This is a genomic window from Comamonas squillarum, from assembly GCF_025309455.1.
Taxonomy (GTDB): Bacteria; Pseudomonadota; Gammaproteobacteria; order Burkholderiales; family Burkholderiaceae_C; genus Comamonas; species Comamonas squillarum.
Genome location: NZ_CP104377.1, coordinates 2,438,230 through 2,494,759, shown reverse-complemented (window position 1 = coordinate 2,494,759; position 56,530 = coordinate 2,438,230). Strand labels below are relative to the sequence as shown.

General features: G+C 64.2%; 53 protein-coding genes and 2 tRNA genes (2 of these 55 running past the window's edge). 33 read left to right on the top strand and 22 right to left on the bottom strand.

Going from position 1 to position 56,530, the window contains the following annotated elements:
* Positions 1-1,094, bottom strand: the 5' portion of a protein-coding gene (gene ugpB / locus N4T19_RS11585) for a sn-glycerol-3-phosphate ABC transporter substrate-binding protein UgpB (protein ID WP_116927065.1). Its footprint begins 223 nt before the window's first position; the window shows 1,094 of its 1,317 coding nt (coding positions 1-1,094); it begins with the start codon at positions 1,092-1,094; its stop codon lies off the left edge, out of view.
* A 503-nt stretch (positions 1,095-1,597) separates the two neighbouring features.
* Here ugpB and N4T19_RS11580 point away from each other — a divergent pair.
* The 18 genes from N4T19_RS11580 (at position 1,598) to N4T19_RS11495 (ending at position 21,237) form a co-directional block, all read left to right on the top strand.
* Positions 1,598-5,509: a DUF3683 domain-containing protein gene (locus tag N4T19_RS11580; RefSeq protein WP_182343443.1), complete on the top strand. Its 3,912-nt coding sequence runs from the start codon at positions 1,598-1,600 to the stop codon at positions 5,507-5,509.
* Complete coding sequence (locus N4T19_RS11575; RefSeq protein WP_116927063.1) at positions 5,506-5,979, top strand: HIT family protein; 474 nt, start codon at positions 5,506-5,508, stop codon at positions 5,977-5,979. Before N4T19_RS11580 ends, N4T19_RS11575 begins: the two co-directional genes overlap by 4 nt.
* Positions 5,980-6,082: 103 nt before the next feature.
* Entirely contained in the window at positions 6,083-6,499 is a 417-nt protein-coding gene (locus tag N4T19_RS11570; RefSeq protein ID WP_116927062.1) for a gamma-butyrobetaine hydroxylase family protein, read from the top strand.
* Between the two features lie 190 nt (positions 6,500-6,689).
* Positions 6,690-7,421 (top strand): bifunctional demethylmenaquinone methyltransferase/2-methoxy-6-polyprenyl-1,4-benzoquinol methylase UbiE, encoded by a 732-nt coding sequence (gene ubiE, locus N4T19_RS11565; protein WP_116927061.1) that lies wholly within the window; start codon positions 6,690-6,692, stop codon positions 7,419-7,421.
* Between the two features lie 147 nt (positions 7,422-7,568).
* Positions 7,569-8,558, top strand: a complete 990-nt coding sequence (locus tag N4T19_RS11560) for a Tim44 domain-containing protein (protein ID WP_116927060.1) — start codon at positions 7,569-7,571, stop codon at positions 8,556-8,558.
* 75 nt (positions 8,559-8,633) lie between these two features.
* On the top strand, positions 8,634-9,272 hold the full coding sequence (locus N4T19_RS11555; protein ID WP_260720240.1) for a hypothetical protein: 639 nt from the start codon (positions 8,634-8,636) through the stop codon (positions 9,270-9,272).
* Complete coding sequence (ubiB, locus tag N4T19_RS11550; protein WP_116927059.1) at positions 9,269-10,840, top strand: ubiquinone biosynthesis regulatory protein kinase UbiB; 1,572 nt, start codon at positions 9,269-9,271, stop codon at positions 10,838-10,840. The genes N4T19_RS11555 and ubiB overlap by 4 nt, the downstream gene beginning before the upstream one ends.
* 34 nt (positions 10,841-10,874) lie before the next feature.
* On the top strand, positions 10,875-12,356 hold the full coding sequence (locus N4T19_RS11545; protein WP_116927058.1) for a high affinity choline transporter 1: 1,482 nt from the start codon (positions 10,875-10,877) through the stop codon (positions 12,354-12,356).
* A gap of 103 nt (positions 12,357-12,459) precedes the next feature.
* Positions 12,460-12,762, top strand: coding sequence for an FmdB family zinc ribbon protein (locus tag N4T19_RS11540; protein ID WP_182343439.1), 303 nt, complete (start codon positions 12,460-12,462; stop codon positions 12,760-12,762).
* 13 nt (positions 12,763-12,775) lie between these two features.
* Positions 12,776-13,414 (top strand): DUF502 domain-containing protein, encoded by a 639-nt coding sequence (locus tag N4T19_RS11535; protein ID WP_116927056.1) that lies wholly within the window; start codon positions 12,776-12,778, stop codon positions 13,412-13,414.
* Positions 13,415-13,455: 41 nt separating this feature from the next.
* Positions 13,456-15,264: an aspartate--tRNA ligase gene (gene aspS / locus N4T19_RS11530; RefSeq protein WP_116927055.1), complete on the top strand. Its 1,809-nt coding sequence runs from the start codon at positions 13,456-13,458 to the stop codon at positions 15,262-15,264.
* Between the two features lie 140 nt (positions 15,265-15,404).
* A complete protein-coding gene (locus N4T19_RS11525; protein ID WP_116927107.1) occupies positions 15,405-16,238 on the top strand; it encodes a CsgG/HfaB family protein in 834 nt (277 codons plus the stop codon).
* Positions 16,239-16,240: 2 nt separating this feature from the next.
* Positions 16,241-16,726, top strand: a complete 486-nt coding sequence (gene nudB / locus N4T19_RS11520) for a dihydroneopterin triphosphate diphosphatase (protein ID WP_116927054.1) — start codon at positions 16,241-16,243, stop codon at positions 16,724-16,726.
* Positions 16,723-17,478 (top strand): endonuclease/exonuclease/phosphatase family protein, encoded by a 756-nt coding sequence (locus N4T19_RS11515; RefSeq protein ID WP_116927053.1) that lies wholly within the window; start codon positions 16,723-16,725, stop codon positions 17,476-17,478. Before nudB ends, N4T19_RS11515 begins: the two co-directional genes overlap by 4 nt.
* A 456-nt stretch (positions 17,479-17,934) precedes the next feature.
* Positions 17,935-18,666, top strand: a complete 732-nt coding sequence (gene folE, locus N4T19_RS11510) for a GTP cyclohydrolase I (RefSeq protein ID WP_116927052.1) — start codon at positions 17,935-17,937, stop codon at positions 18,664-18,666.
* A gap of 91 nt (positions 18,667-18,757) precedes the next feature.
* Entirely contained in the window at positions 18,758-19,648 is an 891-nt protein-coding gene (locus tag N4T19_RS11505; RefSeq protein ID WP_182343437.1) for a DMT family transporter, read from the top strand.
* A gap of 3 nt (positions 19,649-19,651) precedes the next feature.
* Complete coding sequence (locus N4T19_RS11500; protein ID WP_182343435.1) at positions 19,652-20,509, top strand: DUF429 domain-containing protein; 858 nt, start codon at positions 19,652-19,654, stop codon at positions 20,507-20,509.
* Positions 20,510-20,577: 68 nt separating this feature from the next.
* On the top strand, positions 20,578-21,237 hold the full coding sequence (locus N4T19_RS11495; RefSeq protein ID WP_116927049.1) for a LysE family translocator: 660 nt from the start codon (positions 20,578-20,580) through the stop codon (positions 21,235-21,237).
* Between the two features lie 27 nt (positions 21,238-21,264).
* Here N4T19_RS11495 and N4T19_RS11490 read toward each other — a convergent pair whose 3' ends face one another.
* From N4T19_RS11490 to N4T19_RS11460, 7 genes are all read right to left on the bottom strand, one after another.
* A complete protein-coding gene (locus N4T19_RS11490; protein WP_182343433.1) occupies positions 21,265-22,605 on the bottom strand; it encodes a tetratricopeptide repeat protein in 1,341 nt (446 codons plus the stop codon).
* A 17-nt stretch (positions 22,606-22,622) separates the two neighbouring features.
* Positions 22,623-24,029 (bottom strand): amidase, encoded by a 1,407-nt coding sequence (locus N4T19_RS11485; protein WP_260720239.1) that lies wholly within the window; start codon positions 24,027-24,029, stop codon positions 22,623-22,625.
* Positions 24,030-24,135: 106 nt separating this feature from the next.
* Positions 24,136-25,626, bottom strand: coding sequence for an ABC transporter substrate-binding protein (locus N4T19_RS11480; protein WP_182343431.1), 1,491 nt, complete (start codon positions 25,624-25,626; stop codon positions 24,136-24,138).
* A 95-nt stretch (positions 25,627-25,721) separates the two neighbouring features.
* Positions 25,722-26,573, bottom strand: coding sequence for an ATP-binding cassette domain-containing protein (locus tag N4T19_RS11475; RefSeq protein ID WP_116927045.1), 852 nt, complete (start codon positions 26,571-26,573; stop codon positions 25,722-25,724).
* The gene (locus N4T19_RS11470) at positions 26,570-27,595 is read right to left on the bottom strand and encodes an ABC transporter ATP-binding protein (RefSeq protein ID WP_182343429.1); all 1,026 of its coding nucleotides are present in this window, start codon (positions 27,593-27,595) and stop codon (positions 26,570-26,572) included. Before N4T19_RS11470 ends, N4T19_RS11475 begins: the two co-directional genes overlap by 4 nt.
* A gap of 9 nt (positions 27,596-27,604) precedes the next feature.
* Positions 27,605-28,516 carry an ABC transporter permease gene (locus N4T19_RS11465; protein WP_116927043.1) on the bottom strand — a complete coding sequence of 304 codons (912 nt, stop codon included), beginning with the start codon at positions 28,514-28,516 and terminating at the stop codon, positions 27,605-27,607.
* Positions 28,517-28,523: 7 nt separating this feature from the next.
* Positions 28,524-29,486, bottom strand: coding sequence for an ABC transporter permease (locus N4T19_RS11460; RefSeq protein WP_116927042.1), 963 nt, complete (start codon positions 29,484-29,486; stop codon positions 28,524-28,526).
* A gap of 200 nt (positions 29,487-29,686) precedes the next feature.
* Between N4T19_RS11460 and N4T19_RS11455 the strand changes: the two genes are divergently transcribed.
* A complete protein-coding gene (locus N4T19_RS11455) occupies positions 29,687-29,944 on the top strand; it encodes a YfhL family 4Fe-4S dicluster ferredoxin (RefSeq protein ID WP_021025013.1) in 258 nt (85 codons plus the stop codon).
* Between the two features lie 41 nt (positions 29,945-29,985).
* Here the strand turns inward: N4T19_RS11455 and pth are convergent, their stop codons facing one another.
* The 7 genes from pth to N4T19_RS11420 form a co-directional block, all read right to left on the bottom strand.
* Complete coding sequence (pth, locus tag N4T19_RS11450; RefSeq protein WP_116927041.1) at positions 29,986-30,594, bottom strand: aminoacyl-tRNA hydrolase; 609 nt, start codon at positions 30,592-30,594, stop codon at positions 29,986-29,988.
* A gap of 104 nt (positions 30,595-30,698) precedes the next feature.
* Entirely contained in the window at positions 30,699-31,289 is a 591-nt protein-coding gene (locus N4T19_RS11445) for a 50S ribosomal protein L25/general stress protein Ctc (RefSeq protein WP_116927040.1), read from the bottom strand.
* Positions 31,290-31,418: 129 nt separating this feature from the next.
* On the bottom strand, positions 31,419-32,384 hold the full coding sequence (locus N4T19_RS11440; RefSeq protein ID WP_021025016.1) for a ribose-phosphate pyrophosphokinase: 966 nt from the start codon (positions 32,382-32,384) through the stop codon (positions 31,419-31,421).
* A 56-nt stretch (positions 32,385-32,440) separates the two neighbouring features.
* Positions 32,441-32,517 (bottom strand) — tRNA-Gln (locus N4T19_RS11435).
* Between the two features lie 40 nt (positions 32,518-32,557).
* On the bottom strand, positions 32,558-33,415 hold the full coding sequence (gene ispE, locus N4T19_RS11430) for a 4-(cytidine 5'-diphospho)-2-C-methyl-D-erythritol kinase (RefSeq protein WP_116927039.1): 858 nt from the start codon (positions 33,413-33,415) through the stop codon (positions 32,558-32,560).
* A gap of 19 nt (positions 33,416-33,434) precedes the next feature.
* Complete coding sequence (locus tag N4T19_RS11425) at positions 33,435-33,944, bottom strand: outer membrane lipoprotein LolB (RefSeq protein ID WP_116927038.1); 510 nt, start codon at positions 33,942-33,944, stop codon at positions 33,435-33,437.
* On the bottom strand, positions 33,941-35,716 hold the full coding sequence (locus N4T19_RS11420; RefSeq protein WP_260720238.1) for a tetratricopeptide repeat protein: 1,776 nt from the start codon (positions 35,714-35,716) through the stop codon (positions 33,941-33,943). Before N4T19_RS11420 ends, N4T19_RS11425 begins: the two co-directional genes overlap by 4 nt.
* Positions 35,717-35,761: 45 nt before the next feature.
* Here N4T19_RS11420 and mutM point away from each other — a divergent pair, with 45 nt between their 5' ends.
* The 3 genes from mutM (at position 35,762) to N4T19_RS11405 (ending at position 38,026) form a co-directional block, all read left to right on the top strand.
* Entirely contained in the window at positions 35,762-36,574 is an 813-nt protein-coding gene (gene mutM, locus N4T19_RS11415) for a bifunctional DNA-formamidopyrimidine glycosylase/DNA-(apurinic or apyrimidinic site) lyase (RefSeq protein WP_182343425.1), read from the top strand.
* 67 nt (positions 36,575-36,641) lie between these two features.
* A complete protein-coding gene (gene mutY, locus N4T19_RS11410; protein WP_182345838.1) occupies positions 36,642-37,682 on the top strand; it encodes an A/G-specific adenine glycosylase in 1,041 nt (346 codons plus the stop codon).
* A 107-nt stretch (positions 37,683-37,789) separates the two neighbouring features.
* Entirely contained in the window at positions 37,790-38,026 is a 237-nt protein-coding gene (locus N4T19_RS11405) for a DUF2789 domain-containing protein (RefSeq protein ID WP_182343423.1), read from the top strand.
* A 12-nt stretch (positions 38,027-38,038) separates the two neighbouring features.
* On the opposite strand, the gene rapZ is transcribed toward N4T19_RS11405, so the two are convergent.
* The 3 genes from rapZ to N4T19_RS11390 are packed head-to-tail and all read right to left on the bottom strand — an operon-like array spanning position 38,039 to position 41,479.
* Entirely contained in the window at positions 38,039-38,932 is an 894-nt protein-coding gene (rapZ, locus tag N4T19_RS11400) for an RNase adapter RapZ (RefSeq protein WP_182343421.1), read from the bottom strand.
* A complete protein-coding gene (gene recN / locus N4T19_RS11395) occupies positions 38,922-40,580 on the bottom strand; it encodes a DNA repair protein RecN (protein ID WP_116927032.1) in 1,659 nt (552 codons plus the stop codon). The genes rapZ and recN overlap by 11 nt, the downstream gene beginning before the upstream one ends.
* Positions 40,577-41,479: an NAD kinase gene (locus N4T19_RS11390; protein WP_116927031.1), complete on the bottom strand. Its 903-nt coding sequence runs from the start codon at positions 41,477-41,479 to the stop codon at positions 40,577-40,579. Before N4T19_RS11390 ends, recN begins: the two co-directional genes overlap by 4 nt.
* 300 nt (positions 41,480-41,779) lie before the next feature.
* Here N4T19_RS11390 and hrcA point away from each other — a divergent pair, with 300 nt between their 5' ends.
* The 3 genes from hrcA (at position 41,780) to N4T19_RS11375 (ending at position 43,624) form a co-directional block, all read left to right on the top strand.
* A complete protein-coding gene (gene hrcA, locus N4T19_RS11385) occupies positions 41,780-42,781 on the top strand; it encodes a heat-inducible transcriptional repressor HrcA (protein ID WP_260720237.1) in 1,002 nt (333 codons plus the stop codon).
* Between the two features lie 52 nt (positions 42,782-42,833).
* Positions 42,834-42,910 (top strand) — tRNA-Ile (locus tag N4T19_RS11380).
* A 231-nt stretch (positions 42,911-43,141) separates the two neighbouring features.
* Complete coding sequence (locus N4T19_RS11375; protein WP_182345836.1) at positions 43,142-43,624, top strand: GreA/GreB family elongation factor; 483 nt, start codon at positions 43,142-43,144, stop codon at positions 43,622-43,624.
* Here N4T19_RS11375 and N4T19_RS11370 read toward each other — a convergent pair.
* A complete protein-coding gene (locus N4T19_RS11370) occupies positions 43,621-44,418 on the bottom strand; it encodes a hypothetical protein (protein ID WP_260720236.1) in 798 nt (265 codons plus the stop codon). The two genes, N4T19_RS11375 and N4T19_RS11370, sit on opposite strands and share 4 nt — an antisense overlap.
* Before the next feature lie 652 nt (positions 44,419-45,070).
* Between N4T19_RS11370 and N4T19_RS11365 the strand changes: the two genes are divergently transcribed.
* Both N4T19_RS11365 and ygiD read left to right on the top strand, forming a co-directional pair.
* The gene (locus N4T19_RS11365; RefSeq protein WP_182343417.1) at positions 45,071-46,114 is read left to right on the top strand and encodes an NAD(P)-dependent alcohol dehydrogenase; all 1,044 of its coding nucleotides are present in this window, start codon (positions 45,071-45,073) and stop codon (positions 46,112-46,114) included.
* A 138-nt stretch (positions 46,115-46,252) separates the two neighbouring features.
* Positions 46,253-47,140 (top strand): 4,5-DOPA-extradiol-dioxygenase, encoded by an 888-nt coding sequence (ygiD, locus tag N4T19_RS11360; protein ID WP_260720235.1) that lies wholly within the window; start codon positions 46,253-46,255, stop codon positions 47,138-47,140.
* Here ygiD and pdxR read toward each other — a convergent pair whose 3' ends face one another.
* Positions 47,141-48,631: a MocR-like pyridoxine biosynthesis transcription factor PdxR gene (gene pdxR, locus N4T19_RS11355; RefSeq protein ID WP_260720234.1), complete on the bottom strand. Its 1,491-nt coding sequence runs from the start codon at positions 48,629-48,631 to the stop codon at positions 47,141-47,143. It lies immediately after the preceding gene.
* A gap of 125 nt (positions 48,632-48,756) precedes the next feature.
* Between pdxR and N4T19_RS11350 the strand changes: the two genes are divergently transcribed.
* Positions 48,757-49,650 (top strand): dihydrodipicolinate synthase family protein, encoded by an 894-nt coding sequence (locus tag N4T19_RS11350; protein ID WP_260720233.1) that lies wholly within the window; start codon positions 48,757-48,759, stop codon positions 49,648-49,650.
* Between the two features lie 13 nt (positions 49,651-49,663).
* On the opposite strand, the gene N4T19_RS11345 is transcribed toward N4T19_RS11350, so the two are convergent.
* Positions 49,664-50,632 (bottom strand): LysR family transcriptional regulator, encoded by a 969-nt coding sequence (locus tag N4T19_RS11345; protein WP_232539428.1) that lies wholly within the window; start codon positions 50,630-50,632, stop codon positions 49,664-49,666.
* Positions 50,633-50,904: 272 nt separating this feature from the next.
* Between N4T19_RS11345 and N4T19_RS11340 the strand changes: the two genes are divergently transcribed.
* The 4 genes from N4T19_RS11340 to aldA are packed head-to-tail and all read left to right on the top strand — an operon-like array spanning position 50,905 to position 55,719.
* Positions 50,905-52,203 carry an MFS transporter gene (locus N4T19_RS11340; protein ID WP_116927023.1) on the top strand — a complete coding sequence of 433 codons (1,299 nt, stop codon included), beginning with the start codon at positions 50,905-50,907 and terminating at the stop codon, positions 52,201-52,203.
* A 24-nt stretch (positions 52,204-52,227) separates the two neighbouring features.
* The gene (gene rhmD / locus N4T19_RS11335; RefSeq protein WP_182343405.1) at positions 52,228-53,415 is read left to right on the top strand and encodes an L-rhamnonate dehydratase; all 1,188 of its coding nucleotides are present in this window, start codon (positions 52,228-52,230) and stop codon (positions 53,413-53,415) included.
* Between the two features lie 59 nt (positions 53,416-53,474).
* Positions 53,475-54,275: an HpcH/HpaI aldolase family protein gene (locus N4T19_RS11330; RefSeq protein WP_116927021.1), complete on the top strand. Its 801-nt coding sequence runs from the start codon at positions 53,475-53,477 to the stop codon at positions 54,273-54,275.
* A gap of 10 nt (positions 54,276-54,285) precedes the next feature.
* The gene (aldA, locus tag N4T19_RS11325; protein ID WP_116927020.1) at positions 54,286-55,719 is read left to right on the top strand and encodes an aldehyde dehydrogenase; all 1,434 of its coding nucleotides are present in this window, start codon (positions 54,286-54,288) and stop codon (positions 55,717-55,719) included.
* 111 nt (positions 55,720-55,830) lie between these two features.
* Here aldA and N4T19_RS11320 read toward each other — a convergent pair whose 3' ends face one another.
* Complete coding sequence (locus N4T19_RS11320) at positions 55,831-56,418, bottom strand: TetR/AcrR family transcriptional regulator (RefSeq protein WP_260720232.1); 588 nt, start codon at positions 56,416-56,418, stop codon at positions 55,831-55,833.
* Positions 56,419-56,506: 88 nt separating this feature from the next.
* On the opposite strand from N4T19_RS11320, the gene N4T19_RS11315 reads away from it, so the two are divergent.
* A protein-coding gene (locus N4T19_RS11315) for an MFS transporter (protein WP_260720231.1) crosses the window boundary here: on the top strand, positions 56,507-56,530 show its 5' end (the start). The gene runs 1,260 nt beyond the window's last position; only the first 24 of its 1,284 coding nucleotides appear in the window; it begins with the start codon at positions 56,507-56,509; the stop codon falls past the right edge of the window.

Sequence of the window (56,530 nt, the reverse complement as noted above, 5' to 3'; positions counted from 1 at the left end):
TGGTAGAAGCCGGACTTCTCGGTCAGGTCATACGCGGCCATCGTCACAGGCAGGTAGCCGGTGCGCTGGTGCGAAGCGGCCTGCACCTTGGTTTGCGAGAGGAATTCGAAGAACTTGGCCACGCCCTTGTATTCTTCGGACTTCTTGCCAGCCATCACCCACAGCGATGCGCCACCGATCACGGTGTTCTGAGGCGCGCCCTTGACGTCAGGGTAGTAAGGCAGGGGTGCCAGCGCATAGGCAAACTTGGCGTTCTTGGCCACGTCGCCGTAGAAACCGGACGAGGTCTGGATCATCGCGCATTCACCCGCGGTGAACGAAGCCTGGGCGGTGGAGGCACGGCCCTTGTAGACAAACTCACCGGCCTTGGCCGCAGCGGCCAGGTTGTCGATGTGCTTGACGTGCAGGGGCGAGTTGAGCTTCAGGCGGGCCTTGTAGCCGTTGGCGCTCAAACCGTTTTGTTCGGTCGCGAACTCGACGTTGTGCCAGGTGGAGAAGGACTCCAGCTGGGTCCAGCCTTGCCAGGCCAGCGTCATCGGGCAGCTGTGGCCGCTTTCCTTGAGCTTCTTGGCAGCAGCGAACACTTCAGGCCAGGTGGTGGGCGCCTTTTCCGCGTCCAGACCGGCCTTCTTGAAGGCGTCCTTGTTGTAGTAGAAGATGGTCGTCGAGCTGTTGAACGGGAAGCTCAGCATCTGGCCGTTAGGTGCGGTGTAGTAACCGGCCACGGCTGGGATGTAGGCCTTGGGGTCGAAGGATACGCCGGCGTCGGACATCACCTTGCCCACGGGCACGGTGGCGCCCTTGGAGGCCATCATCGTGGCGGTGCCCACTTCAAACACTTGCAGGATGTGGGGCGCATTGCCCGAGCGGAAGGCTGCAATCGCTGCCGTCATCGACTCGTCGTACACACCCTTGAAGGTTGGCACAACCTTGTATTCCTTCTGGCTGTCGTTGAACTCCTTGGCCAGGTCGTTGACCCATTCGTTGTTCACGGCGGTCATGGAGTGCCACCATTGGATCTCGGTGACGGCATGGGCGGACAGGCTGGTAGTGGCTGCAATACCGGCAGCGATGACCAAACGCTTGAAGTGCATGAATGCTCCTAGGGGTTTATAAAACGCTCAAAAACGAATCGTATGTGGCGTTTGTGAATGTTCTGTGACGTTGTGGCATATCCGCTGGTTTTAGGCAACTGGGGAAAGCCAGCGCCCGTCCGCACAGCGTCAACAAATACAAGGCGTTACGATTGTAGTTCAGCCGCCATTCGTATTCGAGAGAAAAGTGTAACCTTAGGGGTTTAGACGCGACAGCGCTTTGGGGTTGTCACATGGGACTGTCAAACAGTTGTGGTAGAGGCGGGTGCGGGGTTCGAAATGCTCAATTTCGATCAAATAAGAAAAAATAGGAAAAAGTACGCGCTGACGCTGGCGGGTACTGGGATGGGCTCAAGACCGTCTGGTGCAGTGCGGCAAAGCCAGACTGCGGCGTACCATGTTTTAAAACGGGCAGCCATGGGTGCAAGCCCGGTGTCATAAAATCGGTGGCCCCACTGCTTACCCATAAAAGGGAGCGCCCGCTCCCGTACAGGTCCCCACACATGAACGCACCGATTGCGCTGGCAAGCTTGCAAGCACAGGTTGACGGGCCCGCCCGTCTCCGCGAGATCCCCTACAACTACACCTCGTTCTCTGACCGCGAAATCGTCATTCGCCTGCTGGGCGCTCAGGCCTGGGATCTGCTCGACCAGCTGCGCCAGGAGCGCAAGACGGGCCGCTCGGCGCGCATGCTCTACGAGGTCATGGGGGATATCTGGGTGGTGCAGCGCAACCCCTACCTGCAAGACGACCTGCTGCACAACCCGGGCCGCCGCAAGCAGCTGGTGGAAGCGCTGGAGCACCGCCTGGCCGAAGTGCAAAAGCGCCGCGCGCCCGCCGAGGACCCGGCGCGCGATGCACTGGTGGGGCAGCTGATTGCCGCAGCGCAGGTGGCGGTGTCCGAGTTCGACACCACCTTGCAGGAGGCGACCGAGCTGCGCCGCAAGGTGCAGCGCACCTTCAAACCGCTCACCGCCAAGGACAACGTCAAGTTTGACGGCCTCTCGCGCGTGAGCCATGTGACCGATGCGACCGACTGGCGCGTCGAATACCCGTTTGTCGTGCTGACGCCCGACACCGAAGAGGAAATGGCCGTGCTGGTCAAGGCCTGTATCGGCCTGGGGCTGACGATTGTGCCGCGCGGCGGCGGCACCGGTTACACCGGCGGCGCGATTCCGCTGAGCTGGCGCAGTGCCGTCATCAATACCGAGAAGCTCGAGAAGATGTCCGAGGTGGAGATGGTGTCGCTGCCGGGCATCGACCACCTGGTGCCCACCGTCTGGTCGCAGGCCGGTGTCGTGACCCAGCGCGTAGCCGATGCGGCCGAGCGCGGCGGCTTTGTGTTTGCGGTCGATCCGACCTCGATCGAGGCCTCGTGCATCGGCGGCAATATCGCGATGAATGCCGGCGGCAAGAAGGCCGTGCTCTGGGGCACGGCGCTGGACAACCTGGCGAGCTGGCGCATGGTCACGCCCGATGCGCAGTGGCTGGAAGTCACGCGCCTGGACCACAACCTGGGCAAGATCCACGACGCCGAGATGGCCAGCTTCGAGCTGAAATACCTGGAGGCCGACGGCAAGACCCTGGTGCGCACCGAGCGCCTGGACATACCGGGCTACAAGTTCCGCAAGGAAGGCCTGGGCAAGGATGTGACCGACAAGTTCCTCTCGGGCCTGCCGGGCATCCAGAAAGAGGGCTGCGACGGCCTCATTACCAGCGCGCGCTGGGTGGTGCACCGCATGCCTTCGCACACCCGCACCGTCTGCCTGGAGTTCTTTGGCAATGCCAAGGATGCCGTGCCCTCGATCGTCGAGATCAAGGACTATATGTTTGGCGAGCAAAAGCGCTGCGGCGTGCTGCTGGCCGGGCTCGAGCACCTCGACGATCGCTACCTGAAGGCGGTGGGCTATGCGACCAAGAGCAAGAAGCACGGCGGCCTGCCCAAGATGGTGCTGTTTGGCGACATCGTCGGCGACAACCCCGATGAAGTGGCGCGCGTGACCAGCGAAGTGGTGCGCATCGCCAACTCGCGCAGCGGCGAAGGCTTTATCGCCATCAGCCCCGAGGCGCGCAAGAAATTCTGGCTGGACCGCAAGCGCACCGCCGCCATCAGCCGCCACACCAATGCCTTCAAGATCAATGAAGACGTGGTGATTCCGCTGCCCCGCATGGCCGAGTACACCGATGGCATCGAGCGCATCAACATCGAGCTGTCGCTGAACAACAAGATCAAGCTCTGCGACGCGCTGCACGACTTTTTTGCCAAGGGCAAGCTGCCGCTGGGTAAGCAGGATGACGCCAACGACATCCCGTCCGCCGAGCTGCTCGAAGACCGCGTCGCGCAGGCGCTGGTGCTGGTCACCGAGGTGCGCAACCGCTGGCAGGGTTGGCTCGATGGCGTGGCCGAGCAGTTCCGCCAGCTGCAGGACCACAGCCTGCGCGCCAGCTGGAAGAGCGATCTGCGCGCGCCGCTGGCCGCGATTTTTGGTGGCTCGGCCTATAAGCCGATCATGGACGAGGTGGTGGCCATCCACCAGCGCGTGCTCAAGGGCCGCGTGTTTGTCGCGCTGCACATGCATGCGGGCGATGGCAATGTGCACACCAACCTGCCGGTCAACAGCGACGACTATGAAATGCTGACCACCGCGCATGCCGCCGTGGCCCGCATCATGGCGCTGGCGCGTAGCCTCGATGGCGTGATCTCGGGAGAGCACGGCATCGGTATCACCAAGCTGGAGTTCTTGAGCGACGACGAGCTGCGCCCCTTTGCCGAGTACAAGGCCAAGATCGACCCGCACGGCCACTTCAACAAGGGCAAGCTGCTGCGCCCCGAAGAGCGCCGTCTGCTGCTGGAGCAGACCTATGCGGGCGACAAATCGCGCAAGTCGCTGATGTATGCCGACCTGACCAATGCCTATACGCCATCGTTTGGCCTGATGGGGCATGAGTCGCTGATCATGCAGCAAAGCCATATCGGCGCGATTGCCGACTCGGTCAAGGACTGCCTGCGCTGCGGCAAGTGCAAGCCGGTCTGCGCCACCCATGTGCCGCGCGCCAATCTGCTGTACTCGCCCCGCAACAAGATTCTGGCGACCTCGCTCCTGGTCGAGGCCTTCCTCTACGAAGAGCAGACGCGCCGCGGCGTGTCGATCCGCCACTGGCAGGAGTTCGAGGATGTCTCGGACCACTGCACGGTCTGCCACAAGTGCGCCACGCCTTGCCCGGTCAAGATCGACTTTGGCGATGTGACGATGAACATGCGCAACCTGCTGCGCCAGATGGGCAAGAAGAGCTTCCGTCCGGGCAACAAGGTGGCCATGGCCATGCTCAACGCGACCAACCCGGACACCATCAAGCTGCTGCGCAAGACCATGGTGGGCGTGGGCTTCAAGGCCCAGCGCCTGGCGGTCGATGTGCTCAAGGGCTTTGGCAAGCGCCAGACCGCGCACCCGCCCGCCAGCGTGGGCACCGCGCCGCTCAAGGAGCAGGTGATCCACTTCGTCAACAAGAAGCTGCCCGGTGGCCTGCCCAAGCAGACGGCGCGTGCGCTGCTCGATATCGAGAACAAGGACTACGTGCCCATCATCCGGGACCCCAAGACCACCACCTCCGAGACCGAGGCGGTGTTCTACTTCCCCGGATGCGGCTCCGAGCGCCTGTTCAGCCAGGTCGGTCTGGCCACGCAGGCCATGCTCTGGCATGCCGGCGTGCAGACTGTGCTGCCGCCGGGCTACCTGTGCTGCGGATATCCCCAGCGCGGCTCGGGCCAGTTTGACAAGGCCGAGAAGATGATCACCGACAACCGGGTGCTCTTCCACCGCGTGGCCACCACCTTGAACTACCTGGACATCAAGACCGTGGTGGTGAGCTGCGGCACCTGCTACGACCAGCTCCAGGGCTACCAGTTCGACAAGATCTTCCCAGGCTGCCGCATCATCGACATCCATGAGTACCTGCTGGAAAAGGGTGTGACCCTGCAAGGCAAGAGCTCCTACCTGTACCACGACCCCTGCCACACGCCGATGAAGCAGCAGGACCCGATGAAGACCGTCAAGGCGCTGGTGGGTGACAACGTCTTGAAGAGCGAGCGCTGCTGCGGCGAATCGGGCACCTTGGGGGTTACGCGTCCCGATATCTCGACGCAGATCCGTTTCCGCAAGACCGAGGAAATCCGCAAGGGCGAAGCGCAGTTGCGCGAGTCCGGCCAGGTGCAGGCCAAGGAGAACGTCAAGATCCTCACCAGCTGCCCCAGCTGCCTGCAGGGCCTCAACCGCTACCAGGACGATCTGCAAAACGGCCTGCTCGAAGCCGACTACATCGTGGTCGAGATGGCGCGCGAGATCCTGGGTGAGAACTGGATGCCCGAGTACGTGCAGCGTGCCAACCAGGGCGGCATCGAACGGGTGCTGGTATGACGGCCGCCAACGGCAACTCCGACTCCGACTGCCCGCTGTGCCAGACCGAGGGTGGACGCCTGGTCTGGCAGGGCGCCTGGGGCGGCGCCCTGCTGCGCGTCATCCATGCCGACGAGGCCGGTTTTCCCGCGTTCTACCGCGTGGTCTGGGGCGCGCATGTGGCTGAACTCTCGGATCTGTCCGAGTCTGAGCGCCAGTGGTGCATGGACGCGGTGATGGCGGTCGAGCTGGCGCTGCGTGCGCTGGAGCCCGCACCGGCCAAGATCAACCTGGCGACCCTGGGCAATATGGTGCCGCATCTGCACTGGCATGTGATTGCGCGCTTCGCGGAGGACAGCCATTTCCCCGCACCCGTCTGGGCTTCGGCCCAGCGCCCGCGCAATGCCGGGCTGGAAGCGGCGCTGGCTGCCCAGTTGCCCGCAGCGGAGGCGCGTATGCTTGCGGCGCTGGAGCGCCTGCGTACGGCATAATTGCTATTGTTTTTGATAGCATGGCGCTGGCGCAGAGGGCCCGCCCTGCATCCGCCAAGACTGCGGCCATCGGGCCGCTGGGCCTGGTTTGCAAAGGATTGACATGGCTGGCTTGAACCACGATACCCCCACCCCCACGGCACTGACGGTGCATGGCGCAAGCCGTGTGCTGGAAGTGCAATACGCCGATGGCGCGGCGTTTCGCCTGCCATTCGAGCTGCTGCGTGTGTACTCGCCCTCGGCCGAAGTGCAGGGCCACGGCCCGGGCCAGGAAGTACTGCAGACCGGCAAGCGCGAGGTGTCCATCGTCGCGGTGGAGCCGGTGGGCAACTACGCCATCAAGCCTATCTTCTCGGATGGCCATGAAAGCGGCCTCTACAGCTGGCAGTACCTCTACGAGCTGGGCAGCCGCCAAAGCGAGCTGTGGCAGGCCTACCTGGACCGCCTGCAGGCCGCAGGTGCCGACCGCGACCAGCCCATGCCCGGCAAGGCCGGCAGCGCCTGCGGGCACCAGCACTGAGCCAGCGCTGGCCACCAGGCCCGGGTAAGGGCACTGTTATTCGGAAAAATTTTGTATTTAAAGCTATTAAAATGATAGCTTTGAATATTCGTCATCATTGGCTCTGAATGTTTTATGCATTGAACTGCATACCCTCGAATAATTCGGGGTATGGGGGTCGGACGTTACAGAGCTTGCTAGCATTCACACCATGAGTACCACCCACTTTGGATTTGAGACCGTTGACGAGAAGGACAAGGCGCGCAAGGTGCGCGGTGTGTTCGACTCGGTTGCGAGCAAATATGACGTGATGAACGACCTGATGTCCGGTGGCCTGCACCGCGTCTGGAAGCACTACACCGTCATGGTCGCCAACCTCAAGGAAGGCCAGCGCGTGCTGGACATCGCAGGCGGTACCGGTGATCTGTCCCTGGCCTTTGCCAAAAAGGTGGGCCACAGCGGCCAGGTGGTGCACACCGATATCAACGAAGCCATGCTGCGCGTGGGCCGCGACCGTCTGATCGACAAGGGCCTGAACCTGCCCACCACGGTCTGCGATGCCGAAGCCCTGCCTTTCCCGGACCAGCACTTTGACCTGGTGAGCGTGGCCTTTGGCCTGCGCAACATGACCAACAAGGACCAGGCGCTCAAGGAAATGTGCCGCGTGCTCAAGCCGCGCGGCAAGCTGCTGGTGCTGGAGTTTTCCAAGGTGGCCAAGCCGCTGGAGAAGGCCTATGACTTGTATTCCTTCCAGGTGCTACCACGTATAGGGAAGATGGTGGCGGGGGACGCCGACAGCTACCGCTACCTGGCCGAATCGATTCGCATGCATCCTGGTCAGGCAGAACTCAAGGCCATGATGCAAAAAGCAGGCTTTGGCCATGTGGACTACCACAATATGACGGCAGGGATTACCGCCTTGCATGTCGGGATCAAATGCTGAAAGAGTGAGACGCGATACCGGTCGCAAAGCCAGGCGCCTGCCCAGTGCCCAGCGCAATACAACACAACAGACCGGGGTTGCTGAGAAGCGGGCGTGGATGTAATAGCCGGCGCAAAGGCGTACCGGCCCTAACAAAACGGAGCAAATATGACAAAACTGTGGTCAGTGGTCTTGGTGGTACTGCTGGCATTTGTGCACCTCGATGCCGATGCCAAGCGCATGGGAGGTGGCAAGTCCATGGGCCAGCAGTCCGGCAATGTAACCCAGCGGCAGGCGACGCCTGCGCAAGCGCCTGGCAACAATGCCACCGCGCCTGCGCAAGCCCAGCGCCCCGCTACCCCTAACGCCGCCCCTGCGGCGCCCAAGAAGCCTTGGGGCGCGATGCTCGGCGGTCTGGCCGCTGGTCTGGGCCTGGCCTGGCTCGCCCATTCGCTGGGCTTTGGTGAAGCCTTTGCCAACATGCTGCTGATCGGCCTGGCCATCATGGCGGTGCTGGCCATCGTCGGCTTTGTGATGCGCCGCAAGGGCGCTGCTGCGGCCCAGCCTGCGCAGTCGCCTTTCGCCTTCCAGGGTGCTGGCAACGCCGCGCCGCAAGCGCCGGTCTCGGCCCCTGTTGCGCCCCAGTACAACCCCGAGAAGGTCGGCAACGACGCCTCGGCCCGCCCCTGGGAGCAGGGTGCAGCGCCTGCCGCTGCTGCGGGTGGCAGCATGATTGGCGCTGGCCTGGCTGGCGCGCAGAATTGGGGCGTGCCTGAAGGCTTCGATGCCAATGGCTTCCTGGAAGCGGCCAAGCGCAACTTCGTGACCCTGCAGTCCGCCTGGGACCGCTCGGACATCAACACCTTGCGCTCGATGATGACCGACGAGATGCTCGGCGAAGTCAAGGGCCAGTTGCAGGACCGCGAGCAGCACCGTGAAGGCGCGCAGCCCAACCAGACCGATGTGGTGATGCTCGAAGCCCAGCTGCTGGGTATCGAGGATGTCGGCAATGCCTACATGGCCAGCGTCGAGTTCTCGGGCATGATCCGCGAAGAAGCCCATGCCGGCCCCAGCCCCTTCCGCGAAGTCTGGAACATGACCAAGCCCAAGGATGGCACCAGTGGTTGGCTCGTAGCAGGCTTGCAAGCCTTGCAGTAAGCAAACCGTAAAACTCCACCGCTTTGCCTGTTAATCCTGACGACGGGCAGCGGACTTGGGGAATAATTGGGGACTATGGCAACACAGTCCCCTTTTTCTTTTCCGGGCGGCATTTTTGCGCGCATTCTGGAGTCGGCCCAACCCCCGCAGTGGCTGGTGTCGGAGGTACAGCACCGCGTGGTGCTGTTCCTCAATCACGTGCTGATGCAGGAAAGTGCGGCCATGGAGCGTCTGGTGCGCCAAAGCGGGCGCGTCGTCCAGGTGCAGTGGCGCAGCATTGTGCTGGCGCTCAAGATCACGCCCGCTGGCCTGCTGGACCTGGCAGGCGCCCAGGAAACCCCCGACCTGCGCGTGCAGGTGGTCGATGACTCGCCGCTGGCTTTGGCGCGCGGCGTCATCCAGGGCGAGAAGCCCGCCATCCGCATCGATGGCGATGTGCAGTTTGCCGCCGAGATCCAGTGGCTGGTCGACCATGTGCGCTGGGATGTGGAAGAAGACCTGGCCCGCCTGGTGGGCGATACCCCCGCGCATTGGCTGGCCCAGCTGGGCCAGCGCGTAGCGGCTGCGCTGCGCCAGTTCGTCAGCATGGGCGTGCGCACGGCGGATCGCTTTGGCGCCGGCCGCTTTGGCGCGCAGGCCCAGCCGCCTGCCCCGCCCACGCCCCCCGGCTACGCTGCGGACAGCGACCCGGCCAGCGAGCGCACTACGACATGAAGCGCTTTTTTCGCGGCTTCACCATTTTGTGGGTGGTCTGGCGCTATGGCTTGCACGACATGGTGCTGTCCAGCTTCAACCACCCCTGGCTCAAAGGCATCACCCGGGTACTGCGCATAGGCCGCAAATGGACCGAGCCGCGCGGCCAGCGCCTGCGCGAGGCGCTCGAGCAACTGGGCCCGATCTTTGTCAAGTTCGGCCAGGTGCTGTCGACCCGGCGCGATCTGCTGCCCCCCGATATCGCCGAAGAGCTGTCCCTGCTGCAGGACCGCGTGCCCTCGTTCGACCCGCGCATTGCGGTGCAGACCATCGAGCGGGCGTTCCGCAAGCCGCTGGCCGAGGTCTTTGTCAGCTTTGATGAAAAGCCCATTGCCAGCGCCTCGATTGCCCAGGTGCACTTTGCCACCATCCGCACCCGTGCGGGCGAGCTGCGCGATGTCGCCGTCAAGGTGCTGCGCCCGGGCATGCTGCCGGTGATCGACAGCGACCTGGCGCTGATGCGCACGATGGCCGAGCTGGTCGAGAAGTTCTCTGCCGATGGCAAGCGCCTCAAGCCGCGCCAGGTGGTGGCCGAGTTCGACACCTATCTGCACGACGAGCTGGACCTGATGCGCGAGGCCTCGAACGCTGCCCAGCTGCGCCGCAACATGGAAGGCCTGGACCTGGTGCTGATCCCCGAGGTGTTCTGGGATTTCTGCCACCAGGAGGTGATGGTGATGGAGCGCATGAATGGCGTGCCCATCAACCAGGTCGATACCCTGCGCGCTGCGGGTGTCGATATCCCCAAGCTCGCCCGCGATGGCGTGACCATCTTCTTCACCCAGGTGTTCCGCGATGGCTTTTTCCATGCGGACATGCACCCCGGCAATATCCAGGTCAGCCTGGAGCCCGAGAGTTTTGGCCGCTATATCTCGCTGGACTTTGGCATTGTCGGCACCTTGACCGAATTCGACAAAGAGTACCTGGCGCAGAACTTCACCGCGTTTTTCCGCCGCGACTACAAGCGCGTGGCCGAGCTGCACATCGAAAGCGGCTGGGTGCCGCCCGATACCCGGGTCGACGAGCTCGAAGCCGCCATCCGCGCGGTCTGCGAGCCGTACTTTGACCGCCCGCTCAAGGAAATTTCGCTGGGCATGGTGCTGATGCGCCTGTTCCAGACCTCGCGCCGCTTCCAGGTCGAGATCCAGCCCCAGCTGGTGCTGCTGCAAAAAACGCTGCTCAACATCGAAGGCCTGGGCCGCCAGCTCGACCCCGATCTGGACCTGTGGAGCACGGCCAAGCCGTTTCTCGAGAAATGGATGCTCGACCAGATGGGCCCCCAGCGCCTGTGGCGCGAGCTCAAATCCCAGGCGCCGCGCTACGCCAAGCTGCTGCCCGACATGCCCCGCCTGGTGCACCAGTACCTGGCGCGCAATGGCGGTGGCAGCCACCACGACGAGACGCTCAAGGAGCTGCTGGTGCAGCAGAAATTGACGAACAAGCTGCTGCAGATCATCATTTGTGGAGGCATTGGTTTTGTCCTGGGGCTGGTGGTGCTGCAAGTGCTCATCCGCATCCGACTTTTTTAAACCCCTAACCCTTACGCTTTGCAGGAGTGACAACGTGCTGCTCTACATGGTGATCGCCTACCTATTTGTAACCATTGGCGTGGGTCTGTGGGCCGCCAAACGGGTCAAGAACACCGCAGATTTCGCCGTCGCCGGCCGCCATCTGCCGCTGTTCATGATCATCACCACCACGTTTGCGACCTGGTTTGGCTCCGAGATTGTGCTGGGTGTGCCGGCCAAGTTCATCGAAGGCGGCCTGCGCAATGTGGTCGAAGACCCGTTTGGTGCTGGCATGTGCCTGATCCTGGTGGGCATGTTCTTTGCGGCCAAGCTCTACCGCATGAACCTGCTGACCATCAGCGACTACTACCGCAAGCGCTACGGCAGCGCGGTCGAGATCATCTGCTCGCTGATCATCATGCTGAGCTACCTGGGCTGGGTCTCCGCCCAGGTCACCGCGCTGGGCCTGGTGTTCAACCTGCTCTCGGGCGGCGCGGTCAGCATCCCCATGGGCATGGTGATCGGTGTGGTGTCCATCCTGGCCTATACCTTGTTTGGCGGCATGTGGTCGGTGGCGGTCACCGATTTTGTGCAGATGATCATCCTGGTGGTGGGCCTCATGGTGCTGGCCTTCTTCGCCTCGGACATGGCCGGCGGCGCCGGAAAGGTGATCGACCTGGCCACCAGCCGCGATCTGTTCCAGTTCTGGCCCGAGCCCACCTGGCATGACATCGTGTTCTTCTTTGCCGCTGCCATCACGATGATGCTGGGCTCGATCCCGCAGCAGGACGTGTTCCAGCGCGTGATGTCGGCCAACACCGAAAAGTCGGCCGTGCGCGGCACCATCATCGGTGGCTCCGCTTACATCCTGTTCGCCTTTGTGCCGATGTTCCTGGTGGCCAGCGCGCTGATCATCATGCCCGAGGCCACCTCGGCCTTGCTCAAGGACGATCCGCAAAAAGTGCTGCCCACCCTGGTGATGGAGAAGATGCCTTTTGTGATGCAGGTGCTGTTCTTTGGCGCGTTGCTGTCTGCCATCAAGTCCTGCGCATCGGCCACCTTGCTCGCCCCGAGCGTGACCTTTACCGAGAACATCTGGCGCCAGTTCCGCCCCAGGGTGAGCGACCGCGAGAACCTCAAGACCATGCGCATCAGCGTGCTCGTGTTCAGCGCCTGCGTGCTGGCCTACTCCATCCGCATGCAGGGCACCCCCATCTATGAACTGGTCTCGGGCGCCTACCAGGTGCCGCTGGTCGGCGCCTTTGTGCCCCTGGTGATGGGCCTGTACTGGAAGCGCGCGACCACCCAGGGGGCGCTGCTGGCGGTGTTCCTGGGCATCGGCATCTGGCTGGCCGGTTTGAACATGGCCTGGGGCGCGGCCTTCCCGGCCCAACTCGCGGGTGTGCTGGCCGCCTTTACGGGCATGATTGTCGGCTCGCTGGCGCCGCAAGCCATCCGCAACCAGAAGACGGACGTGCAGGCCTTTGTGGCCGATACCGCCCCCGCCGCCAGCGGCGCAGCAGTGGCGGGGCGCTGAGCGAACGGCGCTGAATGCGGGGCGTAGTGCTAAGCCTACGCCCCGGATCGGTTTTGCAACCCGCCTATAATCAAGGGTTTTCCTCCGTTTTCTTACACGCGCGATGCCTATTTACGCCTACAAGTGCAGTGCCTGCGGCTATGCCAAGGATGTTTTGCAAAAAATATCGGATGCACCGCTGACGGACTGCCCCGAGTGCAAGCAAGCCAGCTTCTCCAAGCAACTGACGGCCCCGGGGTTCCAGCTCAAGGGAACGGGTTGGTACGCCACCGATTTCAGTGGCAAGTCGGCTGCTGCGGCACCGGCCAGCGCACCTGCGGCCGACGCGGCTGCGCCCGCAGCGGCAGCAACGCCCGCACCCGCATCTGCATCTGCACCGGCTGCGAGCGGCGGCTCGGCGGTCTGAGGGCTGAGAGGTGATGGCGTCCCTGCGTAAATGGTTGCTGACTGGGCTGCTGGTCATCGTGCCGGGCGTCATCACGGTCTGGGTGCTCAACTGGATCATCGGCACGCTCGACCAGACCTTGCTGATCCTGCCGCAGCACTGGCAGCCCGACGAGGTCCTGGGCTACCATATCCCCGGTTTCGGCGTGGTGCTGACCTTGGCGATCTTGCTGATCGTCGGCGGCATTGCCAGCAATTTTGTCGGCCGCAAGCTGGTGGCCTGGGGCGATGCGCTGGTCAGCCGGATTCCGGTGGTGCGCTCGATCTACTCGAGCGTCAAACAGGTCTCCGACACCTTGTTTTCCGAGAGCGGCAATGCCTTTCGCACTGCGGTCATGGTGCAGTGGCCCCATCCGGGCATGTGGACCATTGGCTTTGTGACGGGCGCGCCCAGCGGTGAGCTGGACCAGCACCTGCACCAGGGGCCGGACAGCGCCGATACCGCTTTTGTCAGCGTCTACGTGCCCACCACGCCCAATCCGACGGGCGGCTACCTGGTGATGGTGCGCAAGAGCGACTGCATTGAATTGAACATGAGCGTGGATGCTGCGCTTAAATACATCGTCTCGATGGGGGTCGTGGCTGCGCCCGATGTCCCCACGGGGTCTAAATAACTGAGAACTAAGGCACCTTCATCGGTGCAGGAAGATTGGCTATGGCAATGCGTTCCCAATACTGCGGTCAAGTGACCGAAGCCCAAATGGGCGAAACCGTGAGCCTGTGCGGCTGGGTCAATCGCCGCCGTGACCACGGTGGTGTGATTTTCATCGACCTGCGTGACCGCGAAGGCTATGTGCAGGTGGTCTGCGATCCTGACCGCGCCGAGATGTTCAAGGTGGCCGAAGACGTGCGCAATGAGTTCTGCGTGCAGGTCAAGGGCCTGGTGCGTGCCCGTCCTGAAGGCACCACCAATGACTCGATCAAGAGCGGCAAGATCGAAGTGCTGTGCCACGAGCTGACCGTGCTCAACGCCTCGGTGACGCCTCCATTCCAGATCGACGACGAGAACCTGTCGGAGACCGTGCGCCTGACCAACCGCGTGCTGGACCTGCGCCGCCCCACGATGCAGCGCAACATGATGCTGCGCTACAAGACGGCGATCCAGGTGCGCAACTTCCTGGACAAGGAAGGCTTCATCGACATCGAAACGCCGATGCTGGGCAAGAGCACGCCCGAAGGCGCGCGTGACTACCTGGTGCCCAGCCGCGTGCACGATGGCGAATTTTTCGCGCTGCCCCAGTCGCCCCAGCTGTACAAGCAGATGCTGATGGTGGCCGGCTACGATCGCTACTACCAGATCACCAAGTGCTTCCGCGACGAAGACCTGCGTGCTGACCGCCAGCCCGAGTTCACGCAGATCGACTGCGAAACCTCGTTCCTGAACGAGGAAGAGATCCGCGCCATCTTCCAGCGCATGATCAAGGAAGTGTTCCAGACCCAGCTGAATGTGGACCTGGGCGAGTTCCCGATCATGACCTACCAGGATGCGGCCTTCCGCTTTGGCTCGGACAAGCCTGACCTGCGCGTCAAGCTCGAGTTCACCGAGCTGACCGACGTGATGAAGGACGTGGACTTCAAGGTCTTCTCGGGCGCCGCCAACATGAAGGGCGGCCGCGTGGTGGGCCTGCGTGTGCCAGGTGGTGCGCGCGAGCAGGGCGGTCTGTCGCGTGGCGACATCGATGCCTACACCGACTTCGTCAAGATCTATGGCGCCAAGGGCCTGGCCTACATCAAGGTCAACGAGCTGGCCAAGGGCCGTGACGGCCTGCAGTCGCCCATCGTCAAGAACATCCATGACGCCGCGATTGCCGAGATCCTCAAGCGCACCGAAGCGCAAGACGGCGACCTGATCTTCTTTGGCGCCGACAAAGAAAAGATCGTCAACGACGCCATCGGCGCGCTGCGCATCAAGATCGGCCACAGCGCCTTTGGCAAGAGCACCGGCCTGTTTGAAGACCGTTGGGCACCGCTGTGGGTGGTGGACTTCCCGATGTTCGAACACGACGAGGAAAACGACCGGTGGGCGGCCGTGCACCACCCCTTCACCTCGCCCAAGGACGGCCATGAGGACCTGATGGACACCGATCCTGGCAAGTGCATTGCCAAGGCCTACGACATGGTGCTCAACGGTTGGGAACTGGGCGGTGGCTCGGTGCGTATCCACCGCGCCGATGTGCAGTCCAAGGTGTTCACCGCGCTCAAGATCAGCGCCGAAGATGCACGTGCCAAGTTCGGCTACCTGCTGGATGCGCTGCAGTACGGCGCGCCTCCCCACGGTGGCCTGGCCTTTGGTCTGGACCGTCTGATTACCTTGATGACCGGCTCCGAGTCAATCCGTGACGTGATCGCCTTCCCCAAGACCCAGCGCGCCCAGGACCTGCTGACCCAGGCCCCATCGCCAGTGGACGAAAAGCAGCTGCGCGAGTTGCACATCAAGCTGCGCAACCCTGCCGGCGCGCAGTAAGCGGACCGCGCGCTGCATGGGCCTGCCTGATGCACCGCGCCGCCACAAGGCCAAAGCCCCCGGGCTTTGGCCTTTTTTTGTCATTGTGGGGCGCTATGCTCGGCGTGACTGACAGATTGCAAAGGGTGCCCATGCAAGCGATGACTGCGACTTCCAACCGAACCGGGCGCTGGGTGCACGGTATGGCCTTGGCCGCCATCGCGCTGGCCTTGGCCGGCTGCGGTGAGAAAAAGACCGAGCTGGGCCAGGGTGGCTCCGAAGTCTCTGGCTCGGCCGGGCCGGCAGGCGGCCAGGGCGCGCATGCCAGCCTGGAGCGCTGCGACGAGCCGATCGCCACGGTGGCCTTGCTGGAGAACCCGCGCGGCTATGTGATGCCCAGCAGTGTGAACCTTCCGCCCACCCCCGTGCCGCTGGTGCGCTTGCTGATGCAGCAAAGCGGCTGCTTTCGCGTGGTGGACCGGGCCGGTGGCCTGCAGGGCACGATCCGCGAGGGCGAGCTGCAGGATGCCGGCGTGCTGCGCCCCAATGGCACGGTGCAAAAGCGCAAGGGCTATGAGGCCCAGTACACGATGGTGCCCAACCTCACCTTCAGCGAGCAGGATGCCGGCCGGGGCCTGGCGGGCATCATCGCGATGATCCCGGTGCTGCGCGATATCGCGGGCCTGGCCGGTGTGGCTGAGCAGGTCAAGTTCAAGGAGGCGCAAACGGCCCTGTTCCTGACCGACAACGAAACCACCGAGCAGGTTGCCGCGGCCACCGGCTCGGCCCGCGCGACCGACCTGGGCGTGGGCGGTGTGCTGCTGGGCCGCCTGGGGGGCGGCGCCGGCATGGGCTGGAGCAATACCAATGAGGGCAAGGTGATTGCCGCCGCCTTTCTGAACGCCCACAACCTGATGGTGCAGCAGGTGCGCCTGTTGCAGGCCAAAGCCTTGCCACCGGCCGTGGCCACCCGCAAGCCGGAGGCCCGGCGTTGACGATGCAAGACACCAGGAGCGAAAGCCTGCCCTACAAACTGCCCCGCTCGGTGCTGGTCATCATCCACACCGCCGATCTGCAGGTGCTGCTGCTGCGCCGCGCCAGCCAGATGGAGGGCCAGGACTACTGGCAGCCCGTGACCGGCAGCCAGGACAGCGATCGCGAAACCTGGCAGGAGACGGCGGTACGCGAGGTTTTTGAAGAGACCGGCATCGATGCCGAGCAGCACGGCTGCGTACTGCGCGACTGGGGCCTGGAGAACACCTACCCGATCTACCCGGCCTGGCGCCACCGCTATGCGCCCGATGTCTGCATGAACACCGAGCATGTCTTTAGCCTGCAGGTGCCGTCCTACACCAAGATCGTGCTCAGCCCGAGGGAGCACACCGCCCATGCGTGGCATCATTGGCATGAAGCAGCACAGCGCTGCTATTCCATATCGAACAGCGAAGCCATTCTGTGGCTGCCGAGGTTCATAGCTGCATGACCGATACTCACGACGATTTACCGATACTGCGGGTGGCCACCTACAACATCCACAAAGGGGTGCAGGGCCTGGGACCCGTGCGCAGGTTGGAGATCCATAACCTGGGGCTGGCGGTCGAGCAGATGGATGCCGACATCATCTGCCTGCAGGAAGTGCGCAAGGACAACCGCAAGGAAGAGAGCTTCTTCAACAACTGGCCCGAGCAGAACCAGGCAGATTTTCTGACCCCGCTGGGTTACACCGCCGCCTACCGCACCAATGCCACGACGCGTTGGGGCGAACACGGCAATGCCTTGCTCACCCGCTGGCCGATTCTGGAATCCAACCACCGCGACATCTCCGACCACCGCTTCGAGCAGCGCGGCCTGTTGCATGTGGCTATGGAGATTGCCGGCCAGCGCATCCACACCATCGTTGTGCATCTGGGCCTGGTGCATGGCAGCCGCCTGCGCCAGACCGCGTTGATCCATGAATTCATCAAGGCCCATGTGCCCGATGACGAGCCGGTGATTGTCGCGGGCGACTTCAATGACTGGGGCTTTCAGGTCAAGCGCATGCTGGCCGGCTTTGGCTTGTTCGAGTACGACGAGCAGCCGTTGATGACCTACCCCTCGCGTCTGCCCGTTGTGCAGCTGGACCATGTCTATGCCCGGGGTTTGACCCCCTGCGGCCTGTTTGTGCCCCGGGGTCGCATCTGGTGGCGCATGTCCGACCATTTGCCGTTGATTGCCGAGTTCAGGCTGCGCGACTGAGGCCGCAAGCGCTTTTCGGCTTTGGGGCGCTGGATGCTATCGAATCCATAGCTTTTCGCCTTTTCTTGCGCTGGCCTAAGAACCTGTTCAAAGTCTCCTCGCGCCGCGACAGTGTCTTTGCGGGATGGGATGCGAGGGGGCGCCCAGCCGCGCAACACCGCAGTAATAGCTGTGCTATTGCGAGGATTTGCAACGACGCAGTCCGCCCCTGCCCGGGCGGCCCTAGCCGGGCGCCCCTTCCCGGGCAGCGCAAAGCCACTGTCCCTACGGGTTGAAGTGAAATCGGGCGATTTCTGCGCGCTGGCCCTTGCTTGCACCCCGGTGCAAGCTGCGTTCCATCCCTTCGAACTCATCCCGATTGCACTCCAACGCGGCTGCGTAGAGACTCTGAACAGGTTCTAAGGGGGAGAAACACCGTATGCTTGCGGGTCTGCAATCGCTGCTACCATCCCCGCTATGTTTACAGAACTATCCGATCCGAATAAAGCACCCGCCAGCGACGAAGGCACGCCGGTGTCCGTCAAGATCCGTGAGCGGATAGTGGCAGCCCAGCAGCGCTTCCATGCCAATGACAACATCTCCGAGTTCATCGAGCCCGGTGAGCTCGAGCTGCTGCTCGACGAAGTCGAGCACAAGATGCAGGGCGTGCTCGACAGCATGGTCATCGACACCAAGGACGACCACAACACCCGCAACACCGCGCGCCGTGTTGCCAAGATGTATCTGACCGAGGTGTTCAAGGGCCGCTATGTGCCCCAGCCCGTGGTCACGGCCTTCCCCAATGCCGAGCACCTGAACGAGCTGATGATCGTCGGTCCGATCACCGTGCGCAGTGCCTGCAGCCACCACCTCTGCCCGGTCATCGGCAAGGTCTGGATCGGCGTGCTGCCCAACAAGAACACCAATGTGATCGGCCTGTCCAAATACGCGCGCCTGGTTGACTGGGTGCTGGGCCGCCCCCAGATCCAGGAAGAGGCCATCGTGCAGCTGGCCGATCTGATCATGAAGAAGACCCAGCCCGACGGCCTGGCCGTGGTGCTGGAGGCCTCGCACTTTTGCATGTCCTGGCGCGGTGTGCGCGAGATGGACTCCAAGATGCTCAACTCGGTCATGCGGGGCGAGTTCCTCACAAACCCGAATCTGCGGCGCGAGTTTTTGTCGCTGATTCCGCAGCGCGCAGGCAACTGATCCGCACCCTGACGGTGTGACACCCGGGCCCGACCCGGGTTATTTTTTTCCGTCTCGCATCTTTCGCCTCGCTTCCACCGCCTCCCCAGCCATGACGCTCCACGCTTTCACGCTCATCATCGCGGCCGGCATCATCCACGCTTTTTGGAACATCGTCGCCAAGAAAGCCGGGGGCGATGCTCGCTTTTCGCTGTTTACCTCGGTGCTCAATGCGCTGGTGTGGCTGCCGGTGGGCTGGTGGGTGGGCAAGGATGTGGTGCCCCAGTGGGGCATGACCGAATGGGCCTTTGTCTCGGCCAGCGCCTTGCTGCATATCTTTTACTTCGTCACCTTGCTGCGCGGCTACCGCGTGGCCGATCTCACCGTGGTCTACCCGCTGGCGCGCGGCAGCGGGCCGCTGATCTCGTCGATGGTGGCGGTGCTGTTTCTGGGCGAGCACCTGTCCAGCCTGGGCGCGGTAGGCATTGCCGCGGTGGTTGCGGGCGTATTCCTGATTGCCGGCGGCCCGGCCATGCTGCGCGCCGCCACCCGGCCCGGTCCCGGCGAGGCCCGCGATCGCACCATCAAGGGCCTGTACTACGGGCTGCTCACGGGCCTGTTCATTGCCGCCTATACGGTGGTGGACAGCTATGCCGTCAAGGTGATGCTGCTCTCGCCCATCCTGCTCGACTATATGGGCAACCTGGTGCGCGTGGTGATGCTCGCGCCGCTGGGCATGATGAACTGGGCTGAGACCCGGCGCCTGTGGTTGCAGCAATGGCGCTTTGCGCTGGTTGTCGCCATCTTCAGCCCCATGGCCTATGTGCTGGTGCTGTATGCAGTGCAGACTGCGCCGATCTCGCATGTGGCGCCTGCGCGTGAGGTCTCGATGCTGTTTGCCGCGCTGATTGGCGGCAAGCTGCTGGGCGAGGGTGACCGCCTGCTGCGCATTGCTGGCGCGCTGCTGATTGGCGTGGGCGTGGTCGCGCTGGGACTGGGCTGAGCGATGCCAGGCGCTGCGCTGCCACCGGTGCTGGGCTGCGATTTCAGCAGCAGCCCGAGCCGGCGCAAGCCCGTGGTTGTGGCCTGGGGCCATCTGGATGCCGAGGCGGGCACGGTGGCGCTGCGGGGCTTTGAGCGCTTTGCCACGCTGGCGCAGTGGCAGGACTTTTTGCAGCAGCAGCCGGCCTGGGTCGGCGGCTTTGACCTGCCGTTTGCGCTGCCGCGCGAGCTGGTGATGCACCTGGGCTGGCCCCGCGATTGGCAGGCCTGCATGCAGCACTATGCTGGCCTGGAGCGCAGCGAGATCCGCGCGCTGTTCAAAGCCTTTTGTGACGCCCGGCCCGCCGGCGGCAAATTTGCCCACCGCGCCACCGATTGGCCCGCAGGCTCCAGCCCGTCGATGAAATGGGTTAACCCGCCCGTCGCCTGGATGCTGCATGCTGGTCTGCCCCGACTGCTGGCGGTGGGCGCGGATTTCCCCGGTCTGCTGCGCAGAGAAAGTAGCCGCGTCGCGCTGGAGGCCTACCCCGGCATGCTGGCGCGCGAGCTGATCGGCCGGCGCAGCTACAAAAGCGATGACCGCCAGCGCCAGACGCCCGAGCGCACTGCTGCCCGCCAGCAGGTGCTGGATGCCCTGCTGCAGGGTGCCCATTCGCTGCAGCTGCGCCTGCTGGCTAGCCCGGCGCAACTGGGTAGCATGCGCGATGACGCCAGCGGCGACCACCTCGATGCCGCCATCTGCATGTTGCAGGCGGCCTGGGGCCTGCGCTGCCATTTACAGGGCGATGCGCTCTATGGCCTGCCGCCGGGCACTGATCCGCTGGAAGGCTGGATTGTGACGGCACCGCTGTCGCGCGCGTAGGCGGGGCCTGAGACTGCACACTGGGCGGCAGGCCATAATGTGCCGGTCCTTGATTAAAAGACCTTGCCATGCCTACTCTCCAATCCCTGCTGGCCTTTTTTGGTGTTGCTGTGCTGCTGGCGCTGTCGCCCGGGCCGGACAACCTGTTTGTGCTGATGCAATCGATCCAGCGCGGCTGGCGGGTGGGGATTGCCGTGGTGGTGGGCCTGTGCCTGGGCGTGGTGGTGCACACCGCGGCGGTGGCGCTGGGGCTGGCAGCAGTGTTTGCGGCGTCCAGCATCGCGTTCACGGTGCTCAAGTGGTGTGGCGCGGCCTACTTGGCTTATCTGGCCTGGGGCGCATGGCGGGCACCGGTGGCTGCAGAAAAATCCGGTGCTGGCGCGGCCGATAGCGCAAGCTTGCGTACCGAGATGGCGGGCAAGGACTTGCTGGTGATGGTTCGCCGGGGCGTGGTGATGAACCTCACCAACCCCAAGGTGCTGATCTTCTTCCTGGCCTTTTTGCCGCAGTTTGCCGACCCGGCCATCGGCCCGGTCGGCCCGCAGATCTTTGTCTTTGGCGCCGTGTTTATCCTGGCCGCGTTCCTGGTGTTTGGCGCCATTGCGCTGTTCTCGGGCGCCTTTGGCAATCTGCTGCTGCGCTCGCCACGCGCGCAGTTCTGGCTCAACAAGATCACCGCCGTGGTGTTTGTGGGCCTGGCGGTCAAGCTGGCGACCGCGCAGCGCTGAGGCCGTCCAACAGGGCGAAATGGCAGTTCAAGCCGCCAGGGAGGGCGGCAAGCCCAGCCCCTGGTAAATGCGCCGCATATGCGCTGCCAGCCGTTTGGATTGGGGCTGCTGGTTGTGCCAGGGCTGCACCAGGTTTTGCAAGGCCGTCCACTGGCCGCTGTGCCGCAAGGCGCTCCAGTACAGCTGGTTGAACAGGTCGCGCTGGGCGTGGCTGCCGCCGACCTCGACCAGGCGTGCAATCAAGGGCCCCAGCTGATGGGCGGCCTGGCCGTACTGGCCTTGGGCATGGGCCAGCAGGCCCTGCGCGGCGGGCAGGCAGACATCCTGCCAGGCCGTGCGCAGCCGGGGTTGGACCTGCGCATCGGCATGGCCTTGCATGCTGACCAGCAACTGCTGCGCGGCCTCCCATTGCCCGGCGCGTGCCAGGCCGTAGAGGTATTGCAGGTCCAGAAAAGGCAGCACATGGTCATGCTGGCGCTGCAGCAGGTAGGGGCTGAGCTGCTGCCAGCGCGGGCCGACATCGACGCCTTCGAGCTCCAGCCGCGCCAGCAGCGATATGGAGCCGATCTGGTCCTGCGAATAGGCCGGCACGACGCCCCAGACCTGGCTGTCATGCAGCTGCAGCGCTTCGTCATGGCGCGCATCCTCCATCAGGAACAGCGCCAGGTGCCACCAGTTGTGCGTCTGCATGAAGGAGTTGAGCCCCGTCCAGCTGCTGCTCGCGCTTTGCATGAAGGCCAGACCCTCGTCCACACGGCCTTGGGTCAGCAGCACATGGGCCAGCGCATGGTGGGCCCAGGGCTCCTTGAAGCGCAACTGCAGCGCCTGGCGCGCCGCGCGCTCGGCCTGGCCCAGCAGATGGCATTGCTCATAGGCAAAGGCCAGCATGCCGTGGAAGTAGGGGATATCGGCGCAGTGCGCCTGGGCCGCCAGCGCCATGCGCAGCATGGCGGGCGAGTCGCCCAGGTTGAAGGCATGGTAGTGCGCGAGCTTGAGCGCGGCCAGATCGCGCGGGTAGTGCTGCAGCAGTGCTTCGAGCCTTTGCGCAGCCAAGGGCGTGTCGCCATCGGCCCAGGCCTCGACGGCGGCCAGCCACTGTGCTTCGCGCTCATGGGCCTGCGCCAGCTGGGCGCGGGCACGCTGCAAAAAGGGCCGCGCCTGCCGGGCGGCCTGCGCATCTTCGGCAAATAGATGGAGCGCGGCGCACCAGGTTTGCACCAGCGGGCTGGGGTCCTGCGCTGCGATGTCCAGGATGCGCAGCACGCGCATCTCGCAGGCAACAAAGCCTTCGGCAAAGTCGTTCAGGTAGGGCAGGGCGGCTGCATCGCTGCTGACCGGGTTGCCATACAGGTCCTGCTGCGTGCCCATGCGCTGCCCTCCTTGTCTCATGCCTGGGGCGGCTGGGGCCAGGGCTTTTGCGGGCCGCGGATCTGCTCGAAAGCGCGCGACAGCTGCAACACGCCCAGGTCGTCAAAACGCGCACCGGCGATCTGCAGGCCAATAGGCAGGCCGGAGGCGGTGTAGCCGCAGTTGATGGATGCGGCCGGCTGCTCCGACATGTTGTAGGGCACGGTAAAGCCGATGTGCTCGAGCGGGCGCAAGGGGTCGTTGGTGGGCGAGGGCCATTGGGCATCGAACGCAACATGCGGCGCGACGGGCGAGATCACAAAGTCAAACGCGCTGCAGGCTTTGACGGTGGCCAGACGTACCTGGTGGAACTGTTGGCTGGCCTGGAAGACCGCGCTGCCGCTCATGCCCTCGGCGCTCTCGGCCCAGGCGCGGATATAGGGCAGCACCTTGTCGCGCTGCGCGCTGCTGAGCGCCTGCAGATCGCTCAGCGAGCGCATGCGCCAGAAGCGGTCCATGCCGTCCAGCATCGCAGGCGTCATGAAGGGCTGCATTGGCGTGATCTGCGCGCCAGCGGCTTCCAGCAGCGCTGCGGCCTGCTCGATGGCCGCGCGCACCTCGGGCTGCAGCGGCAGGCCGCAGCCGGCATCGAGCAACAGGCCAATGCGTTTTCCCCGGATAAAGTCCAAGCCGGTGGTGGCCACCGTGCTCCAGGCAATGTCCTGTGCGGGCAGGCTCATCGTGTCGCGCGCATCGGGGGCCGACAGCACCTGCATCATCAGCGCCGAATCGTCCACGCTGCGGGTCATCGGGCCTGCGGCACGGCCTTGGTAAGGCGGGTCAATAGGGATGCGGCCCAGGCTGGGCTTGAGGCTGTAGATACCGCACCAGCTGGCCGGCAGGCGCAGCGAGCCACCGATGTCGGTGCCGATGTGCAGCGGGCCGTAGCCGGCAGCCGCTGCCGCACCGCCGCCCGCGCTGGAGCCGCCCGGGCCTTTGCTCAGGTCCCAGGGGTTGCGCGCCAGCGGGTGAAAGCTCGACAGCCCCGACGACAGCATGCCGTAGTCGGGCATCGTGGTCTTGCTGAAGCAGATGGCATGGGCCTCTCGCAGGCGGGCGGCGGGCGGTGCATCGGCGGCTGCGGGCACCAGCGTGACGGCAGCGGTGCCGGCGGGCAGTGGGTCACCCTGGGTGGCGATGTTTTCCTTGATGGTCACCGGCAGGCCATCGAGAAGACCGGCGGGTGCGCCCTTGTGCCAGCGCGCTTCGCTGGCCCGTGCCTGCGCCAGTGCCTCTTCGGGCCGGTACAGGTAGGTGGCGCAGAGGTGCGGCTCCCACTGCGCGACATGGTCGATGACGGATTGCATGACATCGACAGGGGAGAGTTCTTGCTTTTGGTAGGCGGCCAGCAGCGCTGTGGCGGGCCAATCGTGCAACGCGGTCATATCGGGCAGAGGGCGGGAGTGGAGTAGGTGTTCAATGAAAAAAGCCCATCCGGGCAGAGCCGTAGATGGGCGGTGTGCTGGTTTGAAGCCTAGCGCAAGACCGGGTTCAAGCCCAGTACATGGATGACAGGTCGTTGATGAAGATCGGCATGTCCTTCCAGAGACCTCGCACGTTCTTGGCGGCAATCGTCACCCACTGCGGCTGGTACAGGTAGACGTTGGCGGCATCTTCGGCCAGCAGGCGCTGTGCCTCGCCCAGCAGGCGCGAGCGGTCGGCCGGGCGCGCTTCGAGCTTGATCTGTTCGAACAGCTTGTTGAACTTCTCGGACTTGTAGCCCCAGTAGTAATCGGGCCGGGTGTAGTTCTCCAGATCAAAAGGCTCGACATGCGAGATCAGCGACAGGTCGTAGTTCTTGTTGGTGTAGGTGCCCGAGAGCCACTGCGCCCATTCCACGTTCTGCAGCTTGACCTCGACCCCGATCTTGGCCAGTTGCGCGGCAATGATCTCGCCGCCCTGGCGCGCGTAGGGCGTGGGGGGCAGGGTCATGCTCAGGCTCAGCGGGGTCTTCACGCCGGCCTCGGCCAACAGCTTCTTGGCCTTTTCCACATCAAAGGGGTTGATGCCAGTGGTGTCCACATAGCCATAGGCGCCGGGCACATAGTGGCTGCCAATCGGCACGCCCAGGCCTTCGGCGGCGCCGGCGATGACGGCCTTGCGGTCGATGGCGGCAGACAGCGCGCGGCGCACACGCACATCGTCGAGTGGCTTGCGGCGCTCATTGATGGCGACGATGGTCTTGGCGCGTGAGCCGGAGATGACCACCTGGTAGCGCGGGTTGGTCTTGAACTGGTCGATGCCACGGGCCGAGACGCGCGGGAAGATGTCCACATCACCAGCCAGCAGCGCAGCGACTTGCGCAGCCGCATCCGAGATGAAGCGGAAGGTGGCGCGGCGGATGCGGATGCTGCCGGGGTTGCGGTACTGCGGCCAGGCCTCCAGGGTGATGGAGGCGCCCTTGCTCCAGTTGCCCAGCTTGTAGGGGCCGGTGCCGATGGGCTTGGTGGCGTTACTGTCGGCGCTCTTGGGCTCGACGATGATCGATGTGGCCTGGCCCAGCACAAACAGCAGGTCCGGGTCGATCTCCTTGTTCAGGATCACCACCGTGTGCTCGTCCACCACCTGGGCCGTCAGGTTGGCGAAGGTGCGCTTGTCCTTGTTGGTACTTTTCTCGCCGGCTGCGCGGTCAAAGGAGAACTTGACGCTGTTGGCGTTGAAGGGCTCGCCGTTGTGAAAAGTCACCCCCTTGCGCAGCTTGAAGGTGTAGCTCTTGAGATCGGGCGAGACTTCCCAGCTCTCGGCGAGCAGCGGCGAGACACTGCCGTCCGAGTTGATCTTGGTCAGCGTCTCATACAGGTTGTAGTGCGTGATCTCGGCAATCGACGAGGCGGCGCCGGCGGTTGGGTCCAGCCCTGGCGGCTCCAGCGTCATGCCCAGCACAACGGTGTCTTTCTTGGCCTGTGCCTGGGCGATGCCAGGCAGCCACAGTGGCAGCGGTGCCAGAGTGCCTGCGGCAAGCAGGTGTCTACGGTTCAGCATCCGGGTACTCCTTGGATAGGGTTTTATTCAATTTATGGGGGAAAGCTGCGGAGTGGCGACGCCCTTGCGGAGCGCGCCGAGAAGCTCAAGCACGGTTATACAGGACTTGCGCCAATCCCTGCTGGCATGCGGTGTCGGCGTGGCCGCACCTGGGGCACGGCCTGCACCAGTTTTTGCGTATAGGGATGCTGGGCATGCTGGAACAGTTGGCTGGGCGCGCCGCGCTCGACGATCTCGCCCTGGTAGAGCACCACCACGGCGTCGCAGAGGTGGTTGATGACAGCCAAGTCGTGGCTGATGAGCAGGTAGGTGATGCCGTGCTCGCGTTGCAGGTCCTGCATCAGATTGAGCACCTGGGCCTGCACCGACACGTCCAGCGCGCTGACGGGCTCGTCGGCAATGATCAGCCGGGGCTTGGTGATCAGTGCGCGGGCGATGGCAATGCGCTGGCGCTGGCCGCCGGAGAACTCATGCGGGTACTTGTCCACATCCTGCGCGCGCAGGCCCACCTGCTGCAGCACCTGGCTGGCGCGCTCGCGCTGCTCGGCGCGCGAGGCGGTCTTTTGCGCCTGCAGCGGCTCGCTGACGATGCGCTCGACCGTCTGGCGCGGGTCGAGTGAGCCATAGGGGTCCTGGAACACCATCTGGAAATCCTTGCGCGCGCGCTGCAGTGCGGCCGCCTCCATGCGGTGCAGGTCCTGGCCCTCGAGCAGCACCTGGCCGGCGGTGGGCTGGTCGAGCGCCATCACCAGGCGCGCCAAGGTGGACTTGCCCGAGCCCGACTCGCCAACGATGCCCAGGCTCTGGCCGGCATGCAGCTCAAAGCTCACACCCTTGAGAGCCTGCACCGTGGGGGGCGCGGAAAACAGCTTTTCGCGGGGCAGGGTGTAGGTGCGCACCAGGTCGCGCACTTGCAGCAAGGGGGTGTCGTGGGGGGCTGCCGTCATGCGGGGGTCTCGTCAGGGGTCTGGGTGGCGATGGCGTAGGCCTCGGGGCGCAGGCAGTGCACCTGGTGAGTCTCCTGCGGATGGGTCGATGGCAGCGCCACGCTGGGCGGCCTTTGCACAAAGCAGGGCGGCTGGGTAAAGCTGCAGCGCCCGGCAAAGGTGCAGCCGGCGGGCAGGTCGACCAGCTCGGGCACCGAGCCGGCAATGGTGTGCAGGCGCTGGGGCTGGCCCTGGATGCGCGGCTGCATGCTGGGGCGCGCGGCCAGCAGGCCTCGGGTGTAGGGGTGGGCCATGTGCTCGAACACGGCCTCGGTGCTGCCCGATTCGACAACCGTGCCGCCATACATCACGACCATCTTGTCGACATTCTGCGAGATCACGCCCAGGTCGTGCGAGATCAGCAGCAAGGCCATCTGGCGCTCCTGCACCAGCCCGTTGATGAGATCCAGGATCTGCTGCTGGATGGTGACGTCCAGCGCCGTCGTGGGCTCATCGGCGATCAGCAGATCGGGGCCGCAGGCCAGCGCCATTGCAATCGTGATGCGCTGGCGCTGCCCGCCCGAGAACTGGTGCGGATAGGCATCAAAGCGCTGCGCCGGTTGGGCGATGCCGACGCGGTCGAGCAGCGCAATCGCCTCTTCACGGGCCTGGCGCGCGCTCCAGCCCTTGTGCAGGCGCAGCGGTTCGCTGATCTGGCGGCCAATGGTGTGCACCGGGTTGAGCGCCGTCATCGGCTCCTGGAAGATCATCGCAATGCGGTTGCCGCGCACGCTGCGCCACCAGTGGTCGGGCTGCTGCACCAGGCTTTGGCCGTCGAGCTGGGCGCTGCCGTTGACCTGGGCCGATTCGGGCAGCAGGCCCATCAAGGCCATGGCCGTGATGGACTTGCCGCAGCCCGACTCGCCAATCAGGCCCAGGGCCTGGCCGCGCTCGATCTGGAAGCTGACATCGCGCACGGCGCGGGCGGGGCCTCGGTGGGTTTGCAGCACGATTTCCAGGTGCTGTACATCGATCAGTGCCATGGCGACTCCTTAGCGCTTGCGGGCCAGACGCGGGTCAAGCAGGTCGCGCAGACCGTCGCCCAGCAGGTTGAGGCCCAGCACCGACAACGCAATCGCCACGCCCGGGAACACGGCCAAGAGCGGCGCCTGGAACATCAAGGTCTGCGCCTCGCTCAGCATGCGGCCCCAGGACGGCTGCGGCGGCTGCGTGCCCAGGCCCAGGTAGGACAGTGCGGCCTCGGCCAGGATCGCAATCGCAAAGCGGATGGTGCTCTGCACGATCAAGGTGGCCGAGATATTGGGCAGCACATGCTGCCAGGTAATGGCCCAGGCACCCTTGCCGCAGGCGCGGGCGGCGGTGACATATTCGCGCCCCCAGATGGTGTTGGCCGAGCCGCGCGCGATGCGGGCGAACATCGGGATGTTGTAGATGCCGATGGCCACAATGGCATTGATGATGCCCGGGCCGAACACAGCGGTCAGCATGATGGCCGAGAGGATGGCGGGGAAGGCCAGCGAGAAATCGGCCAGGCGCATGATGGCCTCTTCGACCCAGCCGCGTTTGGCAGCGGCCAGCAGGCCCAGCGCCGTGCCCACCACCACGCCGATGCCCACGGCAATGACGCCCACCAAAATGGAGGCGCGCGCGCCCAGCAGCAGCTGCGAGGCGACATCGCGCCCATAGGCATCGGTGCCCAGCCAGTGGGCGAGCGACGGCCCTTGCAGCTTGGCCTCCATGTTCATCTCGAAGGCCGAGTGCGGCGTCCAGACATAGGACAGGCCAGCGGCGAGCAAGAGCAGGGCCGTGAGCACCAGTCCAATCATGAAGCTGGGGTTGCGCAGGGCGCGGCGCCACAGTGCGTTGCGGGATGCCGTGTGGCCAGGCGCTGCGCTGGCAGCGGGCGTGGGCAAGGTAGGGGCGACGGAGGTAGGCGGTTGCATGGCGTGCTCAGATATCGCTGGCTTTGGTGCGGGGGTCGATCCAGGCATAGAGCAGGTCCACCACGAAATTGACGATCACCACCATGGCGGCCAGCAGCATCACGCAGTTGCGCACCACCATCAGGTCCCGGTTGGCAATGGCCTGAAAGATCAGCCGGCCCATGCCGGGCAGGTAGAACACGTTCTCGACCACGATCGTGCCGGCCATCAGTTCGGCAAACTGCAGGCCCATGACGGTGACCACCGGAACCAGCGCATTGCGCAGCACATGGCCGTAGAGCGCTGCGCGTTGCGACAGGCCCTTGGCCCGGGCGGTGCGCACAAAGTCCTCACGCAGCACCTCCAGCACCGACGAGCGCGTGATGCGCGCCAGGATGGCCGCCTGCACCACGGCCAGCGACAAGGCCGGCAGCATCAGCGACTTGAGCGCGGCCCAGGGCGAGCCGCCCGAGGCCTCGCTCCAGCCCGGAAAGCCGCCGGCCGAGAACCATTTGAGGTGCACCGAAAACAGCAGGATCAGCAAGATGGCGAACCAGAAATTGGGGATGGCAATGCCCAGCTGAGCCATGCCCATGACGCTGACATCACCGAGCTTGTTGTGGCGGCTGGCGGCATAGATGCCGGCGGCCAGCGCCACCACGGTGGTGATGGCCATCGCCATCAAGGCCAGCGGCAAGGTGAGCGCCATGCGCTCGGCAATCAGTTCGATGACAGGGGTGCCGTAGCTGTAGCTGTTGCCCAGGTCCAGGTGCACAAGGCCCCAGATCCAGTGCACATAGCGCTCCCAGGCGGGCTGGTTGAGCCCGAGCTGCTCGGCCAGTTCAGCGACTGCTTCGGGCGCGGCATCGGGCCCCATCAACATCTGGGCGGCGTTGCCCGGCAGGATCTCCAGAACGAGGAAGACGACAATCGAGGTGCCCAACAAGGTGAGCAGCAAGGTGAGTGTGCGCTTGAGAATGAAAAGACCCATGGGTAGCCGTCGTGGTTAGGAAAGGCGCGCAGACCTGCTGGTGCTTGTTGTATTTTTTCGCAGCGGCAAGCATAACGCGAACAATTCCGACACACCATACATGCTTACTCGCAGTGCCACGAGTATGGCTAAGGAGGTCGCGGGATAATGTCGCTCATGTCACACTTCTTCCCCCGTGCTGGAATCTTGGAGACGCATCCATGGCCTTGATGATTACCGATGAGTGCATCAACTGCGATGTGTGTGAGCCCGAGTGCCCCAACGATGCCATCTCGATGGGGGAGGACTACTACGAGATCGATCCGCACCGCTGCACCGAATGCGTGGGCCATTTCGATGAGCCCCAGTGCGTGCAGATCTGCCCGGTCGCCTGCATTCCGGTGCACCCCGATTTTCAGGAAGACAAGCCCACCTTGATGCAGCGCTATGTGCGCCTGCAGGCCGACAAGGGCCTGTGACTGCGGGGTGATCGGGGGGATGGGCGTGTAGCCCGGTGCGCTCAGAGGGCCTCTGGGCGTGGCGGCTTGGGGCGCTGGGGCTTGGTGGTGTGGATCTTGAGCGTGGCCTTTTCCATGTCGCCGGCCAGCAGCTCAGGCGAGGCCTGCAGCGCATGGATGATGCTGTCCTCGATCAGCTTGCGCTGGTCGGGCGCTGGCTTGCGCAGCACCCAGTTGGGCACCTCCTGCTTGTCACCGGGGTGGCCAATGCCGATGCGCAGGCGCCAGTAATCGGACGAGCCCAGCTGGGCATGGATATCGCGCAGGCCATTGTGGCCGCCGTGGCCACCGCCGCGCTTGAGCTTGACCTGGCCGGGCGGCAGATCGAGCTCATCGTGCACCACCAGAATCTCTTCGGGCTGGATCTTGAAAAAGCGTGCGAGCGCGCCGACCGACTTGCCCGACAGGTTCATGAAGGTCTGCGGCTCGAGCAGCCAGACCGACTCACCCTGCACCGAAGTACGTGCGACCAGGCCATAGTAATTGCGGTCAGGCACCAGCTGCAGGCGCAAATCCCGGGCCAGCGCATCAATCCACCAGAAGCCGGCGTTGTGGCGCGTGCCTTCGTATTCAGGGCCGGGGTTGCCGAGGCCAACAAACAGCTTGATCATGGGCGGATGGAGTGAAGTAGGGGAAGAATGAAAAAAGGCTGCATTGACCAGCAATGCAGCCTCTGGCTTGCAGACGCCAGAGGCGTCAGCAGCTTGCTGTGCGATTAAGCAGCAGGCGCTTCGCCTTCTGCAGGTTCAGCAGCAGCAGGAGCAGCCACGGACACCAGCGCAGGGTTGGTTTGTGCAGCCAGCTTCACGCCCTTGGGCAGAGCGATGTCCTTCAGGTGGACGGTCGAACCCTTTTCCAGCTTGCTCAGGTCCACCGCGATGAATTCGGGCAGGTCCTTGGGCATGCAGATCACTTGGATTTCGGTCACAACTGGGGTCACCAGGCACTTGTCGATCTTCACTGCTGGGGACTCTTCAGCACCGCTGAAGTGGACGGGCACCTTCATGGTCAGCGCGGTGTTGGCATCGACGCGTTGGAAGTCGATGTGCAGCACCAGCTGCTTGTAGGGGTGGTATTGCACGTCGCGCAGCAGCACTTGGCTCTTGGCGCCGTCCAGGTCCAGTTCCAGCACGGATGCGTGGAAAGCTTCCTTCTTGAGGGCGTACCACAGGCTGTTGTGGTCCACTTCGATCAACTGAGGCTCAGCAGCGGCACCGTAGATGATGCCAGGCGTACGGCCAGAATTACGCAGGCGGCGGCTCGCACCCGTACCTTGCTTAGCGCGCGCAAAAGCGACAACGTTCATTTTATTACTCCAATGTGGGATGAACCGCGACCAGTTCACCCGGTTAAAAAGGCCGCTACAAATTGCAGCGGCCAGCGAAAACTATCTATTTTAGCAGAAAGCAGAAAAAGGGCCTTGCGGGCCCTTTGATCAGTCGGCTTCCTGGAACAGGCTCATCACCGATTCGCCGGTGGCGATGCGGTGGATGGTCTCACCGATCAGCGGTGCCACCGACAACTGGCGAATCTTGCTGCAGTTGCGCGCTTCGGCCGACAGCGGGATGGTGTTGGTCACCACGACTTCGTCCAGAGCCGCACCGTTGCCGATACGTTCGATGGCCGGGCCCGAGAAAATGGGGTGCGTGCAGTAAGCGTAGACCTTCTTGGCGCCACGTTCCTTGAGCACTTCCGCCGCCTTCACCAAGGTGCCTGCGGTATCGATCATGTCGTCCATGATCACGCAGTTGCGGCCGTCGATGTCACCGATCACATGCATGACTTCGGAGACATTGGCCTTGGGGCGGCGCTTGTCGATGATGGCCAGATCGCAATGGAGTTGCTTGGCCAGCGCGCGTGCACGCACCACACCACCAACGTCCGGGGACACAACGATCAGGTCTTCGTAGTTCTTCTGGCGCAGATCACCCAGCAGCACAGGCGATGCATAGATGTTGTCCACCGGAATATCGAAGAAGCCCTGGATCTGGTCGGCGTGCAGGTCCATCGTCAGCACGCGGCTCACTCCAGCGGCTTGCAGCATGTTGGCCACGACCTTGGCCGTGATGGGCACGCGGGTCGAGCGAACACGGCGGTCCTGGCGGGCGTAGCCGAAATAGGGGATCACCGCGCAGATGTGCTCAGCCGATGCACGCTTCAAGGCGTCGACCATCACCAGCAGTTCCATCAGATGGTCGTTGGTGGGCGCACAGGTGGGTTGCACCACGAACACATCACGGGTACGCACGTTTTGCTTGATCTCAACGGTGACTTCACCGTCAGAGAAGCGGCCTACGTCGGCGTTACCCAGTGAGGTATGGAGGTGTTGTGCAATTTCAGAGGCAAGTTCGCGGTTGGCGTTGCCAGTGAAAACCATGAAGTCTGGATGATGGTCTTGCATAGCGTCCCAGTGGGTATGGGTTAGCTGTGTGCGTTGCTTGTACGCGGTAAGAAATATGGCAGGGGAAGAAGGATTCGAACCTTCGCATGCCGGAATCAAAATCCGGTGCCTTAACCAGCTTGGCGACTCCCCTACAAGAATTGGTGCTAAGCATCACCAATCCTTTGAAACTTTCAGTCTTGGGTCCAGCCTCTGAGAGGATGTTCCATCAGACTTGTGCAATCTTTCACTGTCCAGTCTTGTGAGAAACTGCTCTGGCAGCTATTAGCTTGCATTTTCTTCACTGCGAAAACTGCGCTACCTGAGCCCGTCATTCTAGCATGTAATCCTTGTGATTTCAAAAAGTCAGAAACTTTTTTTATCGAAGGGCACAGGCTTTCTGCGACCGGCTGCAAGTCGTTTCGACCGAAGTCAAAGTTCTCTGCAGCGAAGCTCGTCATTGTAGCAGCTTCTGAATCGCGTTTTAGGTTCGGACTTGAAAAAATAAGTTTCGTATCCAGACCCTCTTGCGGCTTCACAACTACCAGCGCGGTGTCTGCTAGTTGCTGCTCGTTTTCGAGTGGACGTATTATGTCACCGATTCCTTCGACCCAAGCCGATTTTCCAAAAATAAAAAACGGAACATCGGCGCCCAGCGTCAAGCCGATGCGCTGCAGTTCGCTGCGCGAGAGCTTCAAATCCCAGAGCTGGTTCAGGGCCAGCAAGGTGCTGGCAGCATCCGATGATCCGCCACCCATGCCCGCCTGGGCCGGCAGGTTTTTATGCACGCCAATGTGTACGCCCTGGCTGCAGCCGGTGGCCTGCTGCAAGGCCCGCGCGGCGCGGGTGATCAGGTCATCGGCGGGCAGGGGGGTGTTCAGGTCTTCGCGGCTGATCTGGCCGCCGCTGCGCAGCTCCAGGTGCAGCGTGTCGGCCCAGTCGATCAGCATGAAGACCGACTGCAGCAGGTGGTAGCCATCCGCGCGTCTGCCGGTGATGTGCAGGAACAGGTTGAGCTTGGCAGGCGCAGGAACGTCGTACAGCGTACGCATGGATCGTCTCACAAAAAAATCATGGCGCGTCGAGCACGATGCGCAGGTTGGCTTCGGGTAGCGGGTCGAGGCGGCGGGCCAGAATCTTGCCTTCGCTGCGCGCTTCCAGATCGGCCTGCCAGCCCGCGGCCACCGTGGGCTGGCCCTGCAGCCAGTCAAACAGCGCGGCAATCGGCAAGCTGGTGCCCAGCAAGGTCTGCGTCAACTCATCGAGCGAGCTGGCCTGGCGGGTTTGCGTGCCTTGCTGTGCGCTCGCCTGGCCGGGTGACCATTGCACGCGCGCAACGATATTGCCCAGCGGGTTGAGCAGCACCAGCTCGCCCGAGTCGGGGCTGCCCGACAGCTCAAAGCTGCCGCTGGTGGTTTGCGGAGGGCTGTCCAGCACCTGCACCGACATGCGGCCTGACCAGTAGGTCTTGCCCGGGGCCGCTTCGAGCTGGCGCGCAGCCGTGCTGCAGGCCGAGAGGAGGGGCAGCAGGCCGGCGCCGATGGTGGCCAGGCAGAGCTGCCTGCGCTGCACACCTATCATGGCTTGATTCCCAGGCGCTCAAAGGTCTTCTTGACCATGTCGTTATTGGGTGCGGTCTTCAGAACCGTGCGCAGCAGCTCTTCGGCGGGCCGGGTCTTGCCCTGTTTCCACCAGACTTCGGCCAGGTGGGCGCCAATCTCGGCATCGGGTTGCTTGGTGTAGGCCTGCTCCAGCAGCTCGGCGGCGCGCTCGAGGTTGCCCAGCTTGAACTCCACCCAGCCGAGGCTGTCGGTGATGAAGGGATCACCGGGCGACATGCTCAGCGCTTTCTCGATCAGGCTTTTGGCCTCATCGAGCTTGAGGCCGCGGTCGGCCAGCGAGTAGCCCAGCGCGTTGTAGGCATGGTGAAAATCGGGCCGCAGCTCGATCAGCCGGCGCAGCTGGGTCTCGGCCAGTTCCATGTTGTTCATGCGTTCAGCCAGCATGGCCTGCTCATACAGTGCATCGGGGTCTTGCGGCTGCAGCGCAACCAGGCGCCCTTGCAGCTCCAGCGCTTTCGCATAGTTCTTGGCCGTCTTTTGCAGCTGCACCTGCGCGGCCAGCTTGGCGCGCGCCTCGCCGGCATTGCCCTCGGGCAGTTGCTCCAGCAGGGCCGCTGCGGCGTCGTAGTTGCCTTGCTGCATCTGGATGGAGGCCTTGCGCAAGGTGGCCAGCGCGATATTGCCGGCCTTGGCGATCTCATCGGCCCAGCGGTCGGCCTCGGCCCATTTCTGCTGGGCCTCGGCCATCTGCTCGCGCAGCATCAGGCTTTGGATGCGCACTTCGCGCTGCAGCACGGCCGAGGGGAATTTGTCGATCAAGGTGTCGAGCTTGAGCAGCGAGACATCGGCCTCGGTGTACTGCTTGAGCTGGGCCTCCAGCGCGGCCTTCAGCATCCAGGCGTCGGCAGATTCGGGGCTCAGGCGCGTGGCATTGTCCAGCTGGGCCTTGGCCTCGGTAAAGCGCTCGGCGTTCATCAGGCTGCGTGCATAGGCCAGGTGGGCCTCGCCGCTCTTGGACTTGTCCAAAAAATCCACCACCAGCGCCTCAGCCCCGGGCACGCCGGCGTTGACCAGGTCTGCGGCCAGCTTGGCTGCGCTTTCATTGTCGGGATTGAGTTGCAGCGACCGGCGGGCGGACGCGAGCGCCTGGCTCTTCTGGTCGGCGGCCAGCTCCATACGGCCAATGGCAGCCCAGGATTCGGGGCCGGTGGCGGGGTTTTCCAGCTCGGGGGTCAGCGCTTCGCGCACAATGCGGGCGGCCAGCTCCTGGTCGCTCAGGCGCCGGTAGATGCTGGGGATGGCGCGGATCCAGTCGAGTTTTTCATCGGGCTTGGCCAGCGCGATCTCTTGCTTGAGCAGCGGGCCGGTTTCCTCGCCCTGGTTGGTCGAGAGCATCACCTGCAGCATGTAGCGGCTGGCCGCGCGCGATTGCGGAAAGGCGCTTTTCCAGGCCTGGGCCACTTGGGTGGCACGGGTGGCCGAGCGCGACAGCAGCGCCAGCTGCGCGCTGCGCTGGTAGACCTTCTCATCGCCCGAGCGGCGCGCGGCGTCGAGCAGCAACTCCACGCTGGTGGCCGCATCGCCGCGGTAGGCATACATTTCGCCCAGAAGCAGCTCGTAAAAAAGCTCCGCATCCAGCTCCACTCTGGCATCATCGGCCCGCTCGGCCGCCGCCAGAGACAGCTGACGCTGGGCTGCACCTTGCTGCGGTGCTTTGGCAGGCGCTGCAAAGGCGGGTGTCATCAGGCCAGCGGCCAGAAAATAAGCCAGTAAACGAAGTTTTTGCGTCATCGGCCCATAATAAACGATGCCCAAGGGCCTTGCAGAAGGAAGAAAGTGCCAGAGTTACCAGAAGTGGAAGTCACGCGGCGGGGATTGGTTGCGCCGCTGCAAGGCGCGCGCATTGCCTCCGTGCGCATGGGAAAACCTTTGCGCTGGCCGCTGGGCATCGATACCGCCGCCTTGGCCGGGCGCACCATCACCGAGGTGCAGCGCCGGGGCAAATACATTGTGCTGGTGCTGGACCAGGGCGTGGTGCTGATCCACCTTGGCATGTCCGGCAGCCTGCAGGTCAGCCCCATGGATGCGCCAGCGGGCCCGCATGACCATTTTGACTTGCTCACCGACCAGCACCTGCTGCGCCTGCATGACCCGCGCCGTTTTGGGGCGGTGGTCTGGTCGCCCGATGCCGACTCCGGCATGGCCGCCAAGCTGTTGTCCAATCTGGGCGTGGAGCCCTTGGGCGCCGGCTTCAACGTGGAGCACCTCTGGGCCGGGCTGCAAAAGTCGCGCACGCCGATCAAGCAGCTGCTGCTGGGCGGCCAGGTGGTCGTGGGCGTGGGCAATATCTACGCCAGCGAGGTGCTGTTCCTGGCCGGCATCTCGCCGACCAAACCGGCCAACCAGACCACGCGGCCCCAGGCGAAACGCCTGCATGCGGCGATTGTGGAGGTGCTGACCCGCTCCATTGCGCTGGGTGGCAGCACCTTGCGCGATTTTGTCCAGGTCAATGGCTATGCCGGTGCCTTCCAGGCGCAGGCCAGCGTCTATGGCCGGGCCGGAGAGCCCTGCCCGCAATGCGGCCAGCCGGTGCAGCTCATCAAGCAAGGGCAGCGCAGCACCTATTACTGCAAGCGCTGCCAGAAATAAACGCGGGCCTGGCGGGCCGCCCCAGAGCGGCCAGGCCCACCGATAACTACTCCCCCCGAGAACAGCGATTGTGAGTCGATTTTCCGAACAGATCGTGGCCTGGCAGACAGTCCACGGAAGACACCATCTGCCGTGGCAGAACACCCAGGATGCCTACCGCGTCTGGCTGTCCGAGATCATGCTGCAGCAAACCCAGGTCAGCACCGTGCTGGGCTACTACGAGCGCTTTTTGCAGCGCTGCCCCACCGTGGCCGATCTGGCTGCGGCCAGCGATGAAGAGGTGATGGCCTTGTGGAGTGGCCTGGGCTACTACAGCCGCGCGCGCAACCTGCACCGCTGTGCCCAGGAGGTGATGGAACGCTTTGGCGGCGCGTTCCCGCACACGGTCGAAGAACTCTCGTCCTTGCCCGGCATTGGCCGTTCGACCGCCGGCGCGATCGCCTCGTTCTGCTTTGCGCAGCGCGCCGCCATACTTGATGCCAACGTCAAACGGGTGCTCACCCGCGTGCTGGGCTTTGAGGACGACCTGGCCAGCAGCGCCGCCGAGAAAAAGCTCTGGGCGCTGGCCGAAGAGCTGCTGCCCACCACCGACCTGGCGCGCAATATGCCGCGCTACACGCAGGGCATGATGGACATGGGCGCCACCATCTGCACCGCCAAAAAGCCCAGCTGCCTGCTGTGCCCGGTGCACGGCGATTGCGTGGCCCACCGCCAGGGCCAGCCCGAGCGCTATCCGGTCAAGACCAAGAAACTCAAGCGCAGCGCCGCCAGCTGGTGGCTGCTGTGCTGGCAGCGGCCCGACGGTGCCATCTGGCTGGAAAAGCGCCCCGCGCCCGGCATCTGGGCCGGCCTGTTCTGCCTGCCGGTCTACGACAGTGAAGAGGCGCTGCTTGCGCAGTCGGCACAGCACGGTGATACCTCGGAGGCGGTGCATGCCCAGCCATTCCTGCATGTGCTCACCCACAAGGATCTGCACCTGCACCCGGTGCGGGTGTCCGTTTCGGGCGATGGTGTGCCCACGCCTTCGGGCCAGTGGTGCCTGCCTGCGCAGTGGCCCGATCTGGGGCTGCCCGCGCCGATTCGCAGCCTGCTGCAGCGCGGGTTTTGAGGCGGGCTCGGCTACCGGCACTGGCGTCCTTTACCGGGCTTGTCCTGCAAAGGGCGCCGCTGCACGGCGCTTAGACTGCAGCCATCTTCTTGCTTTGAAAGTACGCCATGGAGCCCACGGTTCACTCCTTCTCGTCGCTCTTCCAGCAACTGGGCCTGCCCGATGATGATGCGTCGATCCGCCAGTTCATAGAATCCCACCGCCCGCTGCCCCACAAGGTGCTGCTGGCAGATGCCGCATTCTGGTCGCCCGCGCAAGCGCGCTTCTTGCGTGAAAGCATTACCGCCGATGCCGATTGGGCGAACGTGGTCGACCAGCTCAGCGTCGCCTTGCGCGCCGAGTAATCAGCGCGGGCATCAGCTTTTTTTGGCGCTCAGCTCGCGGTGGCGCTGCAAGGTGGTCCAGCGGCCTTGAAAGTGCTGGGCCAGTGCATTGACCAGGTAGACCGAGCGGTGCTGGCCGCCGGTGCAGCCCACCGACACCGTGGCATAGCTGCGGTGATTCTTCACCAGCTCGGGCAACCAGTTGTCCAGAAAACGGATGATGTCGTTTTGCATCTGCAGCACTTTGGGCTGCTGCGCCAGGAAGTGGGCGATCGGTGCTTCCAGCCCGGTGTGCGGGCGCAACTCGGGCTCGTAGTAGGGGTTGGGCAGCATGCGCACATCGAACATGTAGTCGCTGTCGATGGGGATGCCGTGCTTGAAGCCAAAGGACTGGAACAGCAGGGTCAGGCTCGATTGCGGCGCCTGGATCCACTCCTTGATAGAGGCCTGCAGCTGGGAGCCGCGCAGGTTGCTGGTGTCGATCACATGGGCCTGCTCGCGCAGGTCGGCCAGCAGCGCGCGTTCTTCATCAATCATCTGCGCCAGCGCGCGGGGGCCTTGCTGCAGTTTTTCGTTGGTCAGCGGGTGGCGCCTGCGGGTTTCCGAAAAACGGCGCATCAGCGTGTCGCGCTGCGCATCCATGTAGATAAGTCGCACCTGGGCCCCGGCGTCGCGCAGCCGCTCGAGCTGCTCGGGCACCAGGTACAGGCCCTTGGCGCTGCGTGCATCCATCGCAATGGCCACGCGGCTGCCGTGCTGCCAGTGCTCCAGTGATACGAGTGCCTGCAGCAGTTCAGGCGGAAAGTTATCCACACAGTAGTAGCCCACGTCTTCGAGCGCATGCAGCGCCACGGATTTGCCCGAGCCGGCCATGCCGGTGATGACCACCACTTCCAGTGGCTGCGGGGCGGATGTCTTATCGGTCATTCATTCCTCCGGCAATCATCTCTTGGGCGTGGGCGCGGCTCGTGGCCGAGAGGTTTTCGCCGCCCAGCATGCGGGCAATTTCATTGACCCGCTCGTCATCGGCCACGGTACAGATATGGCTCGTGGTGCCGCTTTTGCTGCGCTGCTTGGCCACCAGCAGGTGGTGGTCGCCACGTGCGGCCACCTGGGCCAGGTGGGTGACGGCCAGCACCTGGCGGTCCCGCCCCAGTGCCCGCATCACGCGGCCCACCGCATCGGCCACCGCGCCACCAATGCCCGAGTCGATCTCGTCAAAGATCAGGGTGGGCGCCTGGCCGAGCTGGCTGGTCGATATTGCAATGGCCAGCGAGATGCGCGAGAGCTCGCCGCCCGAGGCCACCTTGGCGATTGGCTTGGGGTCGGTGCCCGGGTGGCCAGCGACCAGCAGTTCCACATCGTCGATACCATCGCTGCGCGGCTCACGTGCGGGGCTGACCTGCGCGACAAAACGGCCGCCGGCCATGCCCAGGTCCTGCATCGCTGCGGTGATCGCTTTGGACAAGCGTTTGGCCGCCTGCTGGCGCGCCTGGCTGAGCGTCGTGGCGACCTTTTGGTAGGCCTCCTGCGCCTGCTGGGCGTTCTTGGCCAGCTGCACCATATCGGAGGAGGCTTCGAGCGCCAGCAGCTCGGCATGCCAGCCCTGCAGCAGTGCGGGTAGGTCTTCGGGCGCACGCTTGTAGCGACGTGCCAGCGATATCCAGCTGCCCAGGCGCTGGTCCAGCTGCTCGAGCTTGTCCGGGTCCAGCTCGGCATGGCGCAGGTAGCCGTTGAGCGAGCGCACCACATCCTCGAGCTGGGCCAGGCACGATTCCAGCGACTCGGCCATCGCGGAGAAACCGGGCTCCACATGGGCCTGGGCCTGCAGCGCATGCAGGCTGCGGTTGACATGGGTGAGCGCGCCGCCGTCTTCGCCTTCCAGGCTGGCAATCGCGTTGTTGGCCGCATCCATCAAGGCCTGGGCATTGGACAGGCGCCCATGCTGGGTGTTGAGCTCTTCCCATTCCTGCGGTCCGGGCGCGAGCTTGTCGATTTCGGCGATCTGCCAGAGCAGGCGTTCGCGCTCGCGCTGGTGGGTTTCTTCCATGCTGCGCGCTTGCTGCAAGGCCTTGTCGGCACTGCGCCAGAGCGCATAGGCGCGCTGCGTGGGAGTGCTGTCGGTACCGGCGTAGGCGTCCAGCAGCTGGCGCACCGACTCGGGCTGGGTCAGCCCCTGCCAGGCATGCTGGCCATGGATATCGACCAAGTCGCCCGCAATGCTGCGCAGCTGCGTGGCGGTGGCGGGCACGCCATTGATCCAGAACTTGCTCTTGCCCTGCGCGTCGATCACGCGGCGCAGCAGCAGCGTTTCTTCGCCGGGCATGTCGTTGTCGGCCAGAAAGCCTTCGAGCGTGGCGGGCGTATCGAACTCGGCCATCAGCTCGGCGCGGCTGGCGCCCTGGCGCACAAAACCGGTGTCGGCACGGTGTCCCAGCACCAGCTGCAAAGCATCGATCAGGATCGATTTGCCGGCACCCGTCTCGCCGGTCAGTGCCGTGAAGCCGGGCTGGAAATCCACCTCCAGCTGCTCGACGATGACGAAATCACGCAAGCCAATGCGTCTGAGGCTCATGGCGTAATGCCCCCTTCGTTCCAGCCCAGCTTTTTGCGCAGAGTGGCGTAGTAGTTCCAGCCCCGGGGGTGCAGAAAGCGCGCCTTGTGCGGCGCGCTGCGCACCAAAATCTTGTCACCACGCAGGATGGAGGCGAGCGACTGCATGTCGAAATTGGCGGCCACATCGCGCCCGCCAATCACCTCGATCGAAATTTCCTGCGAGTCAGGAATCACACTGGGCCGGTTGGACAGCATATGCGGCGCAATCGGCGCCATCACCCAGCAGGGCACCGTCGGGTGCACGATGGGCCCGCCGACCGACAACGCATAGGCCGTCGAGCCCGTCGGCGTTGCAATGATCAAACCGTCTGCGCGCTGGTTGGCCACCAGCTGGCCATCGACCTCGACCCGCAGCTCGACCATGCCCGAGGTGCCGCCCCGGTTGACCACCACATCGTTGAAGGCCAGCGCCTCGAAGACGCATTGGCCTTCGCGCATCACGCGGGCATGGATCATCGAGCGCACTTCTTCTTCGTACTCGCCGGCCAGAATCGCCGAGAGCGGTCCCATGAAGGTCTGCAGCGGGACATCGGTCACAAAGCCCAGTCGCCCCTGGTTGATGCCGACCAGGGGCGTGTTGTACTGCGCCAGCTCGCGTCCCACGCCCAGCATGGTGCCGTCACCGCCCAGCACAATGACCAGGTCGCAGCGCTCACCGATCTCCTGCATGCTGAGTGTCGGGTAGTGTTCCATGCCGGTGAAGGCGGCGGTTTCCTTCTCCAGGAATGCAGTGCCGCCCTGGGCCTCGATATAGCAGGCGATCTGGCTGAAAGCCGCATAGGACTGCTGGCGCACCTCGGCAGTGGGCGGCGCATGGTGTTTGCCGATCAGGGCAATATGTTGGAAGCGAGACTGCATACGCAAATTACATCACCAAAGTGGCGTAATCTTTTTGAATTTCTTGAGCAGCCCCAGTTGGCGGCTGCCGCCTGCCCTGCAAAGGCGGGCTGCGCCGGTGGCCGGGACTGGGCCTGGAGCTGGCCGGGCGCCTGCAGGCAGGCACGCGGGGTAGCTACGGCTTCATTGTTGCATGGGCGCCATAAGTCGGGTGCGTGGTAGCCATCTCTGGCGTCCGGCTGCTGGCTGGAATCCTCTGGGTATCCCTGGGTCTGGCCCGAACGCGGCTGCTGGCGCCAAGGACACGGATAAAATGCGCCCATGCTCGATGACCGCGCTCGGCTGCTGCTCAAAACCTTGGTGGAACGCTATATAGCGGATGGCCACCCAGTGGGCTCGCGCGCGCTCACGCAGGCGCCCGGGCTGGACTTTTCGCCGGCCACCATCCGCAATGTGATGGCCGACCTCGAAGGCCTGGGCCTGATTGCCAGCCCCTACACCTCGGCCGGCCGCATCCCCACCGCCAAGGGCTACCGCCTGTTTGTCGACACCATGCTGACCGTAGACCCGGACCAGGTGGTGTCGGCCGAGATTGCGCCCGAGCAGCCGCAAAAGGTCATCACCAGCGCTGCTGGCGTGCTCTCGGAGCTGTCGCAGTATGTGGGCGTGGTGCAGGCGCCGCGCAAAAGCTCGTCGTTCCGCCATATCGAGTTTTTGCGCCTGTCGGAAAAGCGCATCCTGCTGATCCTGGTCTCGCCCGAAGGCGATGTGCAGAACCGGGTGATCTTCACTGAGTCGGACTACTCGCAAAGCCAGCTGATTGAGACGGCCAACTACCTCAACGCCCATTACGCCGGTTTGGCGATGGAGCAGGTGCGCCAGCTGCTGCGCAAGGAAGTGGACAGCCTGCGCGACGAGATCGCCGCACTGATGCTGGCGGCCGTGAATGTGGATGAAGACGCCCAAGAAGCACCGCATGAACTGGTGATTGCTGGCGAGCGCAACCTGCTGGCCGTCAGCGATTTCAGCAACGACATGACCAACCTGCGCCGGGCCTTTGACCTGTTCGAGCAAAAGACCCAGATCCTGCACCTGCTGGAGAACTCCAACCGCGCAGAAGGTGTGCAAATCTACATCGGTGGCGAGAGCCAGTTGCTGTCCGTCGAGGAGCTGTCGGTCGTCAGCACGCCGTACCAGGTCAACGGCAAGGTGGTCGGCACCCTGGGCGTCATCGGCCCCAAACGCATGCCCTACGAGAAGATGATCCAGATCGTTGGAATCACCTCCAAGCTCGTATCCAACGCACTGAGCCATCCGAAATAGACGCTAGAATGCACAGCTTCACTCGCCAGGGCTTCTGGCAGGTGGTGGTACCGGGGCGTTAGCTCAGTTGGTTAGAGCAGAGGACTCATAATCCTTTGGTCGCGGGTTCAAGTCCCTCACGCCCTACCAGATTCATTGGCTGCACAGCTATCATTTTTGATGCTGTGTGGCTTTTTTATTGTCGGTGGTGCGCGCGGCGTTTGGTGTATTGCCGAATGTACCCATGACAAGAAGGTCATTCTGGGCAGCAGCAGCTGCACCCTCTGTCCAGCGGCTCCACACAGCCCCTGAGTCTGGCAATGACCAACCCATGCCGGTTCATAATCATCCCCCCAACTTGTTCAAGAGTCCTCTTTCATGGTGGATAAATCCTTGCTGCAGCAGCTGGTGCTGGAGCGGCTGGCCGATGACCTGCAGCAGGTCGAGCAGGCGGTGAGTGCGGCGCATGAAGCGGCGACCCACGAGGAAAATATTGCCGAGAACAAGTACGACACCTTGGGCCTGGAGGCGGCCTACTTGGCGACGGGCCAGGCGCGGCGCGCTGAGGCCATCCACCAGGCGCTGGTCCATTGGCGGCTTTTTTGCCCGCAGCCCTATAGCGCCGGCAGGGGCATACAGCTGGGCGCGCTGGTTTGCCTGCTGGATGCGGACGAGAGACAGCAGCAGATCTTTCTTGGCCCTGAAGGGGGCAACATGAAGCTGGTCATCGGCGCTGAATCCATCCAGGTGATCAGCAGCCAAGCGCCGTTGGGCCAGGCGCTGCTGGGCAAGGCTGAGGGAGATGAGGTGACGCTGGAGGTGGCGCAGGCCAGGCAGAAGTTGGAGGTGCTATGGGTTCGTTAAGCTGGCTGAACCCTGCGCCGCGTTTGCACCAGCACCATGGCCACCGCCACCAAGCTGGACAGCAGCACCGCTGCCCAGGCGCCCAGTGCGGGCACAGGTTCGGGCGTGCCGGGGTTGGCGGTCGGGGCTGCGGTCACCGCAAAGCTTTGCTGCTTTTGAGGGGCTGCGAAATAGGCGCCATTGCCTGCCTGGTTGGCATTGACCACGCAGGTGCCCACGCTGAGAAAGCTTACCGTGTTGCCCGTGACCGAACAAATCGCAGCCGCTGAGGGATCGATGGAGAAAACAACCGGCTCGCCCGATTCACCGCCGGTGGCTGCAATATCGTAGCTGCCTCCCACAGGGGCAGGACTGGGCGGGGTGGAGTTGAAGGTGATGGACTGGGGCGTGGCGCCATCCGAGGAGCCGTTCAGGGTGATGGACTGGGTGCCAAGATTGTCGACTTCAAAGCGGAAGGCATCTGTGACAGGGCCCGCAGCAGCCGGCGCAGTGAACGTAAAGCTGATCGTACAAGGCGTGAATTGCGGATAGGGGCCTGCAGCGCAGCTGCTGTCCACGACCGTGAAGGCGGAGTTTGCAGGCGGCGTGACGCTGCTGACATTCAGTACGAATGGCGTGGGTCCCTGGTACTCCACCGTGACGCTCTGCGCTGCCGATACGCTGCCTGCCGCCGTGTTGCTGAAGTTGATGCTGCCTGGCGTGAACAGCAGGCCCTGTGCCTGCGCGGCCTGCAAGCCCAGCGCGGCAGCCACAGCGATCAGTGACTTAGCAATCCATGAAATGAATATTCTCATACCAACTCCAGATGATTGGAGTGGATGTTAGCACTTGCATACTTTTTATGTCATCGGGTATAGCCGGATGGCGTCAGCAGCACCGGGCGACAGGAAAGCGCTGTACAAGGAGGCGCTTGACAGCGCATCCGCTGAGCAATAAACGAGACAGGGGAGAGGATCGCCATGCCGCGAGGGCATATGCCTGCTTCCGGAGCACTGACCTGGCAAGGTCCATTGGAAGGACTTGGGCGGAGCGCGCAGCAAAGACGGCGAGAGCGCTTCAACGTGAAAAAAATGCCTGGCTACATGGAGAACCGCTGGCTAGCAAAAACGACCACTGGAGTGAAAACCCAGTAGGTCGCCCCACGATGAAACAAGGAACGGCGGCAATCGCTGAACCTTGGTGTTGATCATATTCGCAAATGAGAATTATTCTCATAAAAACATTTTAAGAAAAGGGCGATCAGCTTTTGGCGGCAGAACCAGCGGTTTGCAAGCCGTTGCCCGGCCCCAGCAGATCTGCCATACAAGGGGCGTAAGATGAACGCGCCTTCATGCGGGCATGACTGCCTATGCCTTTGCATGGCGGCAGCACCCCGTGCATCTGCCAGCTGGCGTGGCCTTGCCCGCGCCATGCGCTGACCTCCACGAACGGAATAGGACCTTCACCATGACCGTCAAAGCCTATGGCGCCCACGCGGGTGACCAACCCCTGCAAGCCCTGAACATCGAGCGCCGCACGCCGGGCGCCAAGGACGTGCAGATCCGCATTGCCTATTGCGGCGTCTGCCACTCGGACATCCACCAGGTGCGCTCCGAATGGGCGGGCACGCTCTACCCCTGTGTGCCCGGGCATGAGATTGTCGGCGAGGTCGCGGCAGTCGGCTCCGATGTGAGCGATTTCAAGCCCGGGGATCTGGTAGGCGTGGGCTGCATCGTCGACAGTTGCCAGCACTGTGTGGACTGCGGCATGGGGCTGGAGAACTACTGCAACCACATGGTCGGCACCTACAACGGGCCTACCGCCGATGCGCCGGGCCATACCCTGGGCGGCTATTCGCAAAGCATTGTGGTGCACCAGCGCTATGTGCTGCGGGTCAGCCATCCACCGGAACAGCTGGCCGCTGTGGCGCCGCTGCTGTGCGCCGGCATCACCACCTATTCGCCTCTGCGCCACTGGCGCGTGGGGCCCGGCCACAAGGTGGGCGTGGTGGGCATTGGCGGGCTGGGCCATATGGGCATCAAGCTGGCGCATGCGATGGGCGCGCATGTGGTGGCGTTCACCACGTCCGAATCCAAGCGCGATGCGGCCAAGGCGTTGGGCGCTGCCGAGGTGGTGGTCTCACGCCATGCCGATGAGATGGCCGCGCATGCGCAAAGCCTGGACTTCATCCTGAACACCGTTGCGGCCCCGCATGAGCTCGATCCCTTCTTCAACCTGCTCAAGCGCGATGGCACGATGACCCTGGTGGGCGCGCCCTCCACCCCGCATCCCTCGCCCGGTGTGTTTGGCCTGATCATGAAGCGGCGCAGCCTCGCCGGTTCGCTGATCGGCGGTATCCCCGAGACGCAGGAGATGCTCGATTTCTGCGCCGAGCACGGCATTGTGGCGGACATCGAGCTGATCCAGGCCGAGCAGATCAACGAGGCCTATGAGCGCATGCTGCGCGGCGATGTGGCCTACCGTTTTGTGATCGACAACGCCAGCATCTGATGTGTTGACCGCCTGATGCTCCAAAGCCAATGCAGTGCATGCCCTGGGCAAGCACTGCATTTTTCTTTGGGGGCTGCGGCGGAACTTGTGCCCCTCTGCCGCCTCAGACTGCGGCCCTTTGTTTTTGCTCCAAGCCCCATGTTGTCACGTCGCTCCCTGGTCCTGTCCGGCAGTCTGTCTGCGGTGATGGCCGCTCTTTTGCCGATGGGCCAAGCCCTGGCCCGCAGCCCGCAGCCGCCGCGCAAAATGCCGGTGCTGTTCATCGGCCATGGCAGCCCGATGAATGCCATCAGCGCCAACCCCTTTACCCAGCACCTGCAACGCTGGGGTGCCAGCCTGCCCCGGCCCAGCGCCATCCTGGTGGTGTCGGCCCATTGGCTCACGCGCGGCAGCACCGGCGTGACGGTCAACGACAAGCCCGCCACCATCCACGATTTCTCAGGCTTTCCGGCCGAGCTGCATGCAATGCAGTACCCGGCCGCTGGCCACCCAGCGCTCGCGGCCAAGGCGTCCGCGCTGGTGCGCAGCGGCCAGGCGCAGCTGACGGACCAGTGGGGGCTGGACCACGGCACCTGGACCGTCTTGCACCACCTCTACCCCCAGGCCGATGTGCCGGTGTTCCAGGTCTCGATCGACTACAACCAGCCTGCCCCCTTCCACTATGCCGTGGGCAAGGAGCTGGCAGCCTTGCGCGAGCAGGGCGTGCTGCTCATCGGCAGCGGCAATATCGTGCACAACCTGCGCGCAACGGTGCGCGGCGCGCCCGAAGGGCTGATGGCCGCCCGCGACTGGGCCCAGCAGTTTGACGAAGCGGCCAAGCAGGCCTTGCTGGCGGGCAACCACGAGGCCCTGGTGGCCTACCAGCAGCTGCATGCCTCGGCCAGGATGGCCGTGCCTACGCCCGACCACTACTGGCCCTTGCTCTATGCCCTGGGCGCTGCCCATGGCAGTGGCCCGGCGCGCCAGGTGTTTGAGGGCTTTCAGTCCGGCACCATCAGCATGCGCTGCCTGCAGTGGGATGCCTGATCAGCGCAGGCTTTGCAGCGCCTCGGCCAGGCGCTGCACGCCCCGCGCAATCTCGGGCAGATCCAGCAGCGCATAGCCCATCACCACACCGGCTACGGCGTGCGTTGCCTGCGCGCTGCTGGACTGCAGGTACAGCGGGCTGATCGGGTAGACGCGCACGCCGCGCTGCGCTGCCGCCTGCACCAGCTGCGCCTCGCAGCTGGCGGGCAGCGCGGGAAACCACACGGCCAGGTGCAGGCCGCTGGCCGCGCCCTGGATGCGCACTTGCGTGCCCAGATGCCGCTCCAGCGCCTGCAGCAAGGCCTGCTGGCGTGCCTGCTGCTTGCGGCGCATGCGCCGCACATGGCGGGCATAGCTGCCGTCGTCGATCAGTTGGGCCAGCGCCCGCTGGGGGCCGGTGGCGCTGTGGCGGTCGGTCAGCAGCTTGGCCTGCGCAAACAGGCCTGCGAGCGCTGGGGGCAGCACCATATAGCCCAGTCGCAGCTGGGGCGACAAGGTCTTGGAGAAGGTGCCGACATGGATCACGCAGTCCGCGCGGTCGAGCGACCACAGACTGGGCTCGGGCCGCACGGTATAGCGGTAGTCGCTGTCGTAGTCGTCCTCGATCAGCCAGCAACGCTGCGCACGCGCCCAATCGAGCAGGGCATGGCGGCGGGCAATCGGCAAAAAGCCGCCCAGTGGAAACTGGTGACCAGGCGTGGCATAGGCCAGCTTGGCAGGCGCCTGTGCGGTCAGCGCGGCGAGCTGCGCAGTCTGCAGGCCATCGTCATCCACATCGGCGCAGACCAGCTGCGCGCCATACGCCGCAAACACCTGGTGCGCCATGCGGTAGCCGGGGTTCTCGACCACCACGCGGTCGCTAGGGTTGAGCAGCAGGCGGGCACAGAGATCGAGCGCGTGCTGCGAGCCGTTGACGACCAGGATCTGCTCCGTGCTGCAGCGTATGTCCCGGGTCTGATGCAGGTGTTTTTGCAGCGCCTGGCGCAGCTCGGGCGCGCCCAGCGGGGTCGCGTATTCGAGCCGCTGGCTGCGCTGGCCCTCGGCCCGGCGCAAGGCCTTGATCCATTGCAGGGTCGGGAAATCGCTGCCCGCCAGCGGCCCGTAGACAAAGTCGATCACCCCGGCCGGATCGGGCGCGGACGGGCGCAGGGGCATGGCCTGCAGGCGCTGGGCAAAGGCGGACAGGCGATCGCTGTCGGGCATCTGGCGATGGGGCTCGGTAGCGTCGTCAGCCCGGCCCTGAGTGCGGATGCGGTCAGCAGCGCCCGCCGCCACGCGCGTCGCGGCCCCGGGCCGTGTGTCGACAAAGCCATCCGAGGCCAGTTGCTCATAGACCAGGCTCACGGTGCCTCGTGACAGGCCCCGCTCAGCGGCCAGCACCCGCGTCGAGGGCAGGGGGGTGCCGGCCGCGTAGCTGCCATCACCGATGCGCGCGCGGAGGTCGCGGTACAGGCTGCGGCTGCCGGGACGGGTGGACGAGGGTGCTGGCATGGCGGGCAACTGGACCAGTGATTTTGTTAAAAACTGGCTATTTTTAACCAGAAGCGGCCGCCGCACAATCCGGGCTTGGCCGCAACCCAGCTCGGGCGCGGCATCTGTTTTGACAGGGAAAAAGAATGTTCAAAGGTTTGAGTGCGTTTCCGCTGACCCCGATGGATGAGAGCGGCATCGATATGCCGGCATTTGCGCGACTGGTGCAGCGCCTGGTGGCAGCCGGTGTCGATTCCATCGGCGCGCTGGGCTCCACCGGCAGCTATGCCTATCTCTCGCGTGCCGAGCGGGCCCAGGTGGCGGCGCTGGCGGTGGAGCAGGCCCAGGGCGTGCCGGTGGTCGTGGGCATTGGCGCACTGCGCACGCGCGATGTGCTGGCCTTGGCCGACGACGCACAAAAGGCCGGTGCCAGTGGCCTGCTGCTGGCCCCGGTCTCCTACCAAAAGCTGTCTGACGACGAGGTCTATGGTCTCTACCAGGCCGTCTCGCGTGCGGTGTCGGTGCCCATTGTTGTGTACGACAACCCCGGCGCCACGCGCTTTGAGTTCAGCGATGCGCTGCATGGCCGCATTGCGCAGCTGCCCCATATCGGCTCGATCAAGATCCCCGGCGTGCCGGCCGATGCGGCCGAGGCCAAGGCGCGTGTGCAGCGCCTGCGCGCTGTCGTGCCCGCCCATGTCAGCATTGGCGTCAGTGGCGATGCCTTGGGTGCCAAGGGCCTGGTGGCCGGTTGCGATGCCTGGTACTCGGTCATCGGTGGCCTTTGGCCTCAGACCACCTTGGCGATCACGCGTGCTGCGCTGGCTGGCCATGCGGAGCAGGCGCTGGAGCTGTCCCACCGCCTGGCGCCGCTGTGGTCCTGGTTCCAGCAAAAGGGCGGCAGCCTGCGCTCGGTTGCCACCGCAGCCGAGCTGATGGGCCTGGCCCGCTCACCCTGCCTGCCGCTGCCGCTGCACACCTTGCAGGGGGCGGATCGCGCGGCATTCGCAGCGCTGTTGCAAACGCTGGATCTGGCCTGAACTCCAGCAGCGTTCAAGCCGCCAGGCGCCTGGCCTGCGCGCGCAACAGATCCATAAAGTTCTGCTGCTCCTGCGAGGCCTCCTGGTCCTTGCGCGTCAGCATGCCAAACGGGGCCATCGGTATATCGATCTGCACTGGCAAGGTCTTGACCAGGCCCATGCGCAGATAGTCCTTCAAGGCCGAGTCCGACAGCAGCATCACCGCGTCCGTCAGCTGCACCAACTGCTGCATCGAGTAGACGGAGCTGCACTCGGTGACATCGGCCGGCACCGGCAGCTCCAGGCTGTGCAGCAGCTGGTCCAGCGCGATGCGTGCCGGAGTGCTGGCCGGCTGCAAGATCCAGGGCCAGTCGCGCACCAGCTCCTCCCAGCTCAGCTTGCGGCGCCGCGCCAGCACATGGCCGCTGCGCACCACCACCAGCAAGCGCTCGTTGCCCAGCGCCTCAAAGTCATAGGCCTCGCTGTCGCCGGCAATGCGGCGGCGGGCAATGGCCAGGTCAATGCGGCGCTGGTCCAGCAGGCGCAGCACCTGGTCGCTGGTATCGCCCATGATGCGCAGGCGCAGCTGCGGGCTCTGCGCTTTCATTTGGGCCACGGCCGTCATCACCAGGTCGGGCGCTGCCCCCATGATGGTGCCGATCGCCAGGTAGCCATAGCCGCCTTGGCGGCGCACCGCCAGGTCTTCGGCGCAGCGGTCCAGGCTGTTGAGCGAGGCCTCGGCAAAGCGCACCAGCTGCAGGCCCAGCGCGGTAGGGCGCATGCCGCGCGGCAGGCGCTCAAATAGCTGGCAGCCAAACATGTCTTCGATCTCGCGCAGCATGCGCGTGGCAGCGGGCTGCGACATCGCCAGGCTGATCGATGCGCGGTGCAGATTGAGGCTCGATCCCAGCGCCACCAGCATGTGCAGGTGCTTGTAGCGCAGGCGGTTGAGCAGGCTGCGCTGCAGCGGTGGCGCGGCCGTTAAAGCAGGTTTTACAGACATAAATAAAAAGTATCGGATATGACTGAAATTTGATTTGTTAGGCATCAATCATGCGCGTACATTCAGCTCCACACAAGAACGAATGACCTTTCAGGAGACAAACATGAACGCCTTCGCGCACACTTTTTTCAGACCCCCCGCCTCACGACGGCGCTAGCGCAAGCCGCGCCCCATCGGCGCTGGCTTGCCAGCGCCGCCTTCTCCTTTCTCGCTCCCGCAGCGCCCGCCATTTGGCCGGCGTTCAGGCCGCGCATTGTCTTTAAGGATTTGTCGTGAAAAAACTCCCCGCTCCCTTGCTCGCCAAGATTTCCTGGCGCCTGCTGCCCTTCTTGCTGCTGATGTACATCATGGCCTTTCTGGACCGGGCCAATGTGGGCTTTGCCAAGGTGGCCTTCCAGGCCGATACCGGCATCAGCGACGCCGCCTTCGCGTTTGGCGCTGGCGTGTTCTTTGTTGGTTATGCCCTCTTGGAAGTGCCCAGCAATCTGATCATGCACCGCATCGGCGCGCGCATCTGGATGTGCCGCATCATGGTCACCTGGGGCCTGGTGTCGGCCGCGATGATGTTTGCCCATAACGAGACCACCTTCTATGTGCTGCGCTTCCTGCTGGGCGTGGCCGAGGCGGGCTTCTTCCCCGGCGTCATCCTGTACCTCACCTACTGGTTCCCGGCCGCGCACCGGGCGCAGGCCATGGGCTTTTTCTACTTCGGCGCGCCGCTGGCCTTTATCTTTGGCAGCCCCTTGTCGGGCCTGCTGCTGGAGCTCGATGGCATGGGTGGCTGGCATGGCTGGCAATGGCTGTTTGCGGTCGAAGGCCTGATGGCCGTGGCCGTCGGTATCTGGTCGTATTTCTACCTCACCAACCGCCCGGCCGATGCCCAGTGGCTGACGGCCGACGAGCGCCGCCAGGTGCAGGACATCATCGACAGCGAAGAGCGCGCCAAGGGCGGTCACCAGCACAGCCTGCTCGCTGCCATGTGCCAGCCGCGCGTGCTGTACCTGGCCCTCGTGTATCTGCTGATCCAGGCCAGCGTCTACGGCGTGGTGTTCTACCTGCCCAGCCAGGTGGCAGGCCTCTTGGGCACCAAGGTGGGTCTGCAAGTCGGCCTGGTCTCGGCCATCCCCTGGCTCTGCGCACTGTTGGCCGCCTGGTGGGTGCCCGGCTTTGCCCAGCGCAGCCAAAAACCCCGCAGTGTGGCCAGCATGACCTTGCTCGTCGCCGCCATCGGCATGGCCGCATCGGTGAGTTTTTCCAGCCCGCTGCTGGGTGTTGCCGCGCTGTGCTTTGCGGCGGCCGGCTTTATCGCGGTGCAGCCGGTGTTCTGGACCTTTCCAGCCAACACGCTGGCAGGTGCTGCCGCAGCGGGCGGCATTGCGCTGATCAATTCGCTGGGTGCGGTTGGCGGCTTTGTCGCCCCCATCGTCAAGAACTGGGCCGAAGGCCATTTCCACTCACCCGCCGCAGGCCTGTACCTGCTGGCAGGCACAACGGTACTGGCAGCGTTGCTGGTGCTGGGCATCCGGGCCCGCATGGCGCCCGCTGCGCTGCAGCCCCGGGCCGCTGCCTAAATTGCATAAGGAGCAAACACCACCATGAGCCAGATCCCCACCATCAAGCAAGTGCGCGCCTATACCCTCAAAGGGGGCGGTGCCGACTACCACGACCAGGCCGATGGCCACTGGATCGACGACCACATCGCCACGCCAATGGCCAAGTACCCCGAGTACCGCCAGAGCCGCCGCAGCTTTGGCATCAATGTGCTGGGCACCCTGGTGGTCGAGATCGAGGACAGCGCAGGCAATGTCGGCTTTGCCGTCACCACCGGCGGCGAGCCCGCAGCCTATATCGTCGAGAAGCACCTGGCACGCTTTCTGGAAGGCGCCAAGGTCACCGACATCGAGCGCATCTGGGACCAGATGTACTGGTCCACCTTGTACTACGGCCGCAAGGGCATTGTCATCAACACCATCTCCGGCGTGGACCTGGCGCTGTGGGATTTGCTGGGCAAGGTGCGCGGCGAGCCGGTGCACCAGCTGCTGGGCGGCGCGGTGCGCGATGAGCTGCAGTTCTACGCCACCGGCGCGCGCCCCGATCTGGCGCAGAAGATGGGCTTTATCGGCGGCAAGATGCCCCTGCACTATGGCCCGGCCGAAGGCGAGGAAGGCCTGCGCCGCAACCTGGAGGAGCTGGCCACGATGCGCGAGCGCGTGGGCCCCGATTTCTGGCTGATGCTGGACTGCTGGATGAGCCTGGACCTGAACTACGCCACCCGCCTGGCCCAGGGTGCCCAGGCCCACGGCCTGAAATGGATTGAAGAGGCACTGCCGCCCGATGACTACTGGGGCTATGCGGCCCTCAAGAAGAACGTGCCCACCGGCATGCTGGTGACCACCGGCGAGCATGAGGCCACACGCTGGGGCTTTCGCCAGCTGCTGGAGATGGGTTGCTGCGACATCATCCAGCCCGATGTCGGCTGGTGCGGCGGAATCACCGAGCTCTTGAAGATCTCGGCACTGGCCGATGCCCACCAGGCGCTGGTGATTCCGCATGGCTCCAGCGTCTACAGCTACCACTTTGTGGCCACGCGCCACAACAGCCCCTTTGCCGAGTTTTTGATGATGGCGCCCAAGGCCGACGAGGTTGTGCCGATGTTCCACCCGCAGCTGCTGGGCGAGCCGGTGCCTGTGCAAGGCCGCATGCGCCTGTCGGCACTGGACAAGCCCGGCTTTGGTGTGGAGCTGAACCCGGCTTGCGAACTGCACCGTCCCTACACGCATTGATTACCCATTGATCACACACCGGTGGGCCAACGCTGATTGCCCACCCAGGAGACCTATCCATGGATTTGCCATTGAACCCTTTCAAGGCCGCGCTGCGCCGCAGCGAGCCGCTCTACGGTATCTGGGCCGGTTTTGCCACGCCCTATGCGGCCGAGATCATCGCCACCACCGGCTACGATTGGATGCTGGTGGATGGCGAGCATGCGCCCAACACCGTGCCGACGCTGCTGGCGCAGCTGCAGGCGGTGGCACCCTATGCCACGCACCCGGTGGTGCGGGCGGTGCATGGCGATGCGGTGCTGATCAAGCAGCTGCTGGACGCTGGCGTGCAGACCCTGATGGTGCCGATGGTCGAGACGGCTGAGCAGGCCCGCGCGCTGGTGCAGGCGATGCGCTACCCGCCGCATGGTATCCGGGGTGTGGGTGGGGGCCTGACCCGCGCCACGCGCTGGGATGCGGTGCCCGACTACATCCGCACTGCGCATGAGCAGCTCTGCCTCATCGTGCAGATCGAGTCGCGCCTGGGCGTGGAGAATGCGGCGGAGATTGCGGCCGTCGATGGCGTCGATGCCGTCTTCATCGGCCCGGCAGACCTGTCCACCGGCATGGGCCATGCGGGCGATGCCAGCCAGCCCGAGGTGCAGGACTGCATACGCCGCACCATCGAGACCACCCTGGCCCATGGCAAGGCCTGCGGCATTCTGGCGCCGCGCGAAGAAGATGCGCGCCGCTACACCGACTGGGGCTGCCGCTTTGTGGCCGTCGCCATCGATATCAGCCTGATGCGCCAGGCCGCCGTGGCCAACCTGGCACGCTACCGCGCGCCCACCCAGCCCGCCATTGTCTCTACCACCTACTGAGGACGACCCCATGCCAACCACCCCTGTTTTGCGCAATTACATTGCCGGTGCGTTCAGCGACAGCGCCGAGCTGCACGAGGTGCGCAACCCCGCCACGGGCGCGCTGCTGGCGCAGTCGCCGCTGTCAGCCCAAGCCGATGTGGACCGCGCCATTGCAGCGGCACGCGGCGCGCAAAAAGCCTGGGCGCGCCGCCCGGCGATCGAGCGCGCGCAGTTCCTGCGCCGCATTGCCGCTCGCCTGCGCGAGAACGTGGCGCGCATTGCGCGCACCATCACCGAGGAGCAGGGCAAGGTGCTGGGCCTGGCCGAGGTGGAGGTGAACTTCACCGCCGACTACCTGGACTACATGGCCGAATGGGCGCGCCGCATTGAGGGCGAAGTCATCAGCAGCGACCGGGTCAACGAGCAGATCTTTCTGCTGCGCAAGCCGATGGGCGTGGTGGCGGGCATCCTGCCCTGGAACTTCCCCTTCTTCCTGATCGCGCGCAAGATGGCGCCGGCGCTGCTGACCGGCAACACCATCGTCATCAAGCCCAGTGAAGAGACCCCCATCAACTGCCATGCCTTTACCGAGCTGCTGGCCCAGTGCGAGCTGCCCGCTGGCGTGTTCAACGTGGTCTATGGCCAGGGCGGCACCGGTGGTGCGCTGTCGGCCCATGCGGGCGTGGACATGATCAGCTTTACCGGCAGCGTGGGCACCGGCGAGCGCATTGCTGCCGCCGCTGCGCCCCATATCACCAAGCTCAACCTGGAGCTGGGTGGCAAGGCCCCTGCCATTGTGCTGGCCGATGCCGACCTGGACCTGGCCGTCAAGGCCATCCGCGATTCGCGCATCATCAACACTGGCCAGGTCTGCAACTGTGCCGAGCGCGTCTATGTGCAGCGCCAGGTGGCCGATGAATTTACCGCACGCATTGCCCAGGCGATGGCCGCGACCCGCTATGGCGACCCGATTGCGCAGACCGATGTGGAGATGGGACCGCTGATCAACCAGAAGGGTCTGGACAGCGTCGATGCGAAGGTGCGCCGTGCGCTGGCCGATGGTGCGCAGCTGGTCACTGGCGGGCAGGTCGCCGATCTGGGTGCCGGCTTTCACTACCAGCCCACGGTGCTGGCGGGCTGCCGCGCCGACATGGAGATCATGCGCAAGGAAATCTTTGGCCCGGTGCTGCCGATCCAAGTGGTTGAGGACCTGGACGAGGCGATTGCGCTGGCCAACGACTGCGAATATGGCCTCACGTCCTCGCTCTACACCCGCGACCTGTCCAAAGCCATGCAGGCGATGCGCGAGATCGACTTTGGCGAGACCTACATCAACCGCGAGAACTTTGAGGCGATGCAAGGCTTCCATGCCGGCGTGCGCAAGTCGGGCGTGGGCGGCGCCGATGGCAAGCATGGCCTCTACGAGTACACCCATAGCCATGTGGTGTACCTGCAGTCCTGATGGGGCTCTGCCGCTGAGGTGATGCAGCCTCCGCGATCCGCCTTAAAAGAAGGCCGCCAACCCAGGTGACCCGGGTTGGCGGCCTTTTGTTGTTGGCGTTGCGGCGATCGATCAGCGCTTGGCGCTCAGCCCTTCGACCACCGCGCGCACCTGCTGCAGTACCTTATCGGCCAGCGCTTGATCGGCCTTGACAACGCCGCGCGAGATGGCCATCGCGCCCACCAGTGCGGCGACCAGCGTGCTGGCCAGCGCCTGGCGTTGCTGCGGGTCACTGCTGGCCGGCAAGGCGGCCTCGATGCCGGCGCGCAGCTCGGTAAAGCCATCGCGAAAGCTGCGGCTCACCGCCTCGCTCTGGCGCCCGGCATCGCAGGCGGTGGAGACCAGCGGGCAGCCCCGGGTCATGTCATCGCGCACTTTGGGGTTCAGGTAGCTGTCCAGGTAGGTGGCCATCGCGTGGTCGCTCCGCTCGCTGGCCTGCTTGACCCGGCCAAAGCCTTGCCCAAAACCATGCGCCAGCGCTTGGGCTGCCAGGTCCTGCTTGTCGCTGAAATGCTTGTACAGGGCGCCCTGCGTCAGGCCCGCCTGTTGGCATATATCGGCCACGCCGGTGCCGTCGATGCCGCGTTCCTTGAACAGGGCAGCGGCGGCATCGAGCAGTGCCTGGCGGTTCTGTTGCGCTTGTTCCTTGGTGACTTTCATCGCAAATACCCTGCTTGAAGCTGTGCTTGACAGTTTTTGATTGTGATCGCTATCATTGTAACTCCTCCGTCGATAACCTCCAAATAACATGCTCGCTTCCCGACTCGCCGTG

Coding starts and splice junctions, on each gene's coding strand:
- N4T19_RS11580 (WP_182343443.1), top strand. CDS start 1,598: ATGAACGCACCGATTGCGCTGGCAAGCTTGCAAGCACAGGTTGACGGG.
- N4T19_RS11575 (WP_116927063.1), top strand. CDS start 5,506: ATGACGGCCGCCAACGGCAACTCCGACTCCGACTGCCCGCTGTGCCAG.
- N4T19_RS11570 (WP_116927062.1), top strand. CDS start 6,083: ATGGCTGGCTTGAACCACGATACCCCCACCCCCACGGCACTGACGGTG.
- ubiE (WP_116927061.1), top strand. CDS start 6,690: ATGAGTACCACCCACTTTGGATTTGAGACCGTTGACGAGAAGGACAAG.
- N4T19_RS11560 (WP_116927060.1), top strand. CDS start 7,569: ATGACAAAACTGTGGTCAGTGGTCTTGGTGGTACTGCTGGCATTTGTG.
- N4T19_RS11555 (WP_260720240.1), top strand. CDS start 8,634: ATGGCAACACAGTCCCCTTTTTCTTTTCCGGGCGGCATTTTTGCGCGC.
- ubiB (WP_116927059.1), top strand. CDS start 9,269: ATGAAGCGCTTTTTTCGCGGCTTCACCATTTTGTGGGTGGTCTGGCGC.
- N4T19_RS11540 (WP_182343439.1), top strand. CDS start 12,460: ATGCCTATTTACGCCTACAAGTGCAGTGCCTGCGGCTATGCCAAGGAT.
- N4T19_RS11535 (WP_116927056.1), top strand. CDS start 12,776: ATGGCGTCCCTGCGTAAATGGTTGCTGACTGGGCTGCTGGTCATCGTG.
- aspS (WP_116927055.1), top strand. CDS start 13,456: ATGGCAATGCGTTCCCAATACTGCGGTCAAGTGACCGAAGCCCAAATG.
- N4T19_RS11525 (WP_116927107.1), top strand. CDS start 15,405: ATGACTGCGACTTCCAACCGAACCGGGCGCTGGGTGCACGGTATGGCC.
- nudB (WP_116927054.1), top strand. CDS start 16,241: ATGCAAGACACCAGGAGCGAAAGCCTGCCCTACAAACTGCCCCGCTCG.
- N4T19_RS11515 (WP_116927053.1), top strand. CDS start 16,723: ATGACCGATACTCACGACGATTTACCGATACTGCGGGTGGCCACCTAC.
- folE (WP_116927052.1), top strand. CDS start 17,935: ATGTTTACAGAACTATCCGATCCGAATAAAGCACCCGCCAGCGACGAA.
- N4T19_RS11505 (WP_182343437.1), top strand. CDS start 18,758: ATGACGCTCCACGCTTTCACGCTCATCATCGCGGCCGGCATCATCCAC.
- N4T19_RS11500 (WP_182343435.1), top strand. CDS start 19,652: ATGCCAGGCGCTGCGCTGCCACCGGTGCTGGGCTGCGATTTCAGCAGC.
- N4T19_RS11495 (WP_116927049.1), top strand. CDS start 20,578: ATGCCTACTCTCCAATCCCTGCTGGCCTTTTTTGGTGTTGCTGTGCTG.
- N4T19_RS11490 (WP_182343433.1), bottom strand. CDS start 22,605: ATGGGCACGCAGCAGGACCTGTATGGCAACCCGGTCAGCAGCGATGCA.
- N4T19_RS11485 (WP_260720239.1), bottom strand. CDS start 24,029: ATGACCGCGTTGCACGATTGGCCCGCCACAGCGCTGCTGGCCGCCTAC.
- N4T19_RS11480 (WP_182343431.1), bottom strand. CDS start 25,626: ATGCTGAACCGTAGACACCTGCTTGCCGCAGGCACTCTGGCACCGCTG.
- N4T19_RS11475 (WP_116927045.1), bottom strand. CDS start 26,573: ATGACGGCAGCCCCCCACGACACCCCCTTGCTGCAAGTGCGCGACCTG.
- N4T19_RS11470 (WP_182343429.1), bottom strand. CDS start 27,595: ATGGCACTGATCGATGTACAGCACCTGGAAATCGTGCTGCAAACCCAC.
- N4T19_RS11465 (WP_116927043.1), bottom strand. CDS start 28,516: ATGCAACCGCCTACCTCCGTCGCCCCTACCTTGCCCACGCCCGCTGCC.
- N4T19_RS11460 (WP_116927042.1), bottom strand. CDS start 29,486: ATGGGTCTTTTCATTCTCAAGCGCACACTCACCTTGCTGCTCACCTTG.
- N4T19_RS11455 (WP_021025013.1), top strand. CDS start 29,687: ATGGCCTTGATGATTACCGATGAGTGCATCAACTGCGATGTGTGTGAG.
- pth (WP_116927041.1), bottom strand. CDS start 30,594: ATGATCAAGCTGTTTGTTGGCCTCGGCAACCCCGGCCCTGAATACGAA.
- N4T19_RS11445 (WP_116927040.1), bottom strand. CDS start 31,289: ATGAACGTTGTCGCTTTTGCGCGCGCTAAGCAAGGTACGGGTGCGAGC.
- N4T19_RS11440 (WP_021025016.1), bottom strand. CDS start 32,384: ATGCAAGACCATCATCCAGACTTCATGGTTTTCACTGGCAACGCCAAC.
- ispE (WP_116927039.1), bottom strand. CDS start 33,415: ATGCGTACGCTGTACGACGTTCCTGCGCCTGCCAAGCTCAACCTGTTC.
- N4T19_RS11425 (WP_116927038.1), bottom strand. CDS start 33,944: ATGATAGGTGTGCAGCGCAGGCAGCTCTGCCTGGCCACCATCGGCGCC.
- N4T19_RS11420 (WP_260720238.1), bottom strand. CDS start 35,716: ATGACGCAAAAACTTCGTTTACTGGCTTATTTTCTGGCCGCTGGCCTG.
- N4T19_RS11405 (WP_182343423.1), top strand. CDS start 37,790: ATGGAGCCCACGGTTCACTCCTTCTCGTCGCTCTTCCAGCAACTGGGC.
- rapZ (WP_182343421.1), bottom strand. CDS start 38,932: ATGACCGATAAGACATCCGCCCCGCAGCCACTGGAAGTGGTGGTCATC.
- recN (WP_116927032.1), bottom strand. CDS start 40,580: ATGAGCCTCAGACGCATTGGCTTGCGTGATTTCGTCATCGTCGAGCAG.
- N4T19_RS11390 (WP_116927031.1), bottom strand. CDS start 41,479: ATGCAGTCTCGCTTCCAACATATTGCCCTGATCGGCAAACACCATGCG.
- hrcA (WP_260720237.1), top strand. CDS start 41,780: ATGCTCGATGACCGCGCTCGGCTGCTGCTCAAAACCTTGGTGGAACGC.
- N4T19_RS11370 (WP_260720236.1), bottom strand. CDS start 44,418: ATGAGAATATTCATTTCATGGATTGCTAAGTCACTGATCGCTGTGGCT.
- N4T19_RS11365 (WP_182343417.1), top strand. CDS start 45,071: ATGACCGTCAAAGCCTATGGCGCCCACGCGGGTGACCAACCCCTGCAA.
- ygiD (WP_260720235.1), top strand. CDS start 46,253: ATGTTGTCACGTCGCTCCCTGGTCCTGTCCGGCAGTCTGTCTGCGGTG.
- pdxR (WP_260720234.1), bottom strand. CDS start 48,631: ATGCCAGCACCCTCGTCCACCCGTCCCGGCAGCCGCAGCCTGTACCGC.
- N4T19_RS11350 (WP_260720233.1), top strand. CDS start 48,757: ATGTTCAAAGGTTTGAGTGCGTTTCCGCTGACCCCGATGGATGAGAGC.
- N4T19_RS11345 (WP_232539428.1), bottom strand. CDS start 50,632: ATGTCTGTAAAACCTGCTTTAACGGCCGCGCCACCGCTGCAGCGCAGC.
- rhmD (WP_182343405.1), top strand. CDS start 52,228: ATGAGCCAGATCCCCACCATCAAGCAAGTGCGCGCCTATACCCTCAAA.
- N4T19_RS11330 (WP_116927021.1), top strand. CDS start 53,475: ATGGATTTGCCATTGAACCCTTTCAAGGCCGCGCTGCGCCGCAGCGAG.
- aldA (WP_116927020.1), top strand. CDS start 54,286: ATGCCAACCACCCCTGTTTTGCGCAATTACATTGCCGGTGCGTTCAGC.
- N4T19_RS11320 (WP_260720232.1), bottom strand. CDS start 56,418: ATGAAAGTCACCAAGGAACAAGCGCAACAGAACCGCCAGGCACTGCTC.